49 protein-coding genes, 2 tRNA genes and 1 pseudogene (2 of these 52 only partly in view) are annotated in these 57,427 nt (G+C 71.7%); 26 read left to right on the plus strand and 26 right to left on the minus strand.

Annotated features, from left to right (window positions below; genetic code table 11):
* Positions 1-476 carry the 5' portion of a hypothetical protein gene (locus M8J73_RS12345; protein ID WP_055538383.1) on the minus strand. It extends 361 nt beyond the left edge of the window, so the window shows 476 of its 837 coding nt (coding positions 1-476); its start codon is at positions 474-476; its stop codon lies off the left edge, out of view.
* A gap of 238 nt (positions 477-714) precedes the next feature.
* Positions 715-1,251, minus strand: a complete 537-nt coding sequence (locus M8J73_RS12350) for an HNH endonuclease (RefSeq protein ID WP_055538384.1) — start codon at positions 1,249-1,251, stop codon at positions 715-717.
* 315 nt (positions 1,252-1,566) lie between these two features.
* Between M8J73_RS12350 and M8J73_RS12355 the strand changes: the two genes are divergently transcribed.
* A complete protein-coding gene (locus M8J73_RS12355; RefSeq protein WP_055538385.1) occupies positions 1,567-2,670 on the plus strand; it encodes a mechanosensitive ion channel family protein in 1,104 nt (367 codons plus the stop codon).
* Between the two features lie 134 nt (positions 2,671-2,804).
* Here M8J73_RS12355 and M8J73_RS12360 read toward each other — a convergent pair whose 3' ends face one another.
* The 3 genes from M8J73_RS12360 to M8J73_RS12370 are packed head-to-tail and all read right to left on the minus strand — an operon-like array spanning position 2,805 to position 5,406.
* Positions 2,805-4,166: a hypothetical protein gene (locus M8J73_RS12360; protein WP_055538386.1), complete on the minus strand. Its 1,362-nt coding sequence runs from the start codon at positions 4,164-4,166 to the stop codon at positions 2,805-2,807.
* Positions 4,163-4,876 carry an ABC transporter ATP-binding protein gene (locus M8J73_RS12365; RefSeq protein WP_055538387.1) on the minus strand — a complete coding sequence of 238 codons (714 nt, stop codon included), beginning with the start codon at positions 4,874-4,876 and terminating at the stop codon, positions 4,163-4,165. The genes M8J73_RS12360 and M8J73_RS12365 overlap by 4 nt, the downstream gene beginning before the upstream one ends.
* Positions 4,873-5,406 carry a PadR family transcriptional regulator gene (locus tag M8J73_RS12370; RefSeq protein WP_055538388.1) on the minus strand — a complete coding sequence of 178 codons (534 nt, stop codon included), beginning with the start codon at positions 5,404-5,406 and terminating at the stop codon, positions 4,873-4,875. The genes M8J73_RS12365 and M8J73_RS12370 overlap by 4 nt, the downstream gene beginning before the upstream one ends.
* A gap of 187 nt (positions 5,407-5,593) precedes the next feature.
* Between M8J73_RS12370 and M8J73_RS12375 the strand changes: the two genes are divergently transcribed.
* The 4 genes and pseudogenes from M8J73_RS12375 to M8J73_RS44785 form a co-directional block, all read left to right on the plus strand.
* On the plus strand, positions 5,594-5,833 hold the full coding sequence (locus M8J73_RS12375; protein WP_055538389.1) for a hypothetical protein: 240 nt from the start codon (positions 5,594-5,596) through the stop codon (positions 5,831-5,833).
* A complete protein-coding gene (malQ, locus tag M8J73_RS12380; RefSeq protein ID WP_249828600.1) occupies positions 5,834-8,002 on the plus strand; it encodes a 4-alpha-glucanotransferase in 2,169 nt (722 codons plus the stop codon).
* Positions 8,003-8,268: 266 nt separating this feature from the next.
* A complete protein-coding gene (locus M8J73_RS12385; RefSeq protein WP_055543326.1) occupies positions 8,269-8,520 on the plus strand; it encodes a hypothetical protein in 252 nt (83 codons plus the stop codon).
* 253 nt (positions 8,521-8,773) lie between these two features.
* Positions 8,774-9,515 (plus strand): annotated as a pseudogene (locus tag M8J73_RS44785) (FAD-dependent monooxygenase); the annotation flags it as partial.
* A 71-nt stretch (positions 9,516-9,586) separates the two neighbouring features.
* Here M8J73_RS44785 and M8J73_RS12400 read toward each other — a convergent pair.
* Positions 9,587-10,105, minus strand: a complete 519-nt coding sequence (locus M8J73_RS12400) for a MarR family winged helix-turn-helix transcriptional regulator (protein WP_055543325.1) — start codon at positions 10,103-10,105, stop codon at positions 9,587-9,589.
* 183 nt (positions 10,106-10,288) lie between these two features.
* On the opposite strand from M8J73_RS12400, the gene M8J73_RS12405 reads away from it, so the two are divergent.
* A complete protein-coding gene (locus tag M8J73_RS12405) occupies positions 10,289-11,224 on the plus strand; it encodes an EamA family transporter (protein ID WP_249828601.1) in 936 nt (311 codons plus the stop codon).
* A 107-nt stretch (positions 11,225-11,331) separates the two neighbouring features.
* Here the strand turns inward: M8J73_RS12405 and pepN (M8J73_RS12410) are convergent, their stop codons facing one another.
* Positions 11,332-13,914: an aminopeptidase N gene (pepN, locus tag M8J73_RS12410; RefSeq protein WP_055537216.1), complete on the minus strand. Its 2,583-nt coding sequence runs from the start codon at positions 13,912-13,914 to the stop codon at positions 11,332-11,334.
* A gap of 136 nt (positions 13,915-14,050) precedes the next feature.
* Here pepN (M8J73_RS12410) and M8J73_RS12415 point away from each other — a divergent pair, with 136 nt between their 5' ends.
* A complete protein-coding gene (locus M8J73_RS12415; protein WP_055537215.1) occupies positions 14,051-14,530 on the plus strand; it encodes a DUF1203 domain-containing protein in 480 nt (159 codons plus the stop codon).
* Between the two features lie 133 nt (positions 14,531-14,663).
* Here M8J73_RS12415 and M8J73_RS12420 read toward each other — a convergent pair whose 3' ends face one another.
* Entirely contained in the window at positions 14,664-15,680 is a 1,017-nt protein-coding gene (locus M8J73_RS12420) for an aspartate-semialdehyde dehydrogenase (RefSeq protein ID WP_249828602.1), read from the minus strand.
* A gap of 355 nt (positions 15,681-16,035) precedes the next feature.
* Here M8J73_RS12420 and M8J73_RS12425 point away from each other — a divergent pair, with 355 nt between their 5' ends.
* Positions 16,036-16,674 (plus strand): RNA polymerase sigma factor, encoded by a 639-nt coding sequence (locus tag M8J73_RS12425; protein ID WP_249828603.1) that lies wholly within the window; start codon positions 16,036-16,038, stop codon positions 16,672-16,674.
* Between the two features lies 1 nt (position 16,675).
* Positions 16,676-17,875 (plus strand): pentapeptide repeat-containing protein, encoded by a 1,200-nt coding sequence (locus M8J73_RS12430; RefSeq protein WP_055541919.1) that lies wholly within the window; start codon positions 16,676-16,678, stop codon positions 17,873-17,875.
* 291 nt (positions 17,876-18,166) lie between these two features.
* On the opposite strand, the gene M8J73_RS12435 is transcribed toward M8J73_RS12430, so the two are convergent.
* Both M8J73_RS12435 and M8J73_RS12440 read right to left on the minus strand, forming a co-directional pair.
* The gene (locus tag M8J73_RS12435) at positions 18,167-18,403 is read right to left on the minus strand and encodes a hypothetical protein (RefSeq protein ID WP_055541920.1); all 237 of its coding nucleotides are present in this window, start codon (positions 18,401-18,403) and stop codon (positions 18,167-18,169) included.
* A 277-nt stretch (positions 18,404-18,680) separates the two neighbouring features.
* The gene (locus M8J73_RS12440; RefSeq protein ID WP_055541921.1) at positions 18,681-19,661 is read right to left on the minus strand and encodes a LuxR C-terminal-related transcriptional regulator; all 981 of its coding nucleotides are present in this window, start codon (positions 19,659-19,661) and stop codon (positions 18,681-18,683) included.
* 322 nt (positions 19,662-19,983) lie between these two features.
* Here M8J73_RS12440 and M8J73_RS12445 point away from each other — a divergent pair, with 322 nt between their 5' ends.
* The 3 genes from M8J73_RS12445 (at position 19,984) to M8J73_RS12455 (ending at position 23,772) form a co-directional block, all read left to right on the plus strand.
* Complete coding sequence (locus M8J73_RS12445) at positions 19,984-20,445, plus strand: NUDIX hydrolase (RefSeq protein WP_055541922.1); 462 nt, start codon at positions 19,984-19,986, stop codon at positions 20,443-20,445.
* Positions 20,446-20,772: 327 nt separating this feature from the next.
* The gene (locus M8J73_RS12450; RefSeq protein WP_055541923.1) at positions 20,773-22,542 is read left to right on the plus strand and encodes a TIGR03767 family metallophosphoesterase; all 1,770 of its coding nucleotides are present in this window, start codon (positions 20,773-20,775) and stop codon (positions 22,540-22,542) included.
* Positions 22,543-22,635: 93 nt separating this feature from the next.
* Positions 22,636-23,772: a serine hydrolase domain-containing protein gene (locus tag M8J73_RS12455; protein ID WP_206188003.1), complete on the plus strand. Its 1,137-nt coding sequence runs from the start codon at positions 22,636-22,638 to the stop codon at positions 23,770-23,772.
* A 96-nt stretch (positions 23,773-23,868) separates the two neighbouring features.
* On the opposite strand, the gene M8J73_RS12460 is transcribed toward M8J73_RS12455, so the two are convergent.
* Together M8J73_RS12460 and pepN (M8J73_RS12465) are read right to left on the minus strand one after the other, a co-directional pair.
* Positions 23,869-24,921 carry a hypothetical protein gene (locus M8J73_RS12460; RefSeq protein ID WP_249828604.1) on the minus strand — a complete coding sequence of 351 codons (1,053 nt, stop codon included), beginning with the start codon at positions 24,919-24,921 and terminating at the stop codon, positions 23,869-23,871.
* A 293-nt stretch (positions 24,922-25,214) separates the two neighbouring features.
* On the minus strand, positions 25,215-27,791 hold the full coding sequence (gene pepN / locus M8J73_RS12465) for an aminopeptidase N (protein ID WP_055537805.1): 2,577 nt from the start codon (positions 27,789-27,791) through the stop codon (positions 25,215-25,217).
* A gap of 163 nt (positions 27,792-27,954) precedes the next feature.
* On the opposite strand from pepN (M8J73_RS12465), the gene M8J73_RS12470 reads away from it, so the two are divergent.
* A complete protein-coding gene (locus tag M8J73_RS12470; protein ID WP_055537804.1) occupies positions 27,955-28,608 on the plus strand; it encodes a mycothiol-dependent nitroreductase Rv2466c family protein in 654 nt (217 codons plus the stop codon).
* 121 nt (positions 28,609-28,729) lie between these two features.
* On the opposite strand, the gene M8J73_RS12475 is transcribed toward M8J73_RS12470, so the two are convergent.
* Together M8J73_RS12475 and M8J73_RS12480 are read right to left on the minus strand one after the other, a co-directional pair.
* The gene (locus tag M8J73_RS12475) at positions 28,730-29,287 is read right to left on the minus strand and encodes a DUF4240 domain-containing protein (RefSeq protein ID WP_055537803.1); all 558 of its coding nucleotides are present in this window, start codon (positions 29,285-29,287) and stop codon (positions 28,730-28,732) included.
* Between the two features lie 48 nt (positions 29,288-29,335).
* Complete coding sequence (locus M8J73_RS12480; RefSeq protein WP_055537802.1) at positions 29,336-29,569, minus strand: hypothetical protein; 234 nt, start codon at positions 29,567-29,569, stop codon at positions 29,336-29,338.
* A 168-nt stretch (positions 29,570-29,737) separates the two neighbouring features.
* Between M8J73_RS12480 and M8J73_RS12485 the strand changes: the two genes are divergently transcribed.
* Positions 29,738-30,166 (plus strand): hypothetical protein, encoded by a 429-nt coding sequence (locus M8J73_RS12485; RefSeq protein ID WP_055537801.1) that lies wholly within the window; start codon positions 29,738-29,740, stop codon positions 30,164-30,166.
* Complete coding sequence (locus M8J73_RS12490) at positions 30,163-32,352, plus strand: tetratricopeptide repeat protein (protein WP_249828605.1); 2,190 nt, start codon at positions 30,163-30,165, stop codon at positions 32,350-32,352. Before M8J73_RS12485 ends, M8J73_RS12490 begins: the two co-directional genes overlap by 4 nt.
* On the opposite strand, the gene M8J73_RS12495 is transcribed toward M8J73_RS12490, so the two are convergent.
* From M8J73_RS12495 to M8J73_RS12525, 7 genes are all read right to left on the minus strand, one after another.
* Entirely contained in the window at positions 32,353-33,738 is a 1,386-nt protein-coding gene (locus M8J73_RS12495; protein WP_055538770.1) for an amino acid permease, read from the minus strand.
* 112 nt (positions 33,739-33,850) lie between these two features.
* On the minus strand, positions 33,851-34,759 hold the full coding sequence (locus M8J73_RS12500) for a TauD/TfdA dioxygenase family protein (protein WP_055538769.1): 909 nt from the start codon (positions 34,757-34,759) through the stop codon (positions 33,851-33,853).
* Positions 34,760-34,771: 12 nt separating this feature from the next.
* Positions 34,772-36,121, minus strand: a complete 1,350-nt coding sequence (locus M8J73_RS12505; protein WP_249828606.1) for an LLM class flavin-dependent oxidoreductase — start codon at positions 36,119-36,121, stop codon at positions 34,772-34,774.
* 16 nt (positions 36,122-36,137) lie between these two features.
* Positions 36,138-36,974, minus strand: a complete 837-nt coding sequence (locus M8J73_RS12510; protein WP_055539231.1) for an ABC transporter ATP-binding protein — start codon at positions 36,972-36,974, stop codon at positions 36,138-36,140.
* Positions 36,950-37,912, minus strand: a complete 963-nt coding sequence (locus M8J73_RS12515; protein ID WP_240501327.1) for an ABC transporter permease — start codon at positions 37,910-37,912, stop codon at positions 36,950-36,952. The genes M8J73_RS12510 and M8J73_RS12515 overlap by 25 nt, the downstream gene beginning before the upstream one ends.
* Positions 37,913-37,917: 5 nt before the next feature.
* Positions 37,918-38,982 carry an ABC transporter substrate-binding protein gene (locus M8J73_RS12520; protein ID WP_055539232.1) on the minus strand — a complete coding sequence of 355 codons (1,065 nt, stop codon included), beginning with the start codon at positions 38,980-38,982 and terminating at the stop codon, positions 37,918-37,920.
* 263 nt (positions 38,983-39,245) lie between these two features.
* Complete coding sequence (locus M8J73_RS12525) at positions 39,246-40,484, minus strand: ROK family transcriptional regulator (protein ID WP_055539236.1); 1,239 nt, start codon at positions 40,482-40,484, stop codon at positions 39,246-39,248.
* A 471-nt stretch (positions 40,485-40,955) separates the two neighbouring features.
* Between M8J73_RS12525 and M8J73_RS12530 the strand changes: the two genes are divergently transcribed.
* The gene (locus tag M8J73_RS12530) at positions 40,956-41,531 is read left to right on the plus strand and encodes a biotin transporter BioY (protein WP_055539233.1); all 576 of its coding nucleotides are present in this window, start codon (positions 40,956-40,958) and stop codon (positions 41,529-41,531) included.
* Positions 41,532-41,778: 247 nt separating this feature from the next.
* On the opposite strand, the gene M8J73_RS12535 is transcribed toward M8J73_RS12530, so the two are convergent.
* Positions 41,779-42,576, minus strand: coding sequence for a hypothetical protein (locus tag M8J73_RS12535; protein WP_055539234.1), 798 nt, complete (start codon positions 42,574-42,576; stop codon positions 41,779-41,781).
* 227 nt (positions 42,577-42,803) lie between these two features.
* Between M8J73_RS12535 and M8J73_RS44790 the strand changes: the two genes are divergently transcribed.
* Entirely contained in the window at positions 42,804-45,089 is a 2,286-nt protein-coding gene (locus tag M8J73_RS44790) for a serine/threonine-protein kinase (protein ID WP_492012098.1), read from the plus strand.
* 41 nt (positions 45,090-45,130) lie between these two features.
* On the opposite strand, the gene M8J73_RS12545 is transcribed toward M8J73_RS44790, so the two are convergent.
* On the minus strand, positions 45,131-46,591 hold the full coding sequence (locus M8J73_RS12545) for an amino acid permease (protein ID WP_249828607.1): 1,461 nt from the start codon (positions 46,589-46,591) through the stop codon (positions 45,131-45,133).
* 274 nt (positions 46,592-46,865) lie between these two features.
* Here M8J73_RS12545 and M8J73_RS12550 point away from each other — a divergent pair, with 274 nt between their 5' ends.
* Together M8J73_RS12550 and M8J73_RS12555 are read left to right on the plus strand one after the other, a co-directional pair.
* Positions 46,866-47,351 (plus strand): ribose-5-phosphate isomerase, encoded by a 486-nt coding sequence (locus M8J73_RS12550; RefSeq protein WP_055543056.1) that lies wholly within the window; start codon positions 46,866-46,868, stop codon positions 47,349-47,351.
* A 157-nt stretch (positions 47,352-47,508) separates the two neighbouring features.
* The gene (locus M8J73_RS12555; RefSeq protein WP_249828608.1) at positions 47,509-48,330 is read left to right on the plus strand and encodes an Fpg/Nei family DNA glycosylase; all 822 of its coding nucleotides are present in this window, start codon (positions 47,509-47,511) and stop codon (positions 48,328-48,330) included.
* Between the two features lie 22 nt (positions 48,331-48,352).
* Here the strand turns inward: M8J73_RS12555 and M8J73_RS12560 are convergent, their stop codons facing one another.
* Entirely contained in the window at positions 48,353-49,591 is a 1,239-nt protein-coding gene (locus M8J73_RS12560) for a GNAT family N-acetyltransferase (RefSeq protein WP_249828609.1), read from the minus strand.
* A gap of 213 nt (positions 49,592-49,804) precedes the next feature.
* Between M8J73_RS12560 and M8J73_RS12565 the strand changes: the two genes are divergently transcribed.
* Both M8J73_RS12565 and M8J73_RS12570 read left to right on the plus strand, forming a co-directional pair.
* Entirely contained in the window at positions 49,805-50,977 is a 1,173-nt protein-coding gene (locus tag M8J73_RS12565; RefSeq protein WP_055539023.1) for a PP2C family protein-serine/threonine phosphatase, read from the plus strand.
* A gap of 151 nt (positions 50,978-51,128) precedes the next feature.
* A complete protein-coding gene (locus tag M8J73_RS12570) occupies positions 51,129-51,611 on the plus strand; it encodes an HD domain-containing protein (RefSeq protein ID WP_055539022.1) in 483 nt (160 codons plus the stop codon).
* Between the two features lie 3 nt (positions 51,612-51,614).
* Here the strand turns inward: M8J73_RS12570 and M8J73_RS12575 are convergent, their stop codons facing one another.
* Positions 51,615-52,808, minus strand: coding sequence for an acyltransferase family protein (locus tag M8J73_RS12575; RefSeq protein WP_055539021.1), 1,194 nt, complete (start codon positions 52,806-52,808; stop codon positions 51,615-51,617).
* A gap of 579 nt (positions 52,809-53,387) precedes the next feature.
* Between M8J73_RS12575 and M8J73_RS12580 the strand changes: the two genes are divergently transcribed.
* Positions 53,388-53,582, plus strand: a complete 195-nt coding sequence (locus M8J73_RS12580; RefSeq protein WP_055517972.1) for a hypothetical protein — start codon at positions 53,388-53,390, stop codon at positions 53,580-53,582.
* A 139-nt stretch (positions 53,583-53,721) separates the two neighbouring features.
* Here the strand turns inward: M8J73_RS12580 and M8J73_RS12585 are convergent.
* Positions 53,722-53,795 (minus strand) — tRNA-Gly (locus M8J73_RS12585).
* A 176-nt stretch (positions 53,796-53,971) separates the two neighbouring features.
* Between M8J73_RS12585 and M8J73_RS12590 the strand changes: the two genes are divergently transcribed.
* From M8J73_RS12590 to M8J73_RS12605, 4 genes are all read left to right on the plus strand, one after another.
* Positions 53,972-54,048 (plus strand) — tRNA-Pro (locus M8J73_RS12590).
* 237 nt (positions 54,049-54,285) lie between these two features.
* On the plus strand, positions 54,286-55,701 hold the full coding sequence (gene tig / locus M8J73_RS12595; RefSeq protein ID WP_055539020.1) for a trigger factor: 1,416 nt from the start codon (positions 54,286-54,288) through the stop codon (positions 55,699-55,701).
* A gap of 405 nt (positions 55,702-56,106) precedes the next feature.
* Positions 56,107-56,721 (plus strand): ATP-dependent Clp protease proteolytic subunit, encoded by a 615-nt coding sequence (locus M8J73_RS12600; protein WP_055519442.1) that lies wholly within the window; start codon positions 56,107-56,109, stop codon positions 56,719-56,721.
* A gap of 238 nt (positions 56,722-56,959) precedes the next feature.
* Positions 56,960-57,427 carry the 5' portion of an ATP-dependent Clp protease proteolytic subunit gene (locus M8J73_RS12605; RefSeq protein ID WP_055542009.1) on the plus strand. Its footprint extends 213 nt past the window's final position, so 468 of the gene's 681 nt are visible here — the first part of the coding sequence; the start codon lies at positions 56,960-56,962; the stop codon falls past the right edge of the window.

Genomic DNA, 57,427 nt, shown 5'->3' on the forward strand with positions numbered 1-57,427 from the left:
CTCTCGAAGCTGATGTGGTCGTCGGAGTCGTCCTCGTCGATGGACGTGTGGCCGTAGAGGGCGGCGACCTTCCAGGTGGTGGCGTCCTCGGCGCTCATCAGGTTCTCGCGCGGGTCGACGGTGATCTTCGTCGTGCAGGTCTGCGTCACCGTGGTGTCGGTGGTGGCCGTGGTGGTGCAGACGGGCTGCTTCGTCGAGCCTTCGAGTCCGTTGGAGGGGCTGGCGAGCCGGCCCCGGTACAGGGCGATGGCCAGGACGTTCTTCTCGTGATCGATGACGAGGTCCGCCGGGCGGGTGAAGCTGTACGTGACCGGGACGGCCACTGTGTCCTTGACGCCGACCACGATCGGCTTGCCGTTGTTCACCGTGACGGCGCCGAAGCTCAGGTTCGGCGAGTCGGCCAGCGCGGAGGGCGCGGCGAGGCCGGTGAGAGCCAGGGCGCCGGAGACGACGGCACCTATGGCGAGCTTTCGCATGAATTCCCCACATTCGAAGCGGGCCCCCGGGCATGGCGCTCCAGAACAAGGGCCCGCTGTTGGGGTGACACTAAACGATCACCGATGTGCGGGGAATACGGGGCGGCTGTGAAGGCTGCGACAAAACACCTGGTCAGGTGGGTGTGAGTGGTCCGGGTGAGGCGTCCGGCGACCATGCGCGGACGCCCCTCGGCCGACTGTCCGGCGGGGGCGTCCGGCGATGCGAAGGCCCGGACCGTCAGGCGGAGATGCCGTCGATCCGGGCCAGAGCGTCGTCCGCGCCGTACGGCTGGAGGTAGGGCAGCCAGCGCGGGTCCCTATGGCCGGTCCCGATGATGCGCCAGGCCAGACCGGTGGGCGGAGCGGGTTTGTGGCGCAGCCGCCAGCCGATCTCGACGAGATGACGGTCGGCCTTGACGTGATTGCAACGACGGCACGACGCGACGACGTTGTCCCAGACGTGCTTGCCCCCGCGGCTGCGCGGGATGACGTGGTCGACGCTGGTTGCGACGCCACCGCAGTACATGCACCGGCCCCCGTCACGCGCGAACAGCGCCCGACGGGTCAGAGGAACGGGCCCCCGATAGGGAACCCGGACGAATCGCTTGAGCCGGACCACGCTGGGTGCGGGGACTGTGACGGTCGCGCTGTGCATGAAGGCGCCGGATTCCTCCAGGGAGACGGCCTTGTTCTCCAGGACGAGGACGAGCGCGCGGCGGAGCGGTACGACGCCGAGCGGCTCGTACGACGCGTTGAGGACCAGGACATGCGGCACGGATGCCTCCTTGTACGCCGGCGGCGCGTGGCTCGCGCCGTGGACGATCCGTAGTCAGTCTCTCCTCAGGCCAGGTGGAAGCGCCACCATGTCCCGGTAACGGGCTGGGAGTGTTTTCGACCACACCTTGATTCATCCCCCGCTGCGTGCGCCCTTCACTCCCTGGTGAGCGCCCTGTCTCCCTCGAACATCGCTACGACCTCCACACAATGCCCCGTTAGTGTGGTGGGTCTGCTCCTCCGGTGACCTTTCCGTGACCTGATCGATCTTGACCGCCGTACCGGGGGGCGGATAACGCACCTGGAGGTACCCGCCGTGTCGCCCGTTTCGTCCCTGCCCCTCCTACTGGCCGCCGCGTCGCCGTCGCCGTCCCCTTCCGAGACGCCGACGACGCCCGCGGTGCCCACCCTGGAGGACGCTCAGGAGAGCGCGACCAACGCCGCCAGCTGGGTGGAGGAGAACTGGTCCACATGGCTGGCCATCGGTCTGCGCGTGCTGCTGATCGTGGTCATCGCGGCGGTGCTGAGAGTGGTGGTCCGGCGGGCGATCACCAAGCTCATCGACCGGATGAACCGCTCCGTGCCGACCACCGAGGGCTCCACCCTCGGCGGGCTGCTGGTCAACGTGGAGCGGCGCCGCCAGCGCTCCCAGGCCATCGGCTCGGTGCTGCGCTCCGTGGCGTCCTTCCTGATCCTGGGCACGGCCGCCCTGATGGTCCTCGCCACGTTCGAGATCAACCTCGCCCCGCTGCTGGCCTCCGCCGGTGTCGCGGGCGTCGCGATCGGTTTCGGCGCCCGGAACCTGGTCACGGACTTCCTCTCCGGCGTCTTCATGATCCTGGAGGACCAGTACGGCGTCGGTGACACCGTCGACGCGGGCGTCGCCTCCGGCGAGGTCATCGAGGTCGGCCTGCGCGTCACCAAGCTCCGCGGCGACCAGGGCGAGATCTGGTACGTCCGCAACGGCGAGGTCAAGCGCATCGGCAACCTCTCCCAGGGCTGGGCCACCGCCGGGGTCGACGTCACCGTCCGTGCCGACGAGGACCTCGACAAGGTCCGCCGCACCCTGACGGAGGTCGGCGAGGCGATGAGCAAGGAGGAGCCCTGGAACGAGTTGCTGTGGGGCCCGATCGAGGTCCTCGGCCTGGACGACCTGCTCCTGGAGTCGATGGTCGTCCGCGTCTCCGCCAAGACCATGCCCGGCAAGGCCCTCACCATCGAGCGTGAGCTGCGCTGGCGCATCAAGAAGGCCTTCGACGCCGCCGACATCCGCATCGTCGGGGGCATACCGGCGCAGCCCGACGGCCCGGACGACGATCCCGCGGCCGCCGTCTCGCCCCCGTCGGTGTACGCCAACTCGACCTCACCGCAGTCGGAGCGGGCCACGCCGATCACCCCGTCGGGCGTGCCGACGAAGTAGGGCACGCGGCGTACCGCCGCCGCGCGGCCCGCGCCCGCTCGCACACGACCGTGGGGGCGCCCGGATCTCTCCGGGCGCCCCCACGGTCGTTCCGCGCCCTGGGAGTACCCCCGTACCCCCCGGAGCGCCCTGCGCTACGCGTACCGCAGCTCGGCCGGCCGCACCGACCGGCGCAGCAGCGGCAGCGACGTGGCCGCCGCCAGCACACAGGCGCCGAACACCACGACGGGGACCAGCAGCGCGTCGAACGGCAGGACCGAACCGCCGCCCAGGACCAGGGCGTAGGTGAAGGCGATGCCGGTGCCGCCGGCCCCGGCCACCAGCAGCGACGGCAGCAGCGGCAGCGCCGTCTCCAGGAGCAGCGCGCGCCCCAGCACCTCGTACGGCACCCCTGCCGCGACCTGCGCGGCGAGTCCCCGGCGCCGGGTGGCGAGCGACTCGGCGGTGCCCACGGCCAGTGCGAAGAGGGTGATGACGAAGCCGACGAGGATCGCGGCGGCGGTGAGGTTCAGGCCGGCGAGGTAGAAGCCGTCCGGCCGCGCCAGGTGGACGGGCTCGGCCATCGTCGCCACCAGTACCGCCCGCACCCCGAGGAACCCGCTGCCGGCCACGGTCCCCATCAGGACGGCCGCGTGGGTACGGGCCGACGCCCACGGGTCCTCGCGGAGCCGCTCGGCGGCGATCAGAGCCGCCGGGTTGCCCGTGCGGCCGGAGAGCAGCCGGCCAGTGAGCTTCGAGACCCCGCCCGAGAACAGCACGGCGCCCGCCCCCACCGCGAGCAGTGCCCCGCACACCGTCAGCGGCGCGTGGCTGAACGTGTGGTCGGGCATGTTCATGTTCGTGGCCGCGACGGCTGCCAGCGCCACCAGCACCAGCAGCGCCAACGCCCCCAGGAACACCCACTGCGGACCCCGGCCCGTGCTCGGCCCCACCCGCCGGACCCAGCCCAGCGGGGAGGCCACCACACGGCGCAGGGCCAGCACGCTCACCAGCGCCCCCAGGGCGGGCACCCCCAGCGACACCAGGGCGATCCCCGCCCAGGCGAGGGCGGACGGGCTGTGCCACTCGCGCAGCAGGAACAGCACGAAGAAGACGGTGACGACCAGCGAGCCGATCAGACACGCGATCCCGGTCTCCAGCGCCGCGATCCGGCGCACCTGCCCCACCGACGCCCCGGCCAGCCGCAGCCCGGCCAGCCGCCGGTCACGGTGCACGGCGCCCACACGGGCGCACTGGCCGAGGAAGCCCAGGACCGGCACCAGCAGGAGCAGCAGGGTGAGGATCACCCCGGAACGCTCGCCGGGGTTGTCCAGCAGGCCGTTGCCCACCGGAAGGCGGTAGCGACCCTGGAGCGAGGCCAGCACGGTCGCGGCCAGCCCGAAACCCGTCGCCAGCGCGGCGCCCAGGGCGGTCAGTGTGACCCGCCACCACTCCCGGCGGTCCGAGCCCCGCGTCAGCAGATAGGCGAGGCGGAGGTCGTTCGCGAGGGACTTCAACGCGACACCCCCAGCGGCGCCCCGGCCCCGGAGACCACGACGCCGTCCTCCAGCGTGACCTCGCGGTCCGCGTACGCCGCGGTCTGCGCGTCGTGCGTGATCAGCAGCACCGCCGTACCGGACTCCCGGGCCGTGTGCACCAGCGCCGTCATCACCTGCTCGCTCGCCAGCGAGTCCAGCGCCCCGGTCGGCTCGTCCGCGAACACCACCCGCGGCCCCGTCACCAGCGCCCGCGCCAGCGACACCCGCTGGGCCTGGCCGCCGCTCAGTTCGCCGGGCCGCTGCTCCTCCTGGCCGCGGACACCGAACCGCTCCAGCCACTCACCGGCCCGCGCCCGCGCCTCGCCGCGACCGGTACCGGCCAGCAGCAGCGGCAGCGCCACATTGTCGACGGCGGTCAGCTCCGGGATCAGCTGCCCGAACTGGAAGACGACCCCGAAGTCGGTCCGGCGCAGTTCGCTGAGCCGTTTCTCGGGCAGCCGGTCCAGCCGCTCGCCGGCGTACGTCACCGATCCCTCGTCCGGCCGCGCTATGCCGGCCAGGCAGTGCAGCAACGTGGACTTGCCGCTGCCGCTGGCCCCGGTGACGGCGAGGATCTCGCCCTCGCGCAGCTCCAGCGAGGCGCCCCGCAGCGCCCGTGTCCTGCCGTGCGCCTTGACGAGGCCGCGGGCCGCGAGGAGCGGCACGGGGCCCGGGTGGTTCTCGCTCATGCTGGGTCGACCTCCGCGGTCAGATGGGTCAGCCGGGCCGCCGTGGTGGTCATCCAGCGGAGGTCGGCGTCAAGGTGGTTGAGGGCGTAGTCCGCCGAGAGCACGGTCGACAGGTCGGCCCCCGGCGCGGTCTTCAGGGCGGTCAGCTCCCGCATCCGGTCCATGTGGGCGGTGCGCTGCGCCCGGAGGTAGGCGGCCGGGTCGCCGTCGGCGAGGATCGACACGACGAGCTTGGCGAAGATCTCGTTCGTCACGAACGGCGCGGGCGGCGCGATCCCGCCGGCCCACTCGGCCAGCTCGCGCGCCCCCTCGTCCGTCGAGCGGTACACGGTCCGCTCCGGGCCGCTGTCCGCCTCGGTGGCGTCGACCTCGGCGAGTCCGTCGCGGACCAGCCGCTGGAGGGTCGTGTAGACCTGGCCGTAGGCCAGCGGGCGGGCCTGCGGGAAGCGTTCGTCGTGCCGTCGCTTGAGGTCGTAGCCATGGCTCGGCCCCCTGGCGAGCAGCCCCAACAGGATGTGACGGGTGCTCATGGAGATCAGTATGCACTGAGTACATGTACTGAGTGAATAGCGGCCCGGGTTCTCGTCCCCATCGGCCCGTCCGGCGTGAGCCGGGCCACGATCTCCGCCCCGCCACGTCTGCGGCGGCGTCCACGGGGTAGGGCTGGAGTACCCCGGACCCGCACATCCACCGTCGTACGACGACAAGGAGGCCCCCGTGGCCGCACCGGTACACCTTCCGACCCAGGCCGCCCGCTCCAAACGCGTCCTCGAGCCCCACCGGCTCGTCGAACCCCATGTCTGCGTGTTCACCGCGGAGGGTCCCTGCGCCGAGGCGCCGCTCACCAGCGAGCCCCCGCTGCCGGACGCCGAGCCCCTCACCAGCGAGCCGCCCCTCGCGGACGCGGCACCCCTCACCAGCGAACCCACGTCCAACGGCGCCGCATCGGGGGTCTAGATGCCACCACGCCCGGCCGACCCGGGAGAACCACCACCGTCCGGCGCCCCCACGGAGCCGTCGGACCCGACCCCGCTGGCGCGGCTCGCCGCGTCGTACGGGGTCGCCACCTCCTACCGCCCGTCCCCGGACCGTACGGTCGCCGCCGCGGAGGGCGCGGTCGTCGCCGCCCTCGCGGCGCTGGACGTGGACGCGAGCACACCCCAGGCGGTCGACGCGGCCCTCGCGGCCCGCGAACGGCAACTGGCCGCCCGCCTGCTGCCGCCGACCCTGGTGCACTGGGGCGGCGGCGAACCACCCGCCGCCCTGACCGCCCTCCCGGACGGCACCAGGCTGCGCGTGCGGACCGAGCAGGGCGAGACCCACGACACCGACCGGGACGGCCTGCGCACCGCCGTCCAGGACCTGCCGGCCGGGGTGCACGCCCTCGGCGCCACCACCCCGGACGGCCGCACCGCCGACGCCCACCTCGTCGTCGCCCCGCCCCGCCTCCCCGCCCCGCCGGGACGCACCTACGGCCTCCTCGTCCAGCTCTACTCCCTGCTCTCCCGGCGCAGCTGGGGCATGGGCGACCTCGGCGACCTCGCCGAACTCACCGCCTGGGCCGGCCGCGCCCTCGGCGCCGGATTCGTCCAGGTCAACCCGCTGCACGCGGCCGTACCCGGCGCCCCCACCGACCCCTCCCCGTACCGCCCCTCCTCGCGCCGCTACCCCGACCCGGTCCATCTGCGCGTCGAGGACATCCCCGAGTACCCCTATGCACTCGCCGACGACGACGGCGACGTGCTGGGCACCCTCCCGGAACGCGCCGCACGGCTGCGCGAGACCGTGCTCGACAAGGGCGAGCTGATCGACCGCGACGCCGTGTGGGAACTCAAACGGCAGGCCCTGGAACGGGTGCGCGCCGTCCCGCTCGGCCCCGGCCGACTGGCCGCCTACTGGGACTTCCTCGCCGAGGAGGGCGAGGCACTGGAGGACCACGCCACCTGGTGCGCCCTCGCGGAGGTGTACGGCTCCGACTGGCACCGGTGGCCCGTGGGTCTGCGCGACCCGCGCTCCGCCGAGACCGCCCGGGCCCGCGCCGAGCTGATGGACCGCGTCGACTTCCACACCCGGCTCGCCTGGCTCACCGACGCCCAACTCGGCGCCGCCCAGCGCTCGGCGCGTGACGCCGGCATGCCCATCGGCCTCGTGCACGACCTCGCCGTCGGCGTCCACCCCGGCGGGGCCGACGCCTGGGCCCAGCAGCGGTACGTCGCGGCCGGCATGTCCATCGGCGCGCCCCCCGACGCGTTCAACTCCCGCGGCCAGGACTGGGGTCTGCCGCCCTGGCGCCCCGACCGTCTCGCCGAGTCCGGCTACGCCCCCTACCGCCGCCTCCTGCGCGCCCTCCTGCGCCACGCGGGCGCCCTGCGCATCGACCACGTCATGGGCCTGTTCCGCCTCTGGTGGGTTCCGCAGGGCCGGCCGCCGACGGAGGGCACGTACGTCCGCTACGACGCCGACGCCATGCTCGCGATCCTCGTCCTGGAGGCGGCCCGCGCCGGGGCACTGGTGATCGGCGAGGACCTCGGCACCGTCGAGCCCGGCGTACGGGAGGCGCTCGACGAGCGGGGCGTGCTGGGCACGTCCGTGCTGTGGTTCGAGCGGGACTGGGAGGGCGACGGACATCCCCTGCCGCCCGAGCGGTGGCGGGCGAACTGCCTGGCCACGGCCACCACCCACGACCTCCCGCCGACCGCGTCCCGGCTCACCGGGGACCACGTCGACCTCCGCCACCGGCTCGGCCTGCTGACCCGACCCCTGGCCGAGGAGCGGGCCGAGGCCGCCGCCGACGCGAGCGAGTGGCTGGCGGTCCTGCGCCGCCTGGGCCTGCTGAACGGGGCGAGCGGGGGCCTGTCGGCGGCCTCCGAGGAGGCCGAGATCCAGGCCGTCCACCGGTTCCTGCTGCGGACCCCGGCCCGGATGATCGGCCTCTGGCTCCCCGACGCGGTGGGGGACCGGCGACCGCAGAACCTGCCCGGCACGTGGGACCAGTACCCGAACTGGCGCCTGCCGATCGCTGACGCCGGGGGTCGGCCGGTGACCCTGGAGGACCTGGCGGCGTCGCCCCGGCTGCGGGCGCTGGTGGAGGTGCTGCGCCGCGGGGAGGGCCAGGGCGCCTTGTAGCTCGGGGGTGCGGGTTCGTTGGCGGGTGCGGGTGCGTTGTGGTTTCTCGCGCAGTTCCCCGCGCCCCTGAAGGGTTCGGGCCTGCGGCCCGCCCTTCATCCTGAAAGCACGGGCGCAGCCCCGGTCGCTTTTCAGGGGCGCGGGGCGTGACACATGCGGCTCCGCCGCGTGGGCGCGATCAGCCCCCACCCACCCACACCCGCCGACGCACCCCCACCCCACCCCCCGCCCGCGCACTCCTCCGCCGCGTTGGATACGTTGGCCCCGTGGACAAGAAGAACGCCCTGCGCGCCGGCGCCCTGGCCGCCGGTACGACGCTGATGATGCTGCTCATGTCGTCCCCCGCGCTCGCACTGACGCCCGACGACGGAGACGACCCGGGTCCGGGCCTCAGCGTGATCGAGACGCTCGGCCTCTACGTCGTGGCGCCGATCGGGCTGTTCGCGCTGATCACCGGCCTGGTGATGGTCCTGGACCGGTCGACGGACCGCGAGCCCAAGGCCAAGGCGAAGGTCTGACCGACCCCCACTGACGGCGTTCCGCCGAGGGCACCCTCCGCACACCCGTGCGCCGAGGGTGCCCTCGTCGTGTTTCCGGGCGTTCCGTCCAGGGGCGCGGCTACGGGTCGGGCGCCGTGAGGTACCGCTGCACCGTCGGTCCCAGCCACTCGACGATCTCCTCGCGGCCCAGGAGGACGGTCGGCGGGAACCGCGGCAGTAGCAGCGACATCCGGCACATCGACGGCAAGGGTGACCGGGACACCGGCGCGGCCGGCTCGCCCTCGGGCGGGATCACGGCATGCGGGACGCCCGCTGGATGTCCCGGTTCCACAGCGACGAGCGGCAGGCGTCCGGCCTACCACGTCGGCCGGGTCTTCCTCGCGGGCGACGCCGCCCACGTCCACACACCGGCCGGCGGCCAGGGCATGAACACCGGGCTTCAGGACGCGGCGAACCTCGGCTGGAAGCTCGTCGCCGTGTTGTCCGGCCACGTGGACCCCGCCCTCCTGGACACCTACCGGGCCGAGCGTCACCCCGTCGGCAGGGCGGTGCTGCGCAGCAGCGGCGGTATCGTCCGGCTCGCCATGGCCAGGCGACCCTGGACGCTGGCGTTCCGGGCCACCCTCACCACGGTCCTCAACCACGTGGGCCCCGCCCCTGCCCGCATGATCGGCCAGCTCTCCGGCATCGGGTACGCCTAACCCGCCCCGCGGCGTGCCCACCGGCCGGTGGGGACCCGTGTCCCCGACGTCGCCCTCTCCGTCGGACGCCTCCACGAGACGCTGCGCGGCGGCCGCTTCGTCCGCGTCACCCCGCGGACCTCCCCGCCGGGCGACCCGCTCGCGTCCGGCTCCGGGTCCCGTCAGGAACGCCTGGCCGTGGCGACCTGGACGAGCGACCGCAGGACCACCGTCCTCGTGCGACCCGACGGCCATGTGGCCTGGGTAGCGGACGACGCCGACACCGGCGCGGTCGAGGAGGCACTGACGACGTGGCTGGGGGCCAAGTCCTAGGCCGACCGCGATCTAGGCCGCGTCCGCCGCTTCCCGTCGGCCTCGCGCAGGGTCGGACACGGCCCGGCGCGTCACGAGCCCGTGCCCAGCACGAGTGTGCGCAGCAGGTCGGCCAGTCGGCCGGCCTGTTCCTCGTCCAGGTGGGCGAGCGCCTCCGCCTGGACGGCGAGCCCCGCGGACACCGCCTCGTCGACCACCCGCAGACCCTCGTCCGTGAGGGTGACCTGAAGGGCGCGGCGGTCGTGCGGGTCGGGTGAGCGGCGCAGCAGACCCGCCCGTTCGAGCTTGTCGAGGCGGCCGGTCATCCCGCCGGTGGTGAGCATGAGGGTCCCCGAGAGCTGACGGGGCGAGAGGGTGTACGGCTCGCCGGACCGGCGCAGGGTCGCGAGCACGTCGAACTCGCCGCGCGAGATCCCGAACCGCGCGTACTCCTTCTCCATGCGGTCGCCGAGCGTGCGGGACAGCCGGTAGACGCGCCCGAAGACCTCCATCGCGGTGGTGTCGAGGTCGGGGCGGACGGCCGCCCACTGCTCGACGATCGCGTCGACGGGGTCGCGCGGGGGCGTGTCGGACTCGGGGCGCACTGTCATGGGTCGAGTATCCGGCGGGTGTCGGTCGGTCGCAAGAAAGTGGCTTGACGGAAAGTTGCTTAGCGCTAAGCTAATGGCAAGCAAGGTAATTCTGGCGGTGGCCGTCCACCGCCGTCGCGTCACCTCCACCGTCCGTCCCCCCCCGCACCGTCCCCACCCCGCCGAGCGCGAAGGGCGCGTCCCATGACCGCGAACCGTCTCCCCCTCATAGCCCTGACCGCCCTCGCGCCCATCTCCTGGGGCACGACCTACGCCGTCACCACCGAGTTCCTGCCGGCCGACCGGCCCCTGTTCACCGGGCTGATGCGGGCGCTCCCCGCCGGGCTGCTGCTCCTGGCGCTCTCCCGGACGCTGCCGCGCGGCGCCTGGTGGGGGAAGGCGGCGGTGCTGGGCGCGCTGAACATCGGCGCCTTCTTCCCGCTGCTGTTCCTCTCCGCGTACCGCCTGCCGGGCGGAATGGCGGCGGTCGTCGGCTCGGTGGGGCCGCTGTTCGTCGCGGGACTCGCGGCCCTGCTGCTGGGCGAGCGGCCGACCGTGCGGACCCTGCTCACCGGGATCGCCGCGGCGCTCGGCGTCAGCCTGGTCGTGCTGAAGGCGGCCGGGGCGCTCGACACGATCGGTGTGCTCGCGGCGCTCGGCTCGACCGCCTCCATGTCGACCGGTGTGGTCCTCACCAAGCGGTGGGGGCGCCCCGAGGGCGTGGGCCCGCTCGCGCTCACCGGCTGGCAGCTGACCGCCGGCGGCCTGCTCATCGCACCGATCGCCCTCCTCGTCGAGGGCGCGCCGCCCGCGCTGGACGGCCGCGCCATCGGCGGCTACCTCTACCTCGCCCTCGCCAACACCGCCGTCTCCTACTGGGTCTGGTTCCGCGGCATCGGCCGCCTCTCCGCCACCCAGGTCACCTTCCTCGGGCCCCTCTCCCCGCTGACCGCCGCCGTCATCGGCTGGGCCGCCCTCGGCCAGGCCCTCACCCCCCTCCAGCTCCTCGGGATGGCCATCGCGTTCGCCGCGACCGTGTTCGGTCAACTCCAGCCGCGCGGCGCCCGGCGACCGGAGCAGGCGGCCGAGCCCGGCGACCGCCCGGCCCCGCTGGTCAAGGACACCACCCGAACGGCCTGAGGCCGGACCGGCGCACGACAGGGGCGCCCGGTGGAGACCACCGGGCGCCCCTGTTCTCGTACGACCGGCCGCTCGTCGCGCGGCCGAGGAGCGCGTCCCTCGCCGGACTACTCCGCGGAGGCCGCCGCCGCGTCCGCGGCCTGGGCCTTCAGCGCCCGCTCGACACCCGAACGGGACTCGGAGACCAGACGGCGCAGGGCCGCGTTGGGCTCGGCCGAGGCGAGCCAGGCGTCCGTCTTGCGGAGCGTCTCCTCGGAGACCTGGACCGTCGGGTAGAGGCCGATGGCGACCTGCTGGGCGATCTCGTGGGAACGGGACTCCCAGATGTCCTTCACGACCTCGAAGTACTTGTCCGTGTACGCGGCGAGCAGCTCACGCTGGTCCGTCTGGACGAAACCGCCGATGACCGCCTCCTGGAGGGCGTTCGGAAGCTTGTCCGACTCGATGACCTGGGACCAGGCCTCGGCCTTGGCCTCCGGCGTCGGGCGGGAGGCGCGGGCCGTGGCGGCGTGACGCTCACCGGCCGCGGTCCTGTCGCGCTCGTACTCGCCGGCGATCTCCGCCTCGTCGTAGCGGCCCACCGCCGCGAGCCGTTGCACGAACGACCAGCGCAGCTCGGTGTCGACGGCCAGCCCCTCGATCGTCTGCGTCCCCTCCAGCAGCGCCTCCAGCAGGTCCAGCTGCTCGGGGGTGCGGGCGGTCGCGGCGAACGCGCGGGCCCAGGCGAGCTGGTGGTCGGAGGCCGGCTCCGCGGCCCGCAGGTGGGCGAGGGTCGCGTCCGTCCAGCGGGTCAGCAGCGCCTCACGGCCGGCCGGGTCCGCGTACAGGTCGATCGCCAGCTTCACCTGGCGGTGCAGCGACTGGACGACACCGATGTCCGACTCCTTGCCGATGCCGGACAGCACCAGGGACAGGTAGTCGCGGGCGGCCAGTTCGCCGTCGCGGGTCATGTCCCAGGCCGAGGCCCAGCACAGGGCGCGGGGGAGGGAGGACGCGAAGTCGCCGAGGTGCTCGGTGACGAAGGCGAGGGACTGCTCGTCCAGGCGCACCTTGGCGTACGACAGGTCGTCGTCGTTGAGGAGGACGACCGCCGGGCGGCGCTTGCCCACCAGCTGCGGCACGGCGGTCAGCTCGCCGTCCACGTCCAGCTCGACGCGCTCGTCGCGGACCAGCTTGCCGCTGTCCTCGTCGCGCTCGTACAGGCCGACCGCGATGCGGTGTGGGCGCAGCGTCGGCTCGCCCTTCGCGCCGGCGGGCAGCGCGGGCGCCTCCTGGCGGATCGCGAAGGAGGTGATGACACCGTGCTCGTCGGTCTCGATCTCCGGGCGGAGGATGTTGATGCCCGCGGTCTCCAGCCACTGCTTCGACCAGGTCTTCAGGTCGCGGCCGGACGTCTCCTCCAGGGCGCCCAGGAGGTCCGACAGGCGCGTGTTGCCGTACGCGTGGCGCTTGAAGTACGCCTGCACGCCCCGGAAGAACTCGTCCTCGCCGACGTACGCGACGAGCTGCTTCAGCACGGACGCGCCCTTGGCGTAGGTGATGCCGTCGAAGTTGACGAGGACGTCGTCCAGGTCGCGGATCTCCGCCATGATCGGGTGCGTCGACGGCAGCTGGTCCTGACGGTACGCCCACGTCTTCATGGAGTTGGCGAAGGACGTCCAGGCGTGCGGCCAGCGCGACTCGGGGTGGGCCGCCTGGCAGGCGATCGACGTGTACGTGGCGAACGACTCGTTCAGCCACAGGTCGTTCCACCACTCCATCGTCACGAGGTCGCCGAACCACATGTGGGCCAGCTCGTGCAGGATGGTCTCGGCGCGCATCTCGTACGCCGCGTCCGTCACCTTCGACCGGAACACGTACTGGTCGCGGATGGTCACCGCGCCCGCGTTCTCCATCGCGCCCGCGTTGAACTCCGGTACGAACAGCTGGTCGTACTTCTCGAACGGGTACGCGTAGTCGAACTTCTCCTGGAACCACTCGAAGCCCTGCCGGGTCACGTCGAAGATGTGGTCGGAGTCGAGGTACTCGGCCAGCGACGGGCGGCAGTAGATGCCCAGCGGCACGCTCTGCCCGTCCTTCTCGTACACGCTGTGCACCGAGTGGTACGGGCCGACGATCAGCGCCGTGATGTACGTGGAGATACGGGGCGTCGGCTCGAAGACCCAGACGTCGTCCTTGGGCTGCGGCGTCGGCGAGTTGGAGATGACGGTCCAGCCGGTCGGCGCCTTCACGGTGAACTGGAAGGTGGCCTTCAGGTCCGGCTGCTCGAAGCTCGCGAACACCCGGCGGGCGTCCGGGACCTCGAACTGGGTGTAGAGGTACGCCTGGTCGTCGACCGGGTCGACGAACCGGTGCAGACCCTCACCCGTGTTGGTGTACGCGCAGTCCGCCGCGACCCGCAGGATGTTGCGGCCCTCCAGCAGACCGGGCAGCGTGATCCGGGAGTCCGCGAAGACCTCCGCCGGGTCGAGCGCGTCGCCGTTCAGCGTCACCTCGTGGACCGTCGGGGCCACCAGGTCGATGAAGGTCTCCGTACCGCCCCGGGCGGCGTCGAAGCGCACCGTGGTCACGGACCGGTAGGTGCCGCCCTCCTGCGCGCCGGTGAGGTCGAGTTCGATCTCGTACGAGTCAACGCTGAGCAGCTCCGCCCGCTGCTGAGCCTCTTCGCGGGTCAGGTTTGTGCCAGGCACGCGGTCATCTCCTCGTTATGTGTCGGTTCGGTCATCCTTCCACGGCACGGGGAGTTGGGCGACGACCAGGTTGACCCGCACCACTACGTCCGGAAACCGCCGGTGGTCCGGCGCGGCGCGCACCACGCTGAGGGGCATGAAGACCCACACCGCGCGCCCCCTGGACGCCCTCACCCTGAAGCAGCTGCGGACGGCGGACGACGCCGGCCGGCCCCCCACCGCCGTCACCGACACCGAGGGCGGCGCCCCGCTGCGCTGCTGCCTGCGGCACAGCCGACCGGGTGAGTCGACCGCCCTCGTGTCCTACGCGCCGCTGCGCCGCTGGGCGGCCGCCACCGGCGTCGACCCGGGCGCCTACGACGAGCGGGGCCCCGTCTTCATCCACGCCGGGGAGTGCCCCGGACCGGCCGACGACGACCGGCTGCCGTTCACGAACAGCCACCGCGTCCTGCGCCGCTACGCCGCCGACGGCCGCATCCTCGGCGGACGGCTCGTCGAGGGGCCCGACGACCACGGGACGGCCCTCACCGAGGCCTTCGCGGACCCCGAGGTCGCCCTCGTCCACGTCCGGGCCGTCGAGTACGGCTGCTTCCTGTACGAGGTGCGGCGGCGCTGAGCGAGGGTGCTCACGCCGGACCCCGCTCGTGCCGGGCGCGCCGACGGGGCGGTCACTCCCTGTGGAGTGACCGCCCCGTCGGTGGGGAGGCATGGGCCGTCCGGCGGCGGGGCCGGCCGGGTGGCTGCCGGTGTCAGCCCTTCAGCTCCGCCGCCACCAGCTCGGCGATCTGGACGGCGTTCAGCGCGGCGCCCTTGCGCAGGTTGTCGTTGGAGACGAACAGGGCGAGGCCGTTGTCCACGGTCTCGTCGGCGCGGATGCGGCCCACGTAGGACGGGTCCTGGCCGGCGGCCTGGAGGGGGGTCGGGATGTCGGAGAGGGCGACACCCGGCGCGCCGGCGAGCAGCTCGGTCGCGCGCTCCACGGAGATCGGACGCGCGAAGCGGGCGTTGACCTGGAGGGAGTGCCCGGAGAACACCGGGACGCGGACGCAGGTGCCGGAGACCTTGAGGCCGGGGATCTCCAGGATCTTGCGGGACTCGTGGCGGAGCTTCTGCTCCTCGTCCGTCTCGTGCAGACCGTCGTCGACGATCGAACCCGCGAGCGGGATCACGTTGAAGGCGATGGGCCGCTTGTAGACGCCGGGCTCGGGGAAGTCGACCGCCGCGCCGTCGTGGGTCAGCTTGTCGGCGTCGGCGACGACCTTCTGGACCTGGCCGTGCAGCTCGGCGACGCCCGCGAGACCGGAGCCGGACACCGCCTGGTAGGTGGCGACGACCAGCGCCTCCAGGCCCGCCTCCTCGTGCAGCGGACGCAGGACCGGCATCGCGGCCATCGTCGTGCAGTTCGGGTTGGCGATGATGCCCTTGGGGCGGTCGGCGATCGCGTGCGGGTTCACCTCGGACACCACCAGGGGCACCTCGGGGTCGCGGCGCCACGCGGAGGAGTTGTCGATCACGACGGCGCCCTGGGAGGCCACCTTCTCGGCCAGCGCGCGGGAGGTCGCGCCACCGGCGGAGAAGAGCACGATGTCGAGACCGGAGTAGTCGGCGGTCGCCGCGTCCTCGACGGTCACCCCGTCGATGACCGAACCGGCCGAGCGGGCGGAGGCGAACAGACGCAGCTCGTCCGTCGGGAAGTTCCGCTCCTTGAGGATCCTGCGCATGACCGTGCCGACCTGACCGGTGGCTCCGACGATTCCGACCCTCACGGTGACTCCTTTTACGTGGCTTGTCTGTGTCTGCTGCATGACCGAGGCGTTTCCATCATGCGGTGAGCCCCGGTCCGCCTGTCCAATTCTTTGCCCGCGGTGCTCGGGGAATGGGACGCGCGGGACGGCGACACCACGCCCGGTTCTTTGGCCGCCACCCCGTCTGAGCTGGATATATTCGCCCCTCGGGGGCTCGGCGCCGCAAGCTGTGCTGCCTCCCCCCTGCCCGTCGGCACCGGGTGCACGCGAAGGTGTGACGTACGCCTCTGCGGGGCGGCCGGAAAGTCATGGACGGGCCCGAACGTTTCGGCCCGGCCCGGCGTCGTAGGGGAAACGCGGGAGGGGAGGGGTGGCTGTGCTGCGCAGAAAGGCGCGCCGCGTCCAGGGGGTGGACGATCCGCTGCGGGTGCCCGGCGGCCCGTCGGCCATGGGGGGCACGGGGGGCACGGGTGCCGGGGATGAACCGCCGGCCGCCGTGACGCATCCGGCGGCAGCGGGCGACACGGGGGTGGATCCGCTGGACGCGGCCCAGGAGCGGCGGGTGCGCGCGGTGCTCGCGCTCGGCGGAGTCCCGCAGTCGGACCTGCCGGACGGGGTGCAGCAGGTACGGCTGCGGCTGCTGGAGCGGGCCGCGAGCGGCCGGGAGGCACCGCGGGACGTGTCCGCGTGGGCGGCGGTGGTCGCCTCCAACCTGGCGATGGACTGGCACCGCGCCAAGCGCCGCCAGGAGCGCCTCGGGGAGCGCCTGGCCTCGCTGCGCCAGCTGGAGCACCCCTCCGGCGAGGACTCCAGCGTGCTCTCGCTCGCCGTCACCCGCGGCCTGGACGAGCTGCCCGACGCCCAGCGTCAGGTCGTCGTCCTGCGTTTCTACGCCGACCTGCCGGTCCGGGACATCGCGGGCGAGCTCGGTATCCCCGAGGGCACGGTCAAGAGCAGGCTCCACTCAGCGGTCCGCGCCCTGCGCGCCCGCCTGCACGAGGACGAGGTGGTGTGACATGGCCGCCCGGGACAACAACCGGCACGACACCGAACCCGACGACGTCGTGTTCGAGGCTGCTTCCACGACCGAGGGCGACTCGGTCGCGGGTGGCTCGGCGGAGGGCGGCTCGGCGGAGGGCGGCTCGGTCGAGGCGCCTTCGGCCGGGGGCGCCGACGCCGAAGGGGCCGTGCGCGGGGGAGCTGTATTCGAGGGAGCCGTGCGTGAGGGCGCCCAGTTCGCAGGCGCCGAGTTCGAGGAAGCCGTGTTCGAGGGTGCAGTGCGTGAGGGCGCCGAGTTCGAGGAAGCCGTGCGCGAGGCCGCCGAGTTCGAAGGCGCCGAGTACGGCGGTATGGACGCCTTGATGGCCGCGCTGCTCGACGAGCCGCTGCCGGAGGAGGCGCTGGCCGACGGCGAGTTCATGGCCGCGCGGCGGGCGGCGGCCGCCGATGTGCTGCTGCTGCGGGAGCAGCTGGGGCTGATCGGTGACGCTCTGGCCGGGGCCGACGCCGGTGCGGGCGAATCGGAGTCGGAAGCCGGCGCACCGCCGGGGCGACCCGTGGCCGCGCGGCCGGGGGACGCGGCCGGGGCCGAGACGGTCACCGGGCGCCGGCCCGCGCCCGAGACGGCCCCCGTCGCGCCGGTGACGCCCCTGCCGACGTGGCCGGCCCGCCCCCGAAGGCGCCGCCGGGCCCTGTCCATCGCCTTCGGCACGCTCGCCGCGGCTGCGGCCGCCACCGTCGTCGTGGGCCTCGGCGCCGTCGTCGTCCAGTCGGGCCTCGGAGGTTCGGCGGACGACGCCGGCAGCACCGCCAGTAAGCAGCAGGACAGCGGTAACTCGCCCGACGGCTCGAAGGGCGGCGCGGGCGGCGGGAACGCCGACGGGAAGGTCGATCCCCAGAGTTACAACATCGCCTGCGCCCGTCTGGTCGTCGAGGGCACCGTCGTCTCCGTCGAACCCGTCCCCGGCACCGAGCGGGACCGCGTCACCCTCGACGTCGACCGCTACTACAAGCCGGACCAGGGCGGGAAGGAGATCGTCTTCCCGCTGGACGAGGACATCGAGCCCCATGTGAAGGAGGGCGACCGCGCTCTCGTCGGCATCCCGCGCGACGGCGCCGAACCCGACCTGTGGACCACGGACCCGTCCGACATCGCCGGCCGACGAGCCTGGATCGAGACCGAGGCGCGGGAGGCGGAGGGCGAGACGTGTAGGTGACGGGAGCCTCGGGGGCGGTCGTCACCCCAGACCGACCCCGGGGCACCGCAACGTCCGGCCCGTGCCTGGGGAGGGGCGCTCGCCCCGGCCGTGCTTGGGGAGGGGCGCTCGCCCCGCCGACGTACACCCTCCGGTGATGTGTCCGCACACGCATACGGCCCGCCGGGGAAACCGGCGGGCCGTATTCCGGCGGGCCTGAGCGGCGGCGGCTCCGCCGGGCACCCCGGATCGGGTTGCCCGATCCCGGGGTGCTGTGAGCCTGGGGTGCGACGAGGGTGACCGGCGGTCAGGTCACTCCTGGTCGTCCCAGGTCCAGGTCTCCTTGTGGCCGGGGACGACCACACCGGGCCGCGCGCCGCCCTTGTCCGCCTTGGGGGGCACGACGACCTCCGTCACGGCGTCGTCCGCGGCCAGCCGCGTGCCCGCCGGGGCGTCGACGGCGGTGCCGAGGACGAGGGCCGCCGCCGCGGAACCCAGACCGAGGAGGGCGAGGACGCCGATGCGCCGGGAGCGCGTCGAGGAATGCACAACCGTTCCTCTTTCGTGAGGGGTTACAGATGAGGGCCCTGTGAAGGGCCATGACCGATCATGGTTGATCACCGTCCGAAACGCAGGTGCTCACGATGGCCGCTTGCGGCCATGGCCGGACAGGGCCACCACGCCCACGATTAGGACCCGGCGGAGGGATCCCGGCGCAGGAGTCTCGGCGACGGCGACGCTACCGCCGGCCGTGCCGGACGGCAGAGACCACGGCCGACCCCGCCGTACGGCAGACGTCACAACCAGCCCCGCCGTACGGCAGACGCTACAGCCAGCCCCGCCGTACGGCCTCCGCGCCCGCCTCGAACCGGCTCTGCGCGTCCAGCCGCTTCATCAGGTCCGACATCAGTCGTCTGATCGTACGCACGGACAGCCCCAGCTTGCGGGCGATCCCCTGGTCGGTCATCCCCTCGGACAGCAGCTTCAGCAGGACCCGGTCGCGTTCGCTCGCCCCGTCGCCCACCGCGGCGGGGGCCTCCGCGCCCAGCGGCACGCCCTGCGCCCAGACCAGCTCGAACAGCTCAGCGAGGGCCTGTACGACGCCCTGGTAGCGGACGACGAGCGCGCCCTGGCGGCTGTCCTCGGCGTTCACCGGCACGACCGCGACCTCACGATCGCAGATGATCATCCGCATCGGAAGGGCGGGCACGGTGCGCACCTGTCCGCCCATGGAGGTGAGCCAGGTCGCGTAGTCGGAGGTGGGCTGGTCGTTGCGGACGCTGTCGAGGTAGACGGAGCGCATCCGCACGCCCCGGTCGAAGGACTCCTGGTCCAGGGGGCGGGCCGACTCCAGGCCGGCCGCGCTGACGGCGCCGCCCGGTGTGAAGGTGCACACCTCCTGCACCGCGTCCCGAGACAGCTGCTCCAGCCGGGTGCGGACCGCGTTCACCCCGACCAGGTGCTCGGCGCCACCCGTGTGTCGCAGCCCCAAGGCCGCGTACTCCTTGGTGAATTCGGCGACCACCGCCTGGTGCCGGGACAGATGGGCCCGCTCGGCGTCGAGTTGGGCCTCGCGGCGGCGCAGTACCGGCCCCAGGATCGTCTCGGGGTTCATCGGCAGGTACGTCGTGTCCGTGACGGGGCTCAGCAGGGAGAGATCGGAGAGCCGGTCCACGGCCGCCCGCACCTCGTCCTCGGTGAGGCCCGTGTGCCGTTGGACGTCGTGGAGGGTCCAGGACGGGTTGGTGAGCAGACTCCGGTAGACGCTGACGGCCTCGGTGTCCGCTTCCAGGAATTCGTCCAGCACAGTCGGCCCTTTCGCCTCCCCACCCCCTCGTGCCCCGGAGGGGAATCCTAGTTCGATCCGTGCCGATTTCGCGGTGGATCGGGGATCTTGTGGCGAAGGCTACAGGGCAGGCACGACAGTGCCATGGCGCGTTGCGGCCACCCTGCGCCCCTGGTGTTCGCAAGGGCCCCGGCTGAAGATCGAAGGGCGCGACGCACAGATGTGCGGCGGCCCGTCCAACGGGGGGACGGGCCGTCGCGCCGACCGCCCCCCGTCGCCAGGGGGCGGGTGCCACGTGGGGAGCACCCGCCCCTTCCCCGCATCCGTTGAGTAACGTCTCCTCATGCGCGAGGACTTGCGGGTGGCGGCCTACGCCGTGTGCGTACGGGACGGACAGGTGCTGCTGGCCCGCTGGGTCGCCCGGGACGGTACCAAGCGCTGGACCCTCCCCGGCGGCGGCATGGACCACGGCGAGGATCCCTACGACACCGTCATCCGGGAGGCCGACGAGGAAACCGGCTACGCCGTCGAGCCGACCGCCCTCCTCGGCGTCGACTCCGTCACCGAGGACCGCTCCCGGCGTCTGGGCTCCCGCGCTGCCTTCCACAGCCTCCGCCTCGTCTACGAGGCCCGCGTGACGGGCGGCAGCCTGCGCCACGAGACCAACGGCTCGACGGACATGGCCGCGTGGCACCCCTTGGAGGAGGTCCCCGACCTGGAGCGGGTCGCCCTGGTCGACGTGGGCCTGACCCTGTGGCGGGAACGCCCCGCGAACGGCCACCTCACACCATCGATCGCCTCGTAGGAGCGCGGGCAATCGCGCGACGAGCCACCAAATCCGAAGGCACCCCGACCACGCGACCCCGCGCGGCGCATACCCGCCCTACCCCGTCACATGAACGAGGAGTGACCACTTCCCCTCGGTTGCCCTTATCTTCGGCAACCCCTGGCGAACACCCGTCGCCCGCGAAGATCCACGTACGGTGATCGGCGCCACCCGTTGCCACCTCGTTAACGTCGAGGTCACCCCGGCTGCCAAGCATTCAGTACGAGCGGGAACCCCACTCCGGCCCCCATCGCGGAGCGGCCCCGCGACCACTGCCGACGCGTTCGCACTCGGGGAGACCGCGCCATGTCGCGCATACGCTCAGTCGCTGCCGCCGCCACCAACCCTGACCGCCGTGCCTTCCTCGCCGCCACCGGCGCGGTCGGCCTCTCGGCGGGCATCGGGCTCGCCCTGCGGCCGGAGACGGACGCCCACGCCGCCGCCACCGGGACCACCACCGAGGTCCCCCTGGCGAACCTCTCCAACCGGGAGGCCCCTGCCGCCCCGCTCGCGCCGTACACCCGGGGCACCACCCTCGCCTCGGTCGCGGCGCCGCGCAACGCCTCCGGCTACCGCCGCCTCGGCGACGGGCCCGCCTGGAAGCGGGTCGTGCGCTCCGACCTCGCGACCCCCAAGTCCGGCCGGGAGAAGCGCCGTACGGCTCTCGCGTCGTTCGTGCAGTTCACCGATCTGCATGTCGTCGACGTGCAGCACCCGCTGCGCTACGAGTACCTGCGCGCCCAGACGGCGAGCGCCTGGCGTCCGCAGGAGGCCCTGTCCGTGGCGGGGGCGGTCTCGCTCGTCGAGCGGGTCAACTCGCTGCGCGGCGCCCCCGTCACCGGCTCGCCGCTGCACTTCGTGATGACGACCGGTGACAACACCGACAACAACTCCAAGACGGAACTGGACTGGTTCCTGAAGGTGATGAGCGGTGGCCGCGTCACCCCCAACTCCGGTGATCCGCGCCGCTACGAGGGCGTCCAGAACAGCGGGCTCAAGCTCTACTGGCAGCCGGACTCCACGCTCCGCGACGCCGACAAGAAGCTCGGCTTCCCCCACCTGGACGGCTTCCTCGCGGCGGCGATCCGCCAGGTCAACAGCCCCGGCCTGAACGTCCCCTGGTACTCCACCGTCGGCAACCACGACTCCCTCCCCGGCGGCTGCTACGCCCCCGGCGACTCCTTCTTCGCGGACTTCGCGGTCGGCGGCAAGAAGCTGATGACCCTGGACGAGCAGGTCGGCAAGGCCCTCTGGGACAACGTCAAGAGCGGCGGCGACCCCCGCGGGACCGACTGGAAGGCCGTCCTCAAGTCCCAGGCGAAGAAGATGCGTTCGGTCACCCCGGACGAGGGCCGGGCGCCCTTCACCTCCCTGGAGTACCTGAAGGCGCACCTCGACCCGGCCCACACCGGTCCCGGCCCGGTCGGCCACGGCTACTCGCGGGCCAACCTCGACGCCGGCACCCAGTACTACGTCTTCCGGATCGCCGACGACGTCATCGGCATCAGCCTCGACTCCACCGACCCCGGCGGCCACTACGAGGGCTCGCTGGGCACGGCGCAACTGAAGTGGCTGGAGCGGACGTTGAAGGACGCCGCCAAGAACGGCGCATACGCCGTGGTCTTCAGCCACCACACCAGCGCGACCATGCGCAACCTCCGCAAGGACCCGTCCCGTCCGGACGAGGCCCGGCACGGCGGCGACGAGGTGCTGGCCCTGCTGGGCCGCCACCGCAACGTCCTCGCCTGGGTGAACGGCCACAGCCACCGCAACCGCGTCACCCCGCACAAGTACGCCGGCGGCGGCTCGTTCTGGGAGATCTCGACCGCGTCCCACATCGACTTCCCGCAGCTCGCGCGGGTGATCGAGCTGGTGGACAACAAGGACGGCACGATCTCCGTGTTCACGACCCTCATCGAGTCGGCCGCCCCGCACGCCACCCGCTTCACGGACCTCAGCCAGACCGGCCTGGCGGCCCTGTACCGCGAGCTGTCGTTCAACGCGCCGGGCCGCCGTGACACCCTCACCGGCACCCCCGGTGACCGCAACGTGGAGCTGGTGCTCCGAAAGGGCTGAAAACCGCTCAACGCCCGTACCTCTGTCAACCCGGCCCGTACCGCCGGGGTCCCCCTCCGTGACCGGACGATCATCATGGACACAGGGGGAACGATGTCAGTACGTACGGGTCTGGTGGCGGCGACCGCGGTGGTCGCGGCGGTGGCGCTCGCCGCCCCGGCGGCGGCCGCGCCCGCCGCCCCGAGAGACGGCCACGGCGCGACCCGCCAGGCGATGGACGCCAACGTGAAGGACGGCGTCGTGGGCATCGCCCTCCAGGCGAAGGACGCCCACGGCGTATGGAAGGCGACGGCGGGCAAGGGCGACCTGAGGACCGGCGCGCCCCGCACCGCCCACGACCGCTTCCGGGCCGGCAGCATCACGAAGACCTTCGTGGCGACGGTCCTGCTCCAACTGGAGGCCGAGGGCAGGCTGTCGCTGGACGACAAGGTCGACCGGTGGCTGCCCGGCCTGGTGCGCGGCAACGGCCACGACGGCCGCCGGGTGACGGTCCGCCAGCTCCTCAACCACACCAGCGGGATCTTCAACTACACCGCCGACGAGCAACTCGGCCGGGACGTCTTCCTGGCCGACGGGTTCCTGAAGAACCGCTACCGCACGCACACGCCGGAACAGCTGGTCGGCATCGCGATGAAGCACAAGCCGGACTTCGCCCCCGGCACCGACTGGAACTACTCCAACACCAACTACCTGCTCGCCGGTCTGGTGATCGAGAAGGTCACGGGCAACCCGTACGCCGACGAGGTCCGCGCCCGCATCGTCGAACCCCTCGGCCTGCGCGGCACGAAACTCCCCGGCACCTCCCCCGGCCTGCCGGGACCGCACAGCCGCGCCTACTCCAAGCTCGCCGAGACCGCGGACGGAAAGACGTACGACGTCACCAGGATGAACCCCTCCGTGGCGGGCGCCGCGGGCGAAATCGTCTCCAGCGCCGAGGACCTCAACCGCTTCTACGCGGCCCTGCTGCGGGGCCGGCTCCTGCCGAGGAAGCAGCTCGACGCGATGAAGACGACGATCCCCGTGGAGAACCTCGGCGGCTACGGCCTCGGCCTCACCGAGCAGAAGCTCTCCTGCGGTGTGCGGGTGTGGGGCCACGGCGGCGGCATCCACGGCTCCGTCTCCGAGTCCGTCACCACCGAGGACGGACGCCACTCCCTCACCTTCAACTTCAACAGCGACTGGACGGGAGACAGCGGGGCGATCGTGGAGGCGGAGTTCTGCGGCAAGTAGGCACCTGAGTACGGCATGAGGAAGGGCCGCCGTGAGGTGCGGCGGCCCTTCCTCTCCCCTCCTGCGTTCCGCCCGGGCGAGGGCGGGTTCCCGGCATTACCGGGGAAGCACCACCACATACGCCGCCGGATCGCGGTCGGACGACGCCATCAGCGCGGTGCGGACGACCGCCGCCTGCTGCTCCAGGGACTCACGCAGCTTCCTGGGAGTCAGGTGGACGACGGTGACGCCGAGCCGTTCCAGAGTCTCCCGCTTGCGCGCGTACTCGGACCAGAGCGCGTCGTCCTGCCGCCCGGGGGTTCGGGTGTCCAGTTCCACCGCGACGGCCTGCTCCGGCCAGTACGCGTCGACGCCGCCGAGGTGCGGGCCGCCGGGGAGCCGCAGGTCCACGTTCCAGACCGGGTCGGGCAGGGCGAACTCCCGGACCATGCGGTACAGCTGGTCCTCCGCGATCGCCCGCCCCTCGGCGAGCAGCGAGTCCACCGCGTCCGCGACATGAGGACGGTTCAGCAGCCGCGCCTGCGTCAACTCCCGCATCACCGTCGCAGGCTCGGTGTGGCCGCCGCGCACCGCCTCGGTCAGCAGCCGGCGTACGGAGTCCACGTCGACCAGCTCCGCGACCGCGTCGGCCAGGGCGCGCGGCACGGGGGCGACGGGCAGACCGGTCACGTACGACGGGGTCGGCAGGGACGCGGTGCGGATGACGCGGGCGCAGCCGACGGTGCGCAGCCGGCGCAGGCGCGGTACCAGGACGTCGATGCTGTCCAGGGACAGCAAGGGGGGAGCGGACGAGAAACCGTGCAGCGTCAGGGCCGCCAAGCCCGTGATCACGGCGTCCGCGTAGTGGGGGGCCGGGCGGGGGTCGTCGGCGTTGGGCTGCGCGGGCACACCGGCGGCCGGCTCACGGAACGGGGTGCGGGCCGCGTACGACAGGACGGCGTGCAGCCGCTCCTCGGGGGTGGGCGGGCCGGGGTGCAGCAGGTAGACGCCGGGGAGGAGCTGCTGCCAGGGACCGCCCTGCCGGCACTGCTCGTTCGTCTCGGCCGGGGTGACACCCTGCGCGCGCAGCTGCGCGGCCGTCAGTACGCGGCGGTGCACGTTCGCGAGCCGGCTCAGGGGGCGGGAGGAGAGCGGGGTGTTGTGGTTCATGCCCCGGAGGTTCCCGCGCCGGGGCGGGCTCCGAACCCCTGTTACAAGCCCGTCGACAAATCCGGACAAGCCCGCACTAAAGTACGTGCGTTCGACTGCCGATAGCCGCTGGTCGGCCCCGTGATCGGAAAAGGTTACGGCTCCGACTACCCGAATTTCGTAACGCGGAACCAGGCAAGGAGAATTGACGCGTCTCAGCTCGACACCGCGACCTCTCGGTGGCGGGCAGTCGCGCACCCGACCCGGCCGGAGGCCGGCGCCGGGGTGCGCGACACCGTTGAGGAGCGCGGAGGTTACTCCTTGCCTCCCGCGTCGCACGCCTGCGCCCGCAGCGCCCGCGCCAGGTCGTCGCGGGCCTCCACCACCAGGCGGCGCAGCGCGGGCGCGGCCCCCTCGTGGGCGGCGAGCCACGCGTCCGTCGCCTCCAGGGTCGCCGGGGAGTCCTGCAACGACGGGAACAGCCCCCGCACCACGTCCATCCCGATCTGGATGGACCGCTCGGCCCACACCCGCTCGATCACCTCGAAGTACCGCTCGGCGTACGGCGCCGCCAACTCCCGCTGCGACGGCCGGGCGAACCCGGCGATGGTCGCCTCCACCAGCGCGTTCGACAGCACGTCCGACTCCACCACGGACGCCCACGCCTGCGCCTTCACCGCGGCCGACGGCCGGGCCGCCAGGCACCGCACCTGGTGCCGCTTCCCGGACGCCGTGTCGTCGCGGGCCAGCTCCGCCGCGAGGATGCCCTCACCGGCCACCCCGTACGTCGCGAGCGGCTCCAGGAACGCCCACCGCAGCTCCTGGTCGACCTCCAGCCCTTCGACCTTCTCGGTCCCGGCGAGCAGCCCCTGGAGCACCCCCAGATCGGCCTCGCTCGACGCCACCGCCGCGAAGAACCGCGCCCACGTCAGCTGGTGCTGGCTCCCCGGCTCGGCGGCCCGCAGCTCCCGCAGGGCGCCCTCCGCCAGCAGCCGGCCGCCGGTCTCCCGCCATTGGGGCGCCGCGTAGAAGGTGAGCGCCGAGTTCGCCCAGGCGTGCAGCATCTGCAGCACGCCGATGTCGGACTCCCGGCCCGCGAACCGCAGCACCAGGTCGACGAAGTCCCGCGCCGGGAGCAGCGCGTCCCGGGTGAGGTTCCACAGCGCCGACCAGCACAGGGCGCGCGCCAGCGGGTCGGAGATGTCTCCGAGCGCGGCCCGCAGCGTGTCCAGCGACCCGGCGTCGAAGCGGATCTTGCAGTACGTGAGGTCGTCGTCGTTGACCAGCACCAGTTCCGGCGCCTCGGCCCCGGCCAGCTCGGCCACGACCGTCCGCGCCCCGACGACGTCCACCTCGGCGCGCGCGTACCGCTCCAGCGCGCCGTCGCCGCCGCGCCGGTACAGGCCGATCGCCACCCGGTGCGGCCGCAGCTCGGGGTGGGACTCGGCTGCCTCCTGCACCACGGCCAGCTCGTCGATCCGGCCCTCGGCGTCGAGCAGCACCTGCGGGGTGAGGGAGTTCACCCCGGCCGTCTCCAGCCAGGCCCGCGACCAGGCCGGCATGTCCCGGCCGCTGGTCTCCTCCAGGACCGACAGCAGGTCACCGAGGCGCGTGTTTCCGTAGGCGTTGCGCTTGAAGTAGCGGCGGGCGCCCTCCAGGAACGCCTCACGCCCCACGTACGCCACCAGCTGCTTCAGGACGGACGCGCCCTTGGCGTAGGTGATCCCGTCGAAGTTGAGCTTGGCGTCCTCCAGGTCACGGATGTCGGCCGTGACGGGGTGGGTGGAGGGCAGCTGGTCGGCGCGGTACGCCCAGGACTTGCGGTTGTTGGCGAAGGTGACCCAGCCGTTGGTGAAGCGGGTGGCCTCGACCATGGAGAAGGTGCCCATGAAGTCCGCGAAGGACTCCTTCAGCCACAGGTCGTCCCACCACACCATGGTCACGAGGTCGCCGAACCACATGTGCGCCATCTCGTGCAGGATGACGTTGGCCCGCCGCTCGTACGACGCCCGGGTGACCTTCCCGCGGAAGATGAACTCCTCGCGGAAGGTGACGAGCCCCGGGTTCTCCATCGCGCCGAGGTTGTACTCGGGGACGAACGCCTGGTCGTACTTCCCGAACGGGTACGGGTAGTCGAAGTGGTCGTGGAAGAAGTCCAGACCCTGCTTGGTGATCTCGAAGACGTCGTCGGCGTCGAAGTAGGGGGCGAGCCCCTTGCGGCACATCGCGCCGAGGGGGATCTCCAGGCGCGTACCGTCGCCGAGGACCCGCTCGTAGGAGTCGGTGACGTAGTGGTACGGGCCGGCGACCACGGCGGTGATGTACGTCGAGATCGGCTTGGTCTCCGCGAACCGCCACACCCCGTCGGTCCGCTCGCCGACGCCGTTGCTCCACACCACCCAGTCCTCGGGCGCCCGCACCTCGAAGCGGAACGGGGCCTTGAGGTCCGGCTGCTCGAAGTTCGCGAAGACCCGGCGGGAGTCGGCGGGCTCGTACTGCGTGTAGAGGTAGACCTCGCCGTCCTCCGGGTCGACGAAGCGGTGCATGCCCTCGCCGGTGCGGGAGTAGGCGCACTGGGCGTCGACCACCAGCTCGTTCTCGGCGGCCAGGTCCTCCAGCACGATCCGGGAGCCGTCGAAGACCGCGCGCGGGTCGAGGTCCTTGCCGTTGAGGGAGACCGACGTCACACTCGGCGCGATCAGATCGGCGAAGCTGGTGGCGCCCGGGTCGGAGCACCGGAAGCGGATGGTCGTCACCGAGCGGAAGGTCCGCGGCTCGTCACCCCGGTCGCCGACGGCGGACCGCAGGTCGAGGGAGACCTCGTAGCCGTCGACGGACAGCAGCGCGGCCCGCTCCTGGGCCTCGTCGCGGGACAGATTCTCACCGGGCACGGGCGGCACTCCCTCAGGGGTGGTGTTCAGTATGCGGACAGGGCCGATCCTGCCATGCGCTCCTGACGCCGGGCAGTCGGGAATGAGGCGAGCGGTTGCCGGTGTTGCCGGTTGTTGCGCTGTAAACCGACCACCGCACTCTTGTTTCCTTCCGAGGAGAACCATGTCCGAGCAGACCGCCGGCAAGACCCCCGTCGACTTCTGGTTCGACCCGCTGTGCCCCTGGGCGTGGATGACCTCGCGGTGGATCCTGGAGGTGGAGAAGGTCCGTGACATCGAGGTCCGCTGGCATCTGATGAGCCTCGCCGTCCTCAACGAGAACAAGCTGGACGAACTCCCCGAGGAGTACCGCGAGCTGCTGGAGACCAAGGCCTGGGGCCCGGTCCGCGTCGTCATAGCCGCCCAGGAGGAGCACGGCGCCGAGATCCTCGGCGACCTCTACACGGCGATCGGCACGCGCGCCCACAACCAGGGCGAGGGCGCCGGCAAGGAGGTCGTCGCCGCGGCCCTGAAGGAGGTCGGACTGCCCGACTCCCTGATGGACCACTGGGACTCCACCCCGTACGAGCCGCAGCTGCGCGCCTCCCACAAGGAGGGCATCGACAAGGTCGGCCAGGACGTCGGCACGCCCGTCATCGCGGTTCCCGGCGCCGACGGCGAGCAGATCGCGTTCTTCGGCCCGGTCGTCACCCCCGCCCCGCAGGGCGAGGAGGCCGCCAAGCTCTGGGACGGCACGCTCCTCGTCGCCTCGGTCCCCGGCTTCTACGAGATCAAGCGCACCCGCACCAAGGGCCCCGACTTCAGCAACCTGGTCTGACGCGCCCCGGGCCCGGGCGTCCACCGCGCCCGGTGCCGGAGGGCGTTCATCGCGCCCGATCCGGTCGGCGTTCATCGCGCCAGGTCCGGTCGGCGCTCACCGCGCCCGGTCCGGCCGGTGTTCACGCCGACCGGTGCCTCGCGTACAGGGCGGCCAGACGGGGCAGTCGGCGCTCCGTCTCCGCCCAGTCGTCGAAGTCGAAGTTCCACGACGGGTCCAGCGCCGGGTAGCGGATGCGGAAGCAGTCCGGGGGCAGTTCCTCCCCGGTGGCCGCGAGGTGGGCGTCCCAGGCGATACCGAGGGTCCTCTCGCACTCGACCTCGGCCCAGTCCTCGGACGCCCGCCGGATCACCGGCGACCCGGCGAGGGAGTCGGGGTCGGCGACGGCACGCTCGAAGACCTCGCGGCCCTGGAGCACGAGCCAGCCCCGGAAGTAGTCGAAGCCGTCGTCCGAGCAACCCCCGTTGATCGTGTACGCCGCGGCCCACAAGGGGGCCCGGTACGACGTGCCCAGCAGGTCCCACAGGACCTGCTGGGCGGCCACGATCTCGGCGGCCGGCCAGGTCGCGAGCAGCGCGGCGGCCCGTTCGGCGACGGCCTCGGCGCCGTCCGGCTCCTCAGGGGCGGCGGCCGTGCGGCGCGCCTCGTCGACGATGCTCCAGAACTCGTTCGCGTCCATGGGGCGAAGAGTGACAGCAGGGTCTGACAACGCGCTCCGGCCTGCGGCTCACTCCAGGTCGTCGGGCAGGCGCTTGGTCAGTCTGAAGTGCTTCTCGGCGCTGTGGGTGCGCAGATTGAGGCAGACCTTGCCGTCGGGGCGGTTGTTGACGCACTTGTAGTAGTTGTCCGGGACCCGGTTGCCCAGCTGTCCCTGGAGCCAGTCGCGCTCCTTGGGGGTCAGTGGCTCGTGCGGCTCCTCCGAGCGGCAGGTCTGGCAGGTCAGTCGTCGCGGCGTCGGCATCCCCCAAGAATCCCGCCGAAACCGCCCGTAACGGAAGAGGCTGCGCCGAAAGGCCCCCGGAAACTGGAGGACCGGGGCGCGGGTGAGTGCGACGGAGCGAAAAGGGAAGTGTGGGAGCGGGCGGGACCGGCCTACTATCGGTCCTCGTAGGCGGGGGATGGGGGAGCCGTGGGACCCGAGATCGCCGATCCGGCACGGACGGCCGGTACGACGATGGTGGCGCTGATGGCCACCCAGACCTGGGAGTCGGCACGCGAGGGCATGGTCGCCCTGTGGCGGCGTTTCCAGCCCGAGCGCGCCGAGGCCGTCGGAGGCGAACTGGAGGCCACCCGCGAGGACCTCCTCCTCGCCCAGCGCTCCGGCGACACCGAGACCGAGGCCGAACTGACCGCCGAGTGGCAGGCCCGGGTCCGCCGACTGCTGGTCGCCCGCCCCGAGGTCGCCGACGAACTGCGCCGCATCCTGGCCGAGTTGACCCCCGCCCTCCCCGAGGAGCGGCCCACCACAGGCATCCGGCTGCGCGCCGAGGCCTCCGGCAACGGCCGGGTCTACCAGGCCGGCCGCGACCAGCACATCACCGAACGCCCCGACCGGTGAGCGAGCTCGGAGCCCGCGCGTCCGGGCAGGGCCGCGTCTTCCAGACCAGCGGCGACCAGTACATCCAGGAGCACCACCACCACTACGGCACCGGAGCGGACGGCCCCCTCTTCGTGGGCGGCCCGCAGTCCGCCGCCCCGCTGCCGGCCGCCCCCGACTCCGTCCGCGTCCCCCTCGTCGGCCGCCCTCCCGGCGTCCTACGCGACCGGGAGCAGCCGCGGGAGACGCTGACGGCGGCCCTCACCGGACCGGGGGGCGGCATCCACGTCGTGCACGGCATGGGCGGCTGCGGCAAGACCGCGCTGGCGTACTGGCTCTTCACCGAGGCCGTCCGTACCCACCGGCGCGTCGGCTTCTGGGTCAACGCCTCCGAACGGATGTCCCTGCGCGCCGGGATGCTGGCCGTCGCCGGCGACCGGGGCGCCGGCACCGGCGAACTCGCCGCCGCAGCCGCCGGGCAGCGCGCCGCCGCCGACCTCGTCTGGCACCACCTCGACCACTCGGCCGACCCCTGGCTCCTCGTCCTCGACAACGCCGACGACCCCACCGTCCTGGAGGACGGCGCCTGGCTGCGCGCCAGCGAGCGGGGCACGGTCCTCGTCACCACCCGTCATGCCACCAGCCCGCTGTGGAGCGGACCACGAGTGACCCGGCACCCGCTGGGGGTGCTGCCGCTGGACGACGCGGCACGGATCCTGTGCGACCTCGCGCCGGACGCGGGCGATCTCGCCTCGGCCCGCAAGGTCGCCGAGCGGCTGGGCCGCCTGCCGCTCGCCCTCACCCTCGCCGGGTCCCATCTGGCCCACCAGCTGCTGGAGTCGTGGTCCATGGACGAGTACGACCGCAAGCTCGGCGAGGAGTCGACCGCGATCGTCGACCGGGGCGCCACCGGACACGGCACCGGCCAGTCCCGCCATCTGGTCGGCCGCACCTGGCAGTTGTCCCTGGACACCCTTGCCTCTCGCGGACTGCCCGAGTCGACGACCCTGCTGCGCCTCTTGTCCCTCTTCGCGGCGGACCCGGTACCGCTGACACTGCTGCTGCCGCTGGCCCGGGGCGAGCTGCGGATCGACGGCGCCGAACCCGCGCTGGACCCGGAGCGACTGGAACCGGCGCTGCGGGGCCTGCTCGACCACTCCCTCGCCGAACTGGTCGAGACGGACGGCGTCCGGTGCGTCCAGGCCCACGGTGTGCTGCTGGACAGCGTGGCGGCGGGGGTTCCGGGGAGGCAGCGGACGCCGCTCGCGGAACTGGGGGCCCGCCTGGTGGAGGCCGGACTGCCGGAGTGGGACGACGAGTCCGCCGCGGCCAGGGGGCGGCTGGCGGTGCTCGCACCGCACGCGTCGGCCCTGTTGGCCACGGTCCCGAACGAGCGGACCGCGGCGCTGGCGGTGCGGGTCGTCGGACAAGTGCACGCGGCCGGGGACTTCGCGGGTGTCCAGGACCTCGCGCCCGCTGTCGCCCGGCAAGTGGCGGACTGCCTGGGTGGTGAGCACCCCGTCACCCTGGACGCCCGGGAGTTGGAGGCCAGAGCGCTCTTCAGGATGGGCCACTACGACGAGTCCGAGGCGCTGCACCGCCAGGTGCTGGACGTCCGCGAACGCCTGCTCGGCCCCGACCACATGGACACCCTGCGCAGCTGCGAGGGCCTGCTGGCGCCGCTCCTGCTGCTCGACCGGCACACGGAGGCGGTCGGCTGGGGCCGGCGCGCGCTCGACGGGTACCGCCGGACCCTGGGCGAGGACTCGCCGCAGACGCTGAACGTGTGGGCCGACCTGATCGAACTGCTGCCGCACACCGACGAGGAGCGACGGTACGAGGAGGAGGGGCGGGCCCTCATCGCCGCCTGCGAACGGGCTCTGCCGCCGGACCACCCCACGACCGTTCGCGCCCGCCAGAACTACGCGTGGACGCTCTGCACGGTGCACCGCTACGAGGAGGCCTGGCGGCTGGCCCCCAAAGTGCTGGCCGACCGGGTCCGCTCCCAGGGGCGGGACCATCCCCTCGCACTGGCGGCCCTGTGCCTCAACGCCGTGGCCGCCCACGGCCTGGGCAGGACCGCCGAGGCCATCGGCATGCTGGAGGAACTCATCGAGCGCCGCGAAGGGGTGCTCGGCCCCGAGCACCCCTTCGTCGTCGAGAACCGCGAGTGGCTCACCGAGTGGCGGGCCGACGCGGCGAGCTGATCAGCGCCTCTCCCGCGCCCGCTGCCATCCGTACCCCACGGCCGCCAGCACCGCCGTCATCCCGCCCGACCAGTACAGCTGCGTCCGGGTCGCCGGCTCCCGTGCCATGAGGACGAACACCGCCGCCATCCCGGCCAGCGCCACCCAGGTCAGCCAGGGGAACGCCCACATGCGGACGACGAGGCGCTCGGGGGCCTCGCGTTCGATGCGGCGGCGCAGCAGCAGCTGCGAGACGGCGATGAGGATCCACACGACGAGGATCACCGCGCCGATCATGTTCAGCAGCCACGCGAAGACGTCGTCGGGCCGCCAGTAGCTGAGCACGACGCAGAGGAAACCGAAGACGCTGGAGGCCAGCACCGCGATCCGGGGGACGCCGCCCGAGACCCGGCCGAGGAACCTCGGGCCCTGCCCGCGCTCCACCAGGGAGTACGCGATGCGCGAGGAGCCGTAGATGTTGGCGTTCATCGCGCTCAGCAGCGCCACGAACACCACCACGTTCATCAGCTGACCGGCGCCGGGGATGCCGATGTGGTCGAGGGCGGCGACGTACGGGCCCTTCTCGACGACCGCCTTCGAGTCCCACGGGACCAGCGTGACGATGACGGCCATGGAACCGATGTAGAAGACGGCGATGCGCCACATCGCCGTCCGCACGGCGGTCGCGACGCCCTTCACGGGGTTCTCCGACTCGGCCGCCGCGATCGTCACGGTCTCCAGACCGCCGTACGCGAAGATCGAGGCGAGCAGGCCGACGACGAGGCCGTCCGTGCCGTGGGGCAGCAGGCCGCCCTCGCCGGTGAGGTTGCTGAGGCCGGGCGAGTCGCCGCCGGGCAGGACGCCCGCGACGGCCAGGACACCGAGCACCAGGAACAGGGTGATCGCGCCGACCTTCAGCGCGGCGAACCAGAACTCGAACTCGCCGAAGTTCTTCACGGCCGCCAGGTTGGTGCCGAGGAACACCAGCATGAACAGCGCGACCCACGCCCACTCGGGCGTCCCGGGCACCCACCCGGTCACGATCTTCGCGGCGCCGATGCCCTCCAGGCCCACGGCGGTGCACAGCAGAACCCAGAACGACCAGCCGGCGGTGAAGCCCGCCCACGGGCCGACCGCGCGTTCCGCGTGCGCCGAGAAGGAGCCCGACGAGGGATACGCGGCGGACATCTCGCCGAGCATCCGCATCACCAGCATCACGAGGAGCCCGGAGAGGGCGTACGCGAGGACGATCGACGGGCCGGCGGCGGCGATCCCCGCCCCGGAGCCGACGAAGAGTCCCGCGCCGATCACCCCGCCGAGGGCGATCATCGACAAGTGGCGCTGTTTGAGGCCGTGGGAGAGGGAGGTGTCCTGCTCTTGTGGAGCCTTGACGGTGCTGCTGGGCATGGGCGCGGCTCGTCCAATGCGTGAGAGGGCAAAAGCGTCCACAGTCTGGACAGCCCCTTCGCACGCACGAAGGGGCTGTCCGCTATCCGGACGCGGCCGGCACGCAGGGTGACTATGCGGCCACGGGGACCGCCACCGGGGTGTAGTGCGCCGCGTCGCCCTCGATGGAGTAGCTCTCCTTGCCCTCGACGCCCACCGGCACGTCACCGGCGACGGTCACCCGGTGCAGACGGCGCGGCAGACCGTCGTAGTTGTCGATGGCGTAGTGCTGGGTGATGCGGTTGTCGAAGATGACGAGCTGGTTCTCCGACCAGCGGTGGCGCAGCACGTTCTCCGGGCGGGTGACGTACGACTGGAACAGGTCGAGGAGCTTGCGGGACTCGCCCGTCGACAGGCCGACGATCCGCTGCGCGAACCCGCCGATGAACAGGCCGCGTTCGCCGGTCAGCGGGTGGACGCGGACCACCGGGTGGACCGTGCGGTACTCGATGGACGTGAACTGGGCGCGGGCGGCGGCCTGCTGCTCGTCAAGGGCCTCCTCGGGCACCGCGTAGTCGTAGTCGTTGGTGTGCTCGGCCCACAGGGTGTCGGCGAGGGCGCGCAGCGGTTCGGGCAGGTCGCGGTAGGCGGCCGCCGCGTTGGCGATCAGCGTCTCGCCGCCGTACGGCGGGATCGTGATGCTGCGCAGGGAGGTCGCCTGGGGCGGGTTGAGGACGAACGTGACGTCGGTGTGCCAGTGGTTGGCGGCGCGGCCCCGCTCGCTGTCGACGGGCAGGACGTTCGGGGTGCCGTCGACGGACGGCACGGTCGGGTGGGCGGTGGTGATGTCGCCGAAGTGCCGGACGAAGGCCTGCTGGCTCGCGTCGTCGAGGTTCACCACGTCGAACACCAGGGCCTTGTGGACGTTGAGGGCCTCCCGGAGTTCGGCGACGGTCTCGTCGTCGAGGGGGCGGGCGATGTCCACGCCGGCCACCTTGGCGCCGATGTTCCCGGTGATCTTGCGGATCTGGAGGTCGGACATGTGCGGGTCCTTTCAGACGAGGGCGGTTTCCCGGGCGGGGAGGGCGTACTGGTTGACGGGGCGGGGGAGGCCGTAGCGCTCCCGCAGGGTCTGGCGCGGCCCGTACTCGCTTCGGAGCAGACCGCGGGCGCGCAGGATCGGGACGACATGGTCGACGAAGGCGTCCAGGCCGGACGGCAGGACCGCGGGCATGATGTTGAAGCCGTCGGCGGCGCCCCGCGTGAACCAGGTCTCGATCTCGTCGGCGACCTGCTCGGGCGTCCCGGCGAAGGTGAGGTGCCCGCGCCCGCCGCCGAGCCGCCCGATCAGCTGCCGTACGGTGAGCCGCTCGCGCCGGGCCAGTTCGACGACGAGCGTGAAGCGGCTCTTGGCGCCCTCGATGGCGCTCTCCGGCGGCAGCTCGTCCGGCAGGAGGGAATCCAACTCCAGCGTGCCGGGCTCCAGTTGGAGTAGTGCCTCCAGGCGGCCCACCCCGTGCGTGTACACGATGTGGTCCTCCAGCACCTGCTCGTTCGCCAGCGCCTCGGCCTCGGTGGAGCCGAGCACCGGGACGATGCCGGGCAGCACCTTGATGTGGTCGGGGTCGCGGCCGGCCGCGACGGTACGGGCCTTGAGGTCGGCGTAGAAGCCCTGCGCGTCCTCGATGGTCTGCTGGGCGGTGAACACCGCCTCCGCGTACCGGGCCGCGAACGCCCTGCCGTCCTCGCTGGACCCGGCCTGCACGAGCAGCGGGTAGCCCTGCGGCGTGCGCGGCACGTTGAGGGCGCCCTCGACGCTGAAGTACGTCCCCCGGTGCCGGGGCGGATGGATCTTCGCGTCGTCGCCCCAGACACCGGACGCCTTGTCGGCGACGATCGCGTCGTCCTCCCAGCTGTCCCACAGCTTCAGCGCCACATCGAGGAACTCGCCGGCTCGCGCGTACCGCTCGGCGTGCGCGGGCTCGGCGTCCAGGCCGAAGTTGCGGGCCGCCTCGGCACCGGCGGTGGTGACGATGTTCCAGCCCGCCCGGCCCCGGCTGATGATGTCGAGGGAGGCGAACTTGCGGGCCAGGTTGTAGGGGGAGTTGTAGGAGGTCGACGCGGTGGCGATCAGACCGATGTGCTCGGTCGCCGTCGCCAGCGCCGTCAGCAGGGTGAGCGGTTCCAGCGCCCCGGCGGGACGCTGGGCGAGGGTCCCCCAGAGTTGGGGGCCGTCGGCGAGGAACAGCGAGTCGAAGGTGCCGCGCTCCGCGGTCCGCGCGAGCCGGACGTAGTGGTCCAGCTCGACATGCGCGTACGGGTCGCTCTCGGGCAGCCGCCACGACGCCTCGTGGTGGCCGGTGTTCATCAGGAACGCGTTCAGATGAAGCTGTCTGGTGGTCATCGGTGGTCCTTCGACGTCACTGGTGGTCCGCTGCGGTCACTGCTCGGCGCCTGTCCGGGGCCTCCACGGCGCCTTCCGGGTCCTCGGTCACCCCGAGCGCGGCCAGCAGCCGCTCCCGGTACTCGCCGAGCAGCGGATCTCGGTACGACCGGGGATGCGGGCGGTCGATGGTCAGGTCGAGGCCGATCCGACCGTGCTCCAGCACCAGCACCCGGTCGGCGAGCACGATCGCCTCGTCGACGTCGTGGGTGACGAGCAGGACGGAGGGGCGGTGGCGCTCCCACAGCTCCCGCAGCAGCGCGTGCATCCTGATCCGGGTCAGCGCGTCCAGCGCGCCGAACGGCTCGTCGGCCAGCAGCAGTTCCGGCTCCCGGACGAGGGAGCGGGCGAGCGCGGCACGCTGGGCCTCACCGCCGGACAGCTCGTTGGGCCAGGCGCGCTCCCGCCCCTTCAGACCCACCTCGGCGAGGGCGGCCCGCGCCTTCTCCTCGCCCTCGGTGCCCAGCAGCACGTTGTCCAGCACCCGCCGCCAGGGCAGCAACCGGGAGTCCTGGAACACCACCGACACGCGCTGCGGCGCGGTCAGTTCGCCGCTGCCCGCGACCTCGTGGTCGAGGCCCGCGACCGCCCGCAGCAGGGTGCTCTTGCCGGAGCCGCTGTGCCCGAGCAGGGCCACGAACTGCCCGGCGGGGATGTCGAGGTCGACGCCGTCGAGGACCGCGCGCCCCTCGAACGACCGGGTCAGTCCCCGCAGCCGTACGGCGGTCCTCTCGACCGTGGCGGTCGCCGCCGCGCCGGTGCCCGTGGCCGTCGCCGCTCCCGCGGCGGTCAGCTGCTCAGTGTGCGTCGCCATGACAGCACCCTCCGTTCGATGAGACGGACCGCGCTGTCGGAGACCAGGCCGAAGATCCCGTAGACGACCAGCCCGACGAGGATGACGTCGCTCTGGCCGTAGTTCTGGGCCTGGAACATCAGATAGCCGAGTCCGTTGGTGGCGTTGATCTGCTCCAGCACGACCAGGCCCAGCCAGGAGCCGGTCACCCCGAGCCGCAGTCCGACGAAGAAGCCGGGCAGCGCGCCGGGGATGACGATCTCGCGGATGAACCGGAACCGTGACAGGCCCTGCACCTCGGCGAGTTCGACGAAGCGGCTGTCGATGCCGGCCAGCGCGGCATGCGTGTTCAGGTAGATCGGGATGTAGACGACGATGGCGATGATCGCGATCTTGAAGGTCTCGCCGATGCCCAGCCAGAGGATGAACAGCGGGATCAGACCGAGGGTCGGGATCGCCCGGTTCAGCTGCACGGTCCCGTCGATCAGCGCCTCACCGGCCCGGCTGAGCCCCGAGGCCAGGGCCAGCGCGATCCCGGCGGTCAGCCCGATCGCGAACCCGGCGCCGGCCCGTTGCAGAGAGGTCAGGATGTCGGTCGGCAGGGTCCCGTCGGTCCACAGACGGGCGCCGGTCTCCAGCACGGTCCACGGGGCCGGCACCGCCGCCGGGTCCAGCTGCCCGGCGGCGGAGGCGGCAGCCCACAGGGCGAGGAAGAGCAGCGGGCCGACGAGCCGGGAGGCGGGCAGCCGCCGCCCGGGGGAGAGCCGTCGCCGCCTGCGCACCTGGGCCGCGGCCTCGACGGCCACCGGCGTACCGGCCGCGGTGGCCGTGCCGGACGGGGTGACCGCGTTGGCCGCGGTGGCCGTGCCGGACGGAGTCTGGTCGGACGGGGCCTTCGCGGTCTCCGCCGTCGTGGCCGTATTCGCCGTACTCGCCGTACTCGTGGTGCTCGTGGTCATGGCCGTCACCTCCGGTACTCCGCGGGCACGGCCTTCGCCGCGATGGCTTCGAAGCGGCGGTCGAAGAGCGTGCCGACATCGAACTTCTTCACGAATCCGCCCTCGGCGAGCAGATCCGCCGTCTCCTGCTCCCACTTGATGGCCTCGTCCCAACTGGGCTGGAACAGAGGCTTGTTGGCGAGATCGCTGATCGACTTCGCCTGGGCGGCGGTCAGGTTCTGCGTCTTGACGTAGAACTCCTCGTTCCAGGTGTCCGGGTGCTCGTACTGCCAGACCGCGCCCTTCGCCCAGTACGGGATGTAGGCGGCCACCGCCGCGGCCTTCGCCGAGTCGGCCAGTACGGACGTCGGCGCCCACAGCAGGTTGAGCAGGTCCACCACGTCGGTGGTGATGGTGCGGGCGCCCTTCGCCTCGTACTGCTGGAGATAGGCGGGCGCCTGCTGGTTGCCGAGCGGCGCGATGTCCACCTGGCCGGACTGGAGAGCCGTCAGGAACTGGTTGCTGGTGAGCGGGACGAGCTCCACGTCGTCGTAGGCGATCCCCGCCTTCTTCAGGGCCCGCAGCAGGACGACACCCTGCGCCTGCCCCTGCGAGAAGGCGAGCTTCTTGCCCCTGAATTCCTTGACCGAGGTGATGTCGCTGCCGGGCTTGGTGGCGAACAGATAGTTCGGCTTGCGGGTGATGTTGATCGCGACGATCTTCGCGTCATAACCCTGGTAATGCGCCTGGATCGGCGGGATTCCCGCGTTGTTGGCGACATCCAGCGAGCCGGCACGGAAGGCGTTGATGACATCGGGACCGGCCCCGATGTTCGCCCAGCTGCTCACCTTGAACGGCAGATCGCCCAATCCCGCGAGTTTGAACTGCAATTGCTGCTGGTTCTGGAACGAGGCGATCTTCAGACTGGTGCCCCGGGGGACCTTGGTCGCCAGCGGCGCGTCCGCCGCCGTCTTGGCGGTCGCCGCGCTGCTGTCGGCGCAGCCGCTCAGTCCGACGGCGGCGGCGCCGACGCCGAGGACGGAGGTGAGGAAGAGACGCCGGTCGAGACCGGACGGAGCGGACGAAGGCATGGGAGGACCCCCTGGGGTTCACAGGAAAAGCGGGAGGCGGCGCGAGGCAGGAACGCGCACGGAAATTACGGCGAACGAACGCCGGAAAAGGAGAAATCACTGCGGGAGAAGGCCGGAGAAGTGGGCGTCCACGCAGGAAGAAGAACGCGCTCGGGGCGCGTCAACGTGTCAGCAACAGAGGGTGCGACAGGTCGTGAGAAGCATGAACATGATGTTCCCGGTCTCGCGTCGTGGCTGTCAACATTCGGAGTTTCTGAATTAATTCACCGGGGTGCGGCGGCCAGTGGATCGCGATAGAGCACGTCCAGGGCGACCGCACCGCCCGCCGTGGCCAGCACGGCGTCCGGGAAGCTCGTCGGCCCGACGTCCGCCGCCCGGTCGTGCGCCACGGCGCCCCGCAGCGCGGCGAGGCAGTCCTCGCGGGCGATGACCCCGACCTCGGTGACGACGACGGTCTCCGGGTTCAGCACGTCGAGCAGCAGCCCCACGGCCCGCCCCACTGTCCGCGCCCGCTCCACCAGCAGCCGTACGGCCACCGGGTCGCCGCCCGCCGCCGCGTCCACCACATGCGTCGGGTTCACCCCGGCGATGACGCCGGCCTCCCGTGCCCGTCGGCACAGCGTCCGCTCGCTCAACTCGGCCTGGAGGCAGCCGGTCCGCCCGCAGGCGCAGGGCTCCGTCCCGCCGGGCAGCGGCAGATGGGCGATCGCCCCGGACTGGGAGCGTGGCCCGTGGTGCACCTCGTCGTTGGTGGCGAAGGCCGCGTCCACCACGTTGCCGACGAACAGATGCAGCACGCTCCGACTGCCCCGGGCCCGCCCGAAGAGCCGCTCCGCGCCGACCAAGGCCCGCGCGTGCCCGTCGACATGGACCGGTAGCCCGGTGCGGGCGCCGAGCACCTCCCGCACCGGCACCTCGCGCCAGCCGAGCAGCGGATGCTCCACCACCGTCCCGGTCTCCCGGTCCACCCAGCCACCGGCCGCGAACCCGACCCCGAGGAGACGGCGCCCCGGCAGGGCCGCCGACAGCGCGGCGATCCCGTCGGCGGCGCGTGCCAGCAGCACCGCCGGATCGGCGGTGCCGTCGTGCTTCGTCTCCCGCCGCACCAGGACCCGTCCGCGCAGATCCAGCAGCGCGACCGTGGTGTAGGGCACCGCCACATGCACCCCGGCCACCGCGAACCGCGAGTCGTCCAGGTCGAGCGGTACGTGCGGGCGCCCCGACCCCTTGGACTGCCGGGGCGGTTCGGCCTCCCGGATGAGCCCCAGCCGCGCCAGCCCGGCACAGTGGTCGGTCACCGAGGCCGGTGACAGGCCCGTCACCCGCGCGATGGTGCTGCGCGCCACCGGTCCGTGCTCCAGCACGGACCGCAGCACCACGCTGGCACTGGTCCGCCGCCGGTCGCTGTCGGCGACCCGCGGCACGGGAGAGGAACGGGACGGAAGCGGGGAACGACGGGGAACGGAAGGGGAAAGAGTGGGTGCTGCCACGGTACGGGGCATCGCGATCATCCTCGGGTACGGGTCCGACACTGCGCCGTCGTGAGGCGAGGCGCGCCGGAGCCGCCTCACCCGGGGCGGCGACAGGTGGCCGTGCCCACGCGTCGCAGGTCGACGTAGCGACGCGACGAGAAGTACCGGGCCTGGGCAACCATGCGCCCGAAGCTAGCAAAACGGCCCACCTCTGCCCAGACGGCGACCGACGGGCGAGACGGCCTCCGTCCATCCCCACAACCCGATTGGTGAATCCCTACAGACCCCTCCGTCCATGCCGACGTGGCAGAAGCCACTCCACCTCAGTGACCGGCGTCACGCCTGCCCGGTGTAACCCAAGGTCATTGTCGAAAGCCCACCATGCCGTCGTTCCCGCCTTTGTCGACGGCTGACGGTGTCCTGTTCATGACCGCTGGGATAGCGTCACCGTGTTCGATGCCACGTACACCCTTCTTTCCCCTCTACCCTCGCGGAGTCCCCATGAGTACGGCCGTCGCCCCCGCCCGCACCGGTCAGGTCCTCGCCGACCTGCTCCCCGTCTCCCGTGTGCGGGACATCGCGCTGGTGGTCGGTGGCGCCGCCCTCACCGGGCTCGCCGCGCAGATCGCCGTGCCCGTGCCGGGCTCGCCGGTTCCGGTGACCGGCCAGACCTTCGCCGCGCTGCTCGTGGGCACCGCGCTGGGAGCCGGCCGCGGTGTCGCGTCCCTCGCCCTGTACGCGCTCGCCGGTCTCCTCGGCGTGCCGTGGTTCGCGAACGGCACCTCCGGCGTCGGCGTCTCCTTCGGCTACATCCTCGGCATGATCCTGGCCTCCGCGGCCGTGGGCGCCCTCGCCCGCCGGGGCGCCGACCGCTCCGTGCTGCGCATGGCAGGCACGATGCTTGTGGGCGAGGCCATCATCTACGCCGTCGGTGTCCCCTACCTCGCCGCCACCGCCGACATCACCCTCGCCTCCGCCGTCGCGGTCGGCCTCACCCCGTTCCTGATCGGCGACGCGCTCAAGGCGGCGCTGGCGATGGGCGCGCTGCCGACCGCGTGGAAGCTGCTCGACAAGTGACGCCGTAGTTCCTATGGGCGCGGCGCCACGGAGACCGTGACGCCAAGGCCCTGGTGGCGGCGTCACTCGGACTGTGACGTCTCCACGCCCGAAGAGGCTCGCCGGGTCGCACACCGACCGCACAGAGGCGAGCCTCTTCCGCGTCTCCGCGTCTCCGCGTCTCCGCGTCTCCGCGTCTCCGCGTCTCCGCGCCACAGCCTCCTCACGGCTCCGCGTCCGACGGCTTCTCCTTCTCGCCGTCCACGCGTCATGTCTCCTGTCGGGCGCGCCGGTTGTTCCACCACAGGCCCGCCGCGCCGGCGGAGATCAGCGCGGCGCCCACCATGCCGAGCGGCAGGACCCGGTCGGCGGGACCGGTCTGCGGCAGCTCGTCGGGCTTGTCGTCCTTGCCGCCTCCGCCGCCACCGTTCCCACCGCCTCCGTTGCCGTCGCCTCCGTCACCGCCGCCCGGTGTGACCGGGCTGTTGTCGGTGCCGAGGAGGAGCGGCGTGGCGGGCTCGTTGGGTGACTGGTTCGTCGTGCCGAACGGCACCGGACCCTGCTGCCAGAACGTCTTCGAACCGTCGGCGTTCTGCACCGGCAGGCAGATGTCGCCCTTCTTCTTCAGGTCGAAGGTCGCGTCGATCGCATAAGTCTTCGACTTTCCGGCCGCCAGATCGTCGATCGCACACGCGAAACCGCTGTTGGCCCCATCGGGAAGATCGCCCTTGGCGATTTCCGTGCAGCCTTCGACATTCTTGACCGTCAGGCCGTCGAAACCGACCACGAGCAGACGGATTTTCCCGCTCGCCTTGGTTCCCTCGTTCTTTACGACCCCGGAGATCTCCGTTTCCTGAGACTTGTTGTCGACTTTGATCTCTTTGGACAGCAGTGTCGACAGCTTCACCTCTGCCGGTGCCGTGTCCATGACCTTTCCGCCGTGATCGCTCAATCCCCCCTCGTCATCCGCCCAGGCCGTGAAGCCGAGGATCATCACCGACGAGAACGACGCGGTGAGCAGCGATCCCGCGATGGCCGTCCTGGTCTTCCCCTGACGAGAACTCATGTTCCATCCCCCTTGCGTCCCCCTGGCCGTGCCTGAATTCACGGCCATTGAAGAGGTACCACAAGATTTCTCGCCACTATGCTGGAGCGGCGAGAAGTGTGACCAATGCGCGACTTTTTGGTTCGGCTGTTGCAGAAGTGGGCACGTGTCGGTCGAAGGGGGGCATGGGGGTGCCGGGAACAACGAGGGGCGGAGTGCCGGGGCTTGTGGTGGCCGGCCGTTATACGTTGGTCGAAAGCATCGGCCAGGGCGGAATGGGGCGGGTGTGGCGGGCCGCCGACGAAATACTCGACCGGCAGGTGGCGGTCAAGGAAATGCGGATCGACGGCCTCGATCCGGAGGACACCCGCACCCGACGCGAGCGCACTCTGCGGGAGGCCAGGGCCACGGCCCGCATCGACCACCCCCACGTCGTCCGCATCTATGACGTCGTCGACGAGGGCGAGCGGCTGTGGATCGTCATGGAACTGGTCGACGGCCGCTCGCTGGAACGGCTCCTCTTCGAGGACGGCCCCCTCGACGTACGGGAGACGGCCCGCATCGGCCTCGAACTCGTCGACGCGCTGGGCCAGGTGCACGCGCAGGGCGTTCTGCACCGTGACATCAAACCGGCGAACGTCCTCGTCCGCCGGACCGGCGGACGCCGCGTCGTGCTCACCGACTTCGGTATCGCCGCCATCCAGGACGCGGAGGCGCTCACGATGGCCGGCATGCTCGTCGGCTCCCCCGACTACATGGCGCCCGAGCGGGTCTCCGGCCGCCCCCAGGGGCCGCCGTCCGACCTGTGGTCCCTGGGCGCGACCCTCTGCGCCGCCCTCGGCGGCCGTTCCCCGTTCTCCCGCACCACCACGCTCGCCACTCTGCACGCGGTCCTCTACGAGGAGCCCGAACTGCCCGCCACGGCAGGCGACCTGCACGACGTCCTCGCCGCCCTCCTGGAGAAGGACCCGGACGTACGCCCCGGCCTCCCCGAACTCACAACGGCCCTCCAGACCATCGCTACACCCCCACCAGCCCCGCCCACAGCCACGGTCACCTTGGAACCACCGACCACGCCGATGGCGGCTCCGGAACCGGGCGGTGCCGCAGCGGTCGCTGCCGACCCACCGGGCGGGGTCCCGGAGGCTGCCGATCCGCGGGCCGCCGGGTCAAACGGTGCTGGTCCGCGGATTGCCGGGAGGGACACACCTGATCCGAGGGTTGCCCGTACGGACGGCCCTGATCCGAGGGGCGCCGAGACGGATGCCCCCGACCAGCGCACGGTCGGGAGGGCGATCGGTCCGGAGCCGTCGGCCGTGGGCGCGGTCGCCCCGGAGCCCCCGGGAGGGGCAGGGGAGGACATCGAGGCGGCGGACCCGGGAGACGACAGCCGGAAGGCGGCGGTGGCAGGGGCCGTCGCAGAGCCCCCGGTGACACCCACGGAGCCCTCGCGCGAACCCACCCTCGTCGTGCCGCCTGCACCGGTGCCGCCCACCCCCGCGCAGCCGACCCCCATGCCGCCCACCCCTGCGCAGCCGACCCCGACGCCAACGGTGTCGAACGCTCCCGTGCAGCCGACCCCGACGCCGACGGTGCTGAACGCCCCCGAGACACCCCCGGCCACGGACCCCGAGCCCGAAACCTCCGCCGCAGCATCGCCCCTGGACACACCCGAACTCCCCACCCGGCCCCGGCCCGCCCCCACATCGCCGGGCGATCTGCTAGGCCGTGTCCGCAAAGTCCCGCCTGCCCCGCGACGCCTGGCACGCCCTCTCGCCGCACCGGGCGGAGGCCCGAGTACATCCAGTACGAGGGCCTCCGCCCGCCACGCCGAGAGCACGCACCAGACGCCGCAGGGCGCGCCCTCCGGGCGGACGACGGGACTTTACGGACACGACCCAGGCCCCCCGCGCCCGGCGAGGCCCGCCGAGCCCCGCCGGAACAGGCGCCGTACGGTGCTGATCGCGGCCGCCGGGGTGGCCGTGGCCGGAGTCCTCGCGGCCGTACTCGTCCCGACGCTGGGCGCGTCGTCCGACGACAGGAGGAAGGCGTCCCCCTCGACTCTGTCGAGTTCGTCCCCCACCGTCGCCGGCACCTCCCGCCCCCCGACGCTGCCGCCCGGCGCCCGCACCGAGGCCGGGGTCTTCGCCTGGGTCCCGCCCGACGGCTTCTCCCGCGAGGTGCACGCCGGCGCGGAGGTCCACTACACCTCGCCGGACGCGCGGCAGGAGATCGTCGGCAAGGCGTCCCTGGCCCGCGGTGACCTGCTGGCCCAGTGGGAGAAGAAGGAGGAGAGCACCAGCAAGGGCCCCGGCTACCAGCGGATCCGTCTGGAGGAGACCGAGTTCCGCGGCAAACCGGCCGTGGTCTGGGAGTACACCGTCACCGCCCAGGAACTCCCCTGGCACGTCCGCTCCCTGGGCTTCAACACCGGCGGCAAGTCGTACCAGCTCACCACCTGGTACCACCCCGACATCGAGGACCGGGCCCTGCCCGTCTACAAAAAAGTCGAGAAGAGCTTCACCCCGTTGTGAAGCCCTTCCCGACGAACCACGAACCGTGAACCACGAGCCGCTCAGCCCACCTTGTCGGTGACCTCCGCCGTCGCGCCCGCCTTCTGCCCCTTGATCTTCTCCTTGACCAGGGCGATACCGACGACGACGGCCGCGACCAGCAGCGAGAGCAGCAGGATCTCCCGGTTGCCGTGCTCCGTGTCGGTGAGCATGTAGCCGAGGACGAAGAGGATCAGCCCGATCGTGGCCCACGTCAGATACGGGTACAGCCACATCTTCACGACGAGCTTCTCCGGGGTCTCCCGCTCGATGATCCTGCGCATCCGCAGCTGGGAGAAACAGATCACCAGCCACACGAACAGGGCGACCGCGCCGGAGGAGTTCACGAGGAACAGGAACACGCCCTCGGGGAAGAAGTAGTTGAAGATCACCGCGACGAACCCGAACACCACCGACGCCAGGATCGCCGTCATCGGCACACCCCGCGACGTGGTCCGCCCGAACGACCGCGGCGCGTCCCCGCGCTCACCCAGGGAGAACGCCATCCGGGAGGCCGTGTAGAGACCGGAGTTGAGGCAGGACAGCACCGACGTCAACACGATGAAGTTCATGATCTGACCCGCGTGGGCGATTCCCAGCGAGTCCAGCGCGGCGACGTAGGAACCCTTCTCCTTGATCGAGGGGTCGTTCCACGGCAGCAGCGCGACCACGACGAAGATCGAACCCAGGTAGAAGACGCCGATACGCCAGATGATGCTGTTCGTCGACTTCGTGACGGCCTTCTGCGGGTTCTCCGTCTCCCCGGCGGCGAGCGTGGCGATCTCACTTCCCATGAACGAGAAGACCACCAGCAGCACACCGATGAGGATGGCACCGGGCCCGTGGGGCAGGAACCCGCCGTGGTCGGTCAGGTTCCCCAGGCCCGCCTTCTCGGCCTCCACACCCGGCAGCACGCCGAACACGGCCAGCCCGCCCACGACGATGAACGCGGCGATCGCGACGACCTTGATACCGGCGAACCAGAACTCGAACTCGCCGTACGAGGCCACCGAGACCAGGTTCGTGGCGGTCAGCACCACCATCACGATCAGGGCCCAGCCCCACTGCGGTACGGCCGGGATCCAGCCCTCCAGGATCACCGCGCCGGCGGTGGCCTCCACCGCGAGGACGACGACCCAGAAGAACCAGTACAGCCAGCCGATCGAGAACCCGGCCCAGCGGCCCAGCGCACGGTCGGCGTGCGCGGAGAACGACCCGGAAGTGGGGTTCGCGGCGGACATCTCACCGAGCATCCGCATGACCAGCACGACCATCGTGCCGACCAGGGCGTAGGACAGCAGGATGCCGGGACCGGCGGTCGCGATACCGGAGCTCGACCCGACGAAGAGGCCCGCCCCGATCACACCTCCGATCGCGATCATCGACAGATGGCGGTTCTTGAGACCGGCGTGGAGGCCGGGGGAGGGGGGAGAGGAGGAGCCTGGTGTGCCGGTGTCGGTCGGCAGAGTCGGCTGCGAGGTCATGGGGGGAGTTTCCTTTGCGCCGTTGTGGGGACTTCCGTGCGTCTGCCCGCGCATTCCCCGGTGACTCTCGTCGGAGCGGGACACGAGAGGCGGCGGGGGCATTGCGTGAGCCTCCGTAAAGATCGGTCCAGTGAATCGGAGGTGAAAGGAATCCTGAACCTTTGAATCCAGATCGTTACTTGAGGTTTACTTGAGGTTCCGTGGTGTGGCTCACGCTTCTCGGGCGCCGGGCCCCCATCGCGCTCCGACGAAACAGGCGTGTCACACTCGGACCATGCGCGTCTACCTCGGCTCCGATCACGCCGGATACGAACTCAAGAACCACCTCGTCGAGTGGCTGAAGGCCGCCGGTCACGAGGCCGTCGACTGCGGTCCCCACATCTACGACGCCCAGGACGACTACCCGCCGTTCTGCCTCCGCGCGGCGGAGCGCACGGCCGCCGACCCCGGCTCCCTGGGCATCGTCATCGGCGGATCCGGCAACGGGGAGCAGATCGCCGCGAACAAGGTGGCCGGCGTGCGGGCCGCGCTCGCGTGGAGCACCGAGACGGCCGCGCTGGGCCGCGAGCACAACAACGCGAACGTCGTGGCCGTCGGGGCTCGGATGCACTCGCAGGACGACGCGACCAAGTTCGTCGAGACGTTCCTCAACACGCCGTTCTCCGGTGACGAGCGCCACATCCGCCGCATCGACATGCTCGCGACATACGAGACGACGGGCGACCTCCCCCCGATCCCGGCACACCACCCCCAGCCGTAGGGACACCTGACAACTCGGGGCTGAAGGGGCGGGCCGCAGGCCCGTTCCCTTCAGGGGCGCGGGGAACTGCGCGACCAGCCCCCACCTACCCGCACCCGCCATACGCCCCCCGCGCCCCCCACCCCCTAGGCGCCCCGCCCAACCCCCGGAGGGCCCCGTGCCGGAAGGCCACACGATTCATCGCCTGGCCGAGGACTACCTCTCCCACTTCGGCACCGGCACGGCCCTCCACGTCACCAGCCCCCAGGGCAAGTTCGCCGACGCCGCCGCCCTCCTCGACGGCACCCCCCTCACCGCCGCCGAGGCCCACGGCAAGCACCTCTTCCTCCACTTCGGCGCCCCCGACGCGGAGGACTGGGTCCACATTCACCTCGGCCTCTTCGGCAAGGTCGACCTCGGCCCCACACCGGCGCCCCCGCCCACCGACACCGTCCGCCTGCGCCTGCGCAACGACACGTCGTACGTGGACCTCCGCGGCCCCACGACGTGCGCGCTGATCACGGACGCGGAGAAGCAGGCCGTCCACGCCCGCCTCGGCCCGGACCCGCTGCGCCCGGACGCCGACCCTGCCCTCGCGTACGCCCGGATCTCCCGTAGCCGTACGACGATCGCCGCGCTCCTCATGGACCAGAAGGTCATCGCGGGCGTCGGCAACGTCTACCGCGCCGAGGTCCTCTTCCGGCACGCCATCGACCCCTACCGCGCCGGCCGGGACATCACCGCGGCGGAGTGGGACGCGATCTGGGCCGACCTCGTCGCCCTCATGCGCGAGGGCGTCCGCAACAACCGCATCGACACCGTGCGACCGGAACACACCCCGGAGGCCATGGGCCGCCCGCCCCGCGTCGACGATCACGGCGGCGAGGTGTACGTGTACCGCAGGGCCCATCTGCCCTGCCACATCTGTGGTGGCGAGATCCGCACCGCCGATCTCGCCGCCCGCAACCTCTTCTGGTGCCCCACCTGCCAGCAGCGCTGACGCCCCGGGAGGGCGGCCGGTCTCAGAACGAGTGCGGCACCCAGGGCGCCTCGGTCGACGAGAAGAACCCGACGGACGCCTCCGTGAGCGCCCCCGGCCGCAGCTCCCGCACCCGCCCGGCCGCACCCAGCGACGCGAGGCTCACCCCGCCCAGATAGGCCGACGCCAACTCCCGTACGGAGAGGGCGAGATCGGCGGCCCGCTCGGTCCGCTCGCAGCTCGCTCCCCGCGCGTCGCCGACCAGCCGCCAACGCCCCGCGTTCCAGGGGCAGAAGACGTCCTCGACCTCCAACACCAGGTCCACCGGCGCCTGGTACGTCCGCGCCCCCAACGCCGCCCCGACATCCACGAGCCGTACATGCAGATCGTCCTGCACCCGCAGCCCGCACCGCCGGACGTCCGACACCATGTGCAGCCAGGGCTCGTCCACGGGACGCCGGTACGCGACGAGGGACGACGTCAGATCGATGTCGAAGAGGAACCGCCACAGCGCGGCGTGCGCGGCCGGATCCACTGCCTCCAGCGCGCTCAGCCGGACGACCCCCGCGGCCCCGCCCGGCCCCCAGTCCGGTTTGACCCGGAACCGCGCGTACCCGACGAGCCCCTCTTCCCCGTCCCGCTCCGCCACCACGCACTGCAACGGTGAGCCGCCCGCCCGGTGCCGGTCCGTGTCGAGCAGCTCCGCCCGCTCCCAGCCCGGCCGCCGCACCAGCATCCCCGGCCGCCCCGGCACCCGGCGCGCGTACACCGCCTCGCAGGCGTCGAGGGCCTCGGCCGGGGCGGCGTACCGCAGCCGTACGTCGTCGGTGCCGGGCGGCACGGACAGCCGGACCCGCGTGGTGTCGACCTCGACACCGAGCCGGTGCGTGGCGATGCCGTACCCGAACCGGCCGTAGATCGCCGGCTCCGACGCGATCAGCACGGCCAGCGGCTCGCCCCACGAGCGGATGTCCGCCAACTGCCGCCGCATCATGGACGTCAGCACCCCGCGCCGCCGATGCGTGGCCGCGACACCCACCATCGTCACGCCCGCCGCGGGGACGGCCGCGCCACCGGGAACCGTGATCCGGAAGTCGAACGCCCCGGCCGTCCCCACACATTGGCCCCCGTCCCAGGCGCCGAGCGCACGGCCGTGGTCGAGGAGCGACTCGTCGAGGTCACGCTCCTCGACCGAAGCCCGCATCCCCCCGAAGGCCCGCAGAAGGTTCGCGTACCAGACATTCCAGTCGTCCTTCGCCAACACCCGCAGCTCAGTGGTCATGTGCCATGCGTAGCAGCGCCCTTCGTCACGAGCGAGTCAATTTCCCCATGCCGAACGGGGACATCGTGGGATCCTTCACAGGTGCCGCGCGAGGGCCGCAAGACGGCTCCCGTGTGAGATCTGTGTGAGATTCGTCGTGAACCGGCCCTCGGAAGGGGGACAAGTAGGACCTCCTGTGCACAGGGGCTGGTCCGATGGATAAGGTCCCGAACAATGGCAGCAGGACGAGAGCGGCGCGCGGCGGCCGATACGTTCACGGCCCGGATGAAGAAGCTGGTTCACCGGGTCCGCACCGGCGTGCGCAAATCCGCCGTCGACTACTTCCGCGGCGACGGCTCCGACTGGGTCGCCCTGGCCGGTCTGCTGCTGATGATCCCGCTCATCGCGATGCTCACCATGATCGACCCGGTGTGGTTCTCGCCCGCCGCGCTGGTCCTGCCCATCGTCGCGGGCGGCCTCCTGCTGCGTCCCGCCAGCCTCCTCGGCCTGTACGCCGCCGCCGCGACCGCGCTGATCATCGAGTCCGTGAACCTCGGCCCCTACACCGAGGGACCGGCGAGAGTGACCCCCGGCATCGTGCTCGTGGTCGCCGCCTGCGGGTTCTTCGGCCTGCTCATCGCCCAGTTCCGCAGCCGTGTCGGCGTCCCCTGGCGGCGCGGCGGCACCATGCTCTTCGACCTCCGTGAACGCATCCGGGTGCAGAGCAAGTTGCCGCAGCTGCCTGCCGGCTGGCACCGCGAGATGGCGCTGCGCCCCGCCGGCGGCCAGTCGTTCTCCGGTGACTTCGTCGTCGCGGCCCGCACCAACGGCGGCCGCACCCTCGAAGTCGTCCTCACCGACGTCTCCGGCAAGGGCATGGACGCCGGCTCCCGCGCCCTCCTTCTCTCCGGCGCCTTCGGCGGCCTGCTGGGATCGCTCCCACCGCACGCGTTCCTCCCGGCGGCGAACGGCTACCTCCTCCGTCAGGACTGGGACGAGGGCTTCGCGACCTCCATCCACCTCGTCCTCGACCTCGACTCCGGCGACTACGAACTCTTCTCCGCGGGCCACCCGCCCGGCCTCCAGCTCAGCGCCGGCACCGGCCGCTGGGAGGAGAAGGCCGCCGAGGGCCCGCTCCTCGGTGTCTACGACGGCGCCCAGTTCGACCCCGTGAAGGGCTCGCTGCGCCCCGGCGACGTCCTCATGCTGTTCACCGACGGCCTCGTCGAGACCTCCGACCGCGACATAGTCGAGGGCATCGACCGCCTCACCGGCGAGGCCGACCGCTACGTCCCCGGCGGCTTCCACGGCGCCGCCTGGCACCTCATCGAAGCGGTCGCCAAGGACGTCAACGACGACCGGGCCCTGCTCCTGATCTGCCGAGAGGGCCCCACGGCCCCGAAGTGACAGGGCGCGCCCCCCCGGGAGGCGCGGGGACCGGGTGAACCGGCCACCAGAGGTCGCGGAGACCGGCCGTACCACCCATCAGGGTGCGCGGGGACCGGGCGAAACGGCCACCGGGATCCCGCCCGCCCGACACACCACAGGAGTCGACCCCATGCCCCTCTCCCTCGCGGACATCGAAGCCGTCGCCCGTGGCGCCCACGCCGCCCAGACCGACAAGGCGGGCCGTCCCTACGCCGAGCACCTCCAGGCGGTCGCGCACGGCGTGGCCGCCCGCGGCGGCGACGAGGACCAGATCGCCGCTGCCTGGCTGCACGACGCCATCGAGGACGAGGCCCTCACCGAGGACTGGCTCGCCGAGGCCCCGCTGACCGCCCGTACGAAGGACATCGTGCTGGCCCTCACCAAGCGCCCCGGAGAGGCCCCGGAGGCGTACGCCGCGCGCATCCTCGCCACCCCGGGCGCCGTCCTCGTCAAGCAGTCCGACCTCGCCCACAACGCGAACCCGGCCCGCCTGGCCGTCCTCGACGAGTTCACCCGCGCCCGGCTGACCCACAAGTACGCCCACATGCGAAACCTCCTCGGTCTGCCGGACGAACCGGCGACCGAGGAGGTCAGGGACGAGCAGGACGGCTGAGAGTCAGGCCCTCGCGCCGGCCTTCCCACGCTCGCGGGCCAGCTCGGTGGCGTCCCGCTTGAAGGCCCACTCCATCTTCGGCTCCATCGCGAACCGGAACATCCGCTGCACCGGCGGCGTGCACAGCACGGTGATGACGGCGGCCGCGAAGAAGGTCACGAACAGTTCGCCGAGCGGCTGGTAGATCCACGCGTTGAGGTCGTACCAGTCCCAGAAACGCGAGCCCTTGGCGAGGAACCCGTGCAGCAGATAGCCGTACAGGGTGCCCGCGCCGAGCACGGTGAACCACATCTTCCGCCGGGGGACCCAGGCGAAGAAGCACGTGGTCAGCACCATGGAGCAGCCGAACAGCGCGAAGGTCATCACGACACCGGCCCACCACGGAGCACCCAGCTCCTGGGCGCTGTCCCGGTGGTAGAACCAGGCCGAGTTCATGTCCGGGCCCAGCCAGTACGCCATCGCCAGCGCACCCGCCAGCACCGGCACGGACAGCATCCGCACCTCACGGCGGCGCATGAACTGGAAGTGCGCAGGCTTCATGAACAGACCCACCACGAAGAACGGCAGGAACTGCAGGACGCGCTGGAGGTCGAGGTCGTCACCGATGTCCGGCGACACGGAGGCGAGCGCCGCGATGGCGAGCGCGAGCGGCACCGGCCAGCGGACGACCTTCCACAGCGGCGTCGTCAGCCGCCAGACGAACAGCGCGATCAGGAACCAGGTGAGATACCAGGGGTCGAGCAGGCTGATCGGGTGCGACGGGTCGTCGTCGGCGTACTGCTTGAAGACCGAGTACGCGATCTCGAACAGCACGTACGGCACCGCTATGCCGGTGACCAGCCGCCGCAGCCGGTCGGGGCGCATGTCGAAACTGCGGGAGAAATAGCCGGAGATGATGATGAACGCCGGCATGTGGAAGGTGTAGACGACCATGTACAGCGCCTCGGCGGCGCGACTGTGGTCGGTCAGCGGCTCCCAGGCGTGACCCATCGCGACGAACACGATGGCCAGGTACTTGGCGTTGTCGAAGAACGCGTCGCGTTGTCTGGCCGGTCTGGTGTCCGGTGACGCGGCGCTCGTGGCCGGGTGGGGGGACGAGGACTTCAGCGAGCGCGGACTCGGCACTCCGTCCGCCGACGACTGGGCCGGGGGGAGCGGCGCGCTGGTGTGGCCATGCGGTCGCAGCGAGTTCGTCACAGACCCTCCCGCCGTGAACGACGCGGGCCGGTCCGAGCACTCGCTGCGCAAGGGGGGGACGAGGCAGCGGTGAACATCTGAGGCACCCTAGCGTTGTCTGTGCGAGTCAGTAAAACCATCGACGTTAATCCCGTATTGGTGAGTGCGTGTCCTCTCCGGGTACCCGGGATTCGGTGAAGTGAGCATCAGTCAGAGCGTGACTGTCCGTGCACCGAAGCAGCATGGCCCAGCACCCTTCTGTCCGTATACATCCGGACTAAACGGTGCATAACATGCTCGGGCGACTCCGGCGGAATGTCCGGTTAATTACCGTTCTCCGCACGGCCCTTGATGTGTCTGTGGCAACAATTCGAATTACCTGCGAACGGGATGTGTGTGCACGGAAACGATCACCGTGAATTCACTCCCGACAGCCTCTCGCCGGTCGCGGGCACGCCCGCGGATCTGCGTCACTGTGGCCGACGTTGCCTCACCCGCCGCATAGGACGGCCTGGTTGGTGGCACGATGGTTCTGGCGGGGTGCGCGTGGGGTCGGCGCCCCGGGCCGGGAGTGCGGACCGACCGAGGGTGTGATCTGTTGTGGCCATTTCGCTGTCAGTGGTTCTCTTGCTGGGGATCATCCTCATCGTTCTGATGAGGGGCGGGACGATCAAGGCCGGCCCGGCCGTCGTCGCCATCCTCTTCGGCTTCTTCCTCGCCTCCACCGGCATGGCCGACGACATCCAACGCTTCCTGAACTCGATAGCGGAAACGATCAACTCGATCCAGTTCTAGCGCTCCAGCGGAGGCGCCGCGAGACGCACCGCGAGGGCACCGCGCCACACGGTCGCGAGCGCGCCGCGCCACACATGACGCGCGAAAAGACCTCCGGCCCGGTTCCGAGGGAGTCCCTCGGAACCGGGCCGGAGGCCGGTGGAGCGGGCGACGGGAATCGAACCCGCGTAGCTAGTTTGGAAGACTAGGGCTCTACCATTGAGCTACGCCCGCACAGGTCGCGCCGCAGGTCGGGAGACCGCGGCACTGAAGGCATCGTAGCGGGTCGGGCGCCCTCGTCGCACACCCCTTCCGGTCGCCCCGCGCGCCCGCCCGCGCACGCGCCCGCGCACTCGGCAAATACGGCGGCTCCTCTGGCCCGGGACATGTACCCTACGTGTCGCACCAGACGGGGTGTGGCGCAGCTTGGTAGCGCGTCCGCTTTGGGAGCGGAAGGCCGTGGGTTCAAATCCCGCCACCCCGACCACCAGCCGGAACCCGCCGGGCCGATCGGCCGGGGTCTGCCAGGGCACGACCCCGCATGGCACGCGGTGTCTCAAGATCACCTTTTGGGGCGTGTACCGCCTGCGGTTACTATGCAAGCTGCGCGCCCGTGTGTCTGCACTCTCACGTCTCTCAAGGGCCGCGAATCCGCTGAGGCTCTGCCGGATCCGGCAGGGGACCCAGCAGAACCCCAAGAAGTCAGCCACAAGGAGACCGAACCGTGAAGAGCGCCGTGGAGACCCTGAACCCGACTCGGGTTCGGCTCACTGTCGAGGTGCCCTTCGAGGAGCTCAAGGACAGCCTCGACGCGGCGTACAAGAAGATCAACCAGCAGGTCACGGTGAAGGGCTTCCGCAAGGGCAAGATCCCGGCCCGGGTCATCGACCAGCGGTTCGGTCGCGGTGCCGTGCTGGAGGAGGCTGTCAACGACGCGCTTCCGAAGCTCTACACCGAGGCGGTCAACGAGGCCGAGCTCAACGTCCTCGGCCAGCCCGAGGTCGACATCACGGAGCTGAAGGACGGCGAGACGCTGAACTTCACCGCCGAGGTCGACGTCCGCCCGACCATCGAGATCCCGGACTTCTCCGGCATCGAGGTCGAGGTCGACGCCGTCGAGGTCACCGACGAGGACATCGACAAGGCGGTCGAGCAGCTCCGTGAGCGCTTCGCCTCGACCTCCCCGGTCGAGCGGGCCGCCGAGGATGGCGACGTCGTCACCATCGACCTGCAGGCCAAGGTCGACGGCGAGGTCCTGGAGGACGGCGTCGCCGAGGGCGTCTCCTACACGATCGGCTCGGGCGAGCTGCTCGACGGCATCGACGACGCCGTGAAGGGCCTGGAGGCCGGGGCCGAGGCCACCTTCACCTCCGAGCTGAAGGGCGGCTCGGCGGCGGGCAAGGAGGCCGAGGTCACCGTCAAGGTCACCCAGGTCGCCGCCCGTGAGCTGCCGGAGCTGGACGACGAGTTCGCTCAGCTCGCCTCCGAGTTCGACACCCTCGAGGAGCTGCGCGCGGACAGCCGCAAGCGCCTGGAGAACATGAAGCAGTACGACCAGGCCACGCAGGCCCAGGAGCGCGTCCTGGAGAAGCTGCTGGAGCTCGTCGAGGTGCCCGTCCCCGAGAAGCTGCTCGAGGACGAGATCAACACCCGCAAGCACAACCTGGAGCACCACCAGCTCGGCCAGATGGGTCTCGACCTCGAGAAGTACCTCGAGATCCAGGGCAAGACGGTCGAGGAGTTCGACGCCGAGACCAAGGAAGCGGCCGTCAAGGGCATCAAGACCCAGTTCGTCCTCGACGAGCTGGTCGCCAAGGAGAAGCTGAACGTCAACCAGGAGGAGCTCACCGAGCACCTGATGCGGCGTGCGGCCTCCTCCGGCATGTCCCCCGACCAGTTCGCCCAGGCCGTCGTCCAGAACAACCAGGTCCAGCTCCTGGTCGGCGAGGTCGCCCGCGGCAAGGCCCTGGCCCTGGTCGTCGAGGCGTCCACGGTCAAGGACACCAACGGCGAGCTCGTCGACCTCGACGACGAGGACGAGGACGAGACCACGGAGGGCTCCGCCGAGGAGACCCCGGCTGCCGCCGAGGCCGCCGAGGAGGCCCCCGTGGCCGCCGCCGAGGAGAAGAACGAGGCCTGATCGCTCCGCTCACAGCGCCATGACGGGCCCCCGGATCACTTGTGACCCGGGGGCCCGTCGGCCTACCCAGGGGCGCGTGGAACTGCGCGACCAGCCCCGTACGAGCCGCACTCGCGTCTGTCACGCCAGGCGGATCGGCGGGTGCGGCTTTGCCATGGGCCGGTCGCGCACTTTCCTGCGCCCGTGGGCGGGGCCGGGGGTGACACGGCGCCCCTGTTCCCGCAGCGGAGCGCATGCGCTGACAGCGAACAGTTCCCTTTGCGGGATTCCCCGGCGGAGCCTCCGCGTTAGGGTCCATGAATACGGGGCCGGAGCACTCGGCGAAACCGCCGGAGGCCCCCGCAGGGAAACGTGAGACGGCCCGGCGCCGTCGTAAGACGAGCAGGTGGATACGTGACGAATCTGATGCCCTCCGCCGCCGGCGAACCTTCCATCGGCGGTGGCCTCGGCGACCATGTCTACAACCGGCTGCTCAACGAGCGGATCATCTTCCTCGGCCAGCCGGTCGACGACGACATCGCGAACAAGATCACCGCACAGCTGCTGCTCCTTGCCGCCGACCCGGACAAGGACATTTACCTGTACATCAACAGCCCGGGCGGTTCGATCACGGCCGGCATGGCGATCTACGACACCATGCAGTACATCAAGAACGACGTGGTGACCATCGCCATGGGCCTCGCGGCCTCGATGGGTCAGTTCCTCCTCAGCGCGGGCACCCCCGGCAAGCGCTTCGCGCTGCCGAACGCCGAGATCCTGATCCACCAGCCCTCCGCCGGCCTCGCCGGCTCGGCCTCGGACATCAAGATCCACGCCGAGCGGCTGCTGCACACCAAGAAGCGCATGGCCGAGCTCACGTCGCAGCACACCGGCCAGTCGGTCGAGCAGATCACCCGCGACTCGGACCGCGACCGCTGGTTCGACGCCTTCGAGGCCAAGGAGTACGGCCTCATCGACGACGTCATCGCCACGGCTGCCGGCATGCCGGGCGGCGGCGGCACCGGGGCCGGGCAGGCGTAACGGCACCCGCCGTGCCGCGCGTCGCCGTACGCGACCCGGCCGCGTCCGGACGCCGCAGGGGCCCGTAGGAGGGCCCTCGGCGGAAGGACCGGCTCCGGGCGCCGTACGGGGCGTACGGCGGCCGTACGACGCCCGTCACGGACGTACGACGGCGCGCAGCCCGGCGGCAGCCGACCCGCACCCCCCGAAAGCCCCAGCCGACCGCCTCAGCCCCTCTCAGGCTTCCAGGAGACCCACAGTGAACGACTTTCCCGGCCGCGGCCTCGACGACCGTGCGCGCTCCCAGTACACCGGCCCCACGGCCGAGTCCCGTTATGTGATCCCGCGCTTCGTCGAGCGCACCTCGCAGGGCATCCGCGAGTACGACCCGTACGCGAAGCTCTTCGAGGAGCGGGTGATCTTCCTCGGCGTCCAGATCGACGACGCCTCCGCCAACGACGTCATGGCGCAGCTGCTGTGCCTGGAGTCGATGGACCCCGACCGTGACATTTCGGTCTACATCAACAGCCCCGGCGGCTCCTTCACGGCGCTCACCGCGATCTACGACACGATGCAGTTCGTGAAGCCGGACATCCAGACGGTCTGCATGGGCCAGGCGGCCTCCGCCGCGGCGATCCTGCTGGCCGCCGGTACGCCCGGCAAGCGCATGGCGCTGCCGAACGCGCGCGTGCTGATCCACCAGCCGTACAGCGAGACGGGCCGCGGT

Source organism: Streptomyces neyagawaensis (assembly GCF_023516595.1).
Classification (GTDB): Bacteria; Actinomycetota; Actinomycetes; order Streptomycetales; family Streptomycetaceae; genus Streptomyces; species Streptomyces neyagawaensis.

What these genes read in the sequence shown, in the direction of transcription:
- M8J73_RS12370 (WP_055538388.1), bottom strand. Translation starts at nt 5,406, where the DNA reads ATGAGCACCCGTCACATCCTGTTGGGGCTGCTCGCCAGGGGGCCGAGC.
- M8J73_RS12510 (WP_055539231.1), bottom strand. Translation starts at nt 36,974, where the DNA reads ATGGCGACGCACACTGAGCAGCTGACCGCCGCGGGAGCGGCGACGGCC.
- M8J73_RS12530 (WP_055539233.1), top strand. Translation starts at nt 40,956, where the DNA reads ATGAGTACGGCCGTCGCCCCCGCCCGCACCGGTCAGGTCCTCGCCGAC.
- M8J73_RS12475 (WP_055537803.1), bottom strand. Translation starts at nt 29,287, where the DNA reads ATGGACGCGAACGAGTTCTGGAGCATCGTCGACGAGGCGCGCCGCACG.
- M8J73_RS12400 (WP_055543325.1), bottom strand. Translation starts at nt 10,105, where the DNA reads ATGACAGTGCGCCCCGAGTCCGACACGCCCCCGCGCGACCCCGTCGAC.
- M8J73_RS12445 (WP_055541922.1), top strand. Translation starts at nt 19,984, where the DNA reads ATGCGCGAGGACTTGCGGGTGGCGGCCTACGCCGTGTGCGTACGGGAC.
- M8J73_RS12570 (WP_055539022.1), top strand. Translation starts at nt 51,129, where the DNA reads ATGCCCCTCTCCCTCGCGGACATCGAAGCCGTCGCCCGTGGCGCCCAC.
- M8J73_RS12525 (WP_055539236.1), bottom strand. Translation starts at nt 40,484, where the DNA reads ATGCCCCGTACCGTGGCAGCACCCACTCTTTCCCCTTCCGTTCCCCGT.
- M8J73_RS12495 (WP_055538770.1), bottom strand. Translation starts at nt 33,738, where the DNA reads ATGCCCAGCAGCACCGTCAAGGCTCCACAAGAGCAGGACACCTCCCTC.
- M8J73_RS12515 (WP_240501327.1), bottom strand. Translation starts at nt 37,912, where the DNA reads ATGACCACGAGCACCACGAGTACGGCGAGTACGGCGAATACGGCCACG.
- M8J73_RS12460 (WP_249828604.1), bottom strand. Translation starts at nt 24,921, where the DNA reads ATGAACCACAACACCCCGCTCTCCTCCCGCCCCCTGAGCCGGCTCGCG.
- M8J73_RS12560 (WP_249828609.1), bottom strand. Translation starts at nt 49,591, where the DNA reads ATGACCACTGAGCTGCGGGTGTTGGCGAAGGACGACTGGAATGTCTGG.
- malQ (WP_249828600.1), top strand. Translation starts at nt 5,834, where the DNA reads ATGCCACCACGCCCGGCCGACCCGGGAGAACCACCACCGTCCGGCGCC.
- M8J73_RS12405 (WP_249828601.1), top strand. Translation starts at nt 10,289, where the DNA reads ATGACCGCGAACCGTCTCCCCCTCATAGCCCTGACCGCCCTCGCGCCC.
- M8J73_RS12520 (WP_055539232.1), bottom strand. Translation starts at nt 38,982, where the DNA reads ATGCCTTCGTCCGCTCCGTCCGGTCTCGACCGGCGTCTCTTCCTCACC.
- M8J73_RS12545 (WP_249828607.1), bottom strand. Translation starts at nt 46,591, where the DNA reads ATGACCTCGCAGCCGACTCTGCCGACCGACACCGGCACACCAGGCTCC.
- M8J73_RS12500 (WP_055538769.1), bottom strand. Translation starts at nt 34,759, where the DNA reads ATGTCCGACCTCCAGATCCGCAAGATCACCGGGAACATCGGCGCCAAG.
- M8J73_RS12470 (WP_055537804.1), top strand. Translation starts at nt 27,955, where the DNA reads ATGTCCGAGCAGACCGCCGGCAAGACCCCCGTCGACTTCTGGTTCGAC.
- M8J73_RS12600 (WP_055519442.1), top strand. Translation starts at nt 56,107, where the DNA reads ATGCCCTCCGCCGCCGGCGAACCTTCCATCGGCGGTGGCCTCGGCGAC.
- M8J73_RS12480 (WP_055537802.1), bottom strand. Translation starts at nt 29,569, where the DNA reads ATGCCGACGCCGCGACGACTGACCTGCCAGACCTGCCGCTCGGAGGAG.
- M8J73_RS12565 (WP_055539023.1), top strand. Translation starts at nt 49,805, where the DNA reads ATGGCAGCAGGACGAGAGCGGCGCGCGGCGGCCGATACGTTCACGGCC.
- M8J73_RS12455 (WP_206188003.1), top strand. Translation starts at nt 22,636, where the DNA reads ATGTCAGTACGTACGGGTCTGGTGGCGGCGACCGCGGTGGTCGCGGCG.
- M8J73_RS12365 (WP_055538387.1), bottom strand. Translation starts at nt 4,876, where the DNA reads ATGAGCGAGAACCACCCGGGCCCCGTGCCGCTCCTCGCGGCCCGCGGC.
- M8J73_RS12535 (WP_055539234.1), bottom strand. Translation starts at nt 42,576, where the DNA reads ATGAGTTCTCGTCAGGGGAAGACCAGGACGGCCATCGCGGGATCGCTG.
- M8J73_RS12505 (WP_249828606.1), bottom strand. Translation starts at nt 36,121, where the DNA reads ATGACCACCAGACAGCTTCATCTGAACGCGTTCCTGATGAACACCGGC.
- M8J73_RS12550 (WP_055543056.1), top strand. Translation starts at nt 46,866, where the DNA reads ATGCGCGTCTACCTCGGCTCCGATCACGCCGGATACGAACTCAAGAAC.
- M8J73_RS12415 (WP_055537215.1), top strand. Translation starts at nt 14,051, where the DNA reads ATGAAGACCCACACCGCGCGCCCCCTGGACGCCCTCACCCTGAAGCAG.
- M8J73_RS12430 (WP_055541919.1), top strand. Translation starts at nt 16,676, where the DNA reads ATGGCCGCCCGGGACAACAACCGGCACGACACCGAACCCGACGACGTC.
- M8J73_RS12450 (WP_055541923.1), top strand. Translation starts at nt 20,773, where the DNA reads ATGTCGCGCATACGCTCAGTCGCTGCCGCCGCCACCAACCCTGACCGC.